Genomic DNA, 56,145 nt, shown 5'->3' on the forward strand with positions numbered 1-56,145 from the left:
GCGAACTGGAGTCAATACTGGGACTGAGTTTGGCTTGTTGTCGCCATTAGGGCGGATATATCAGGCCGACATCCTGGAATTTTGTTCCGCCGCGGTAATTTCGTAGTTAATCAAGCGGAAAGACAAATCTCTGCCATAGGCTTGGATATTTTCAGGACCTTCGAAGTCAAGTCGGATATTTTCATGCGGGGGCACCGACACTATGAAGCTAAGTGGTATGGCACGACTGCCGCACTCCCTCAACAGGATCTGGCGATGGGCGTTGGTGGATACAGAAAGATCGCCAACCCGATGATCGCCGGCAACTGTAACCATACAACGAAAGTTCAAGCGTAAGGTGCTATCAGTTTCATTGACGATATGTGCGCAAGATGGCGTGGACGCCCAGCGCCATTCACGTCTCTCATCATACTGAGGCGACATGAATCCATTGCCAAAAATTAGCGTCCCGTGGCGACGATCCGGAGGCCTGATGCTCTGCCATCCAAAGGGCTTAACATAGGACGTGGTTTTTCGCAGCGCACTGTCATGGCGAACGAAAACCGCGTCCAGTTGGCCAAGGGCATGATCTCCACTCCTGCGCATTAACGTGGGAAGGTCAAATAGAACGAAACCACAAGCGCTCATAAATTGATAAATATCGAGAAACAGGGGGGTCTGTTCTCCGAAAAATTTATATAGTGAGCATTCCAATAGCACAACCTCGCAATCATTCAAGGCTTCCTTGGCCCCCTCTAGGACAGGCAATTCATAACCTTGGACGTCAACTTTCAAGAAGTCGAGACAGCCTCCATAACTGCCTTGCGCAACCTGATCTACCGTCTGCACCTCCACTCGATCAGTTTTGGCTACGCCATGGGAGCTACGGAATTGTCCCTGCGGGATCAATGATTGCGTCGTAATGCTGTGCTGCTCAATTTCCACAAAGCCTGGCGAGGAACCGACTGCCACTTGCGACCAGTTTGCTTGACCAATTTCCTCGCAGGTTCGGTCCAGTTCTTCTTTCCACGCGCCGATTGGCTCGAACATATGAATTTTTGCATGAGGAAATGCTGCGCGCGCCATTCGCGCCCAGTGTCCCTTCGCTGCTCCGATATCAAAGATCAGTCTTGGTTCAAATCCCTTGGCCGCCAAGAACAGTAAAAATTGATCCATGAAGTCGTAGGAAAATGGATTTCCCTTTCTGAACCCTTGGTCGAATCTATTATTCACTCTGGACATGGCGGCTCTCGAAAAGGCGCGGAAGATCATTCCATAAGCATCGCCTAGATATAGAGATCACCTACATGGAAAAGTGAGAGTCAAATCACATTGTCAAAAAAGATGCTCGTGCTTGGAGTCGAATTTTGGGAGTTATTTCTCCTTCGTTCGGGAAGAGGTGTCACGAGTTGGCTGCGCGCCAGCACGCTAAAGTAGGGTGCGGATCTTGTCCGGCACTATATTTGGACCTGCTTCTAGCTGAGAAGCGAGAAAGGTCCTGCATGCTGTCGCGATTTGAACCTTACGGAATGATGCAAAGGGGCATCGCGCCCTTTTTCATTTTGCCTAAGAAAGCTCGTAGATTTTCCATGTATGCAAATCGTTTTGCCTACGGCTGCACTGCATTGCAGTTTCGCTCTTTGTTGTTGGCGCCAATGAAGATTTCAAGATTGACGATGCGAAAGTTTGGCGTCTGCAGACCAGACTCCTGGGATAAGCTGAGTGTGATCTTGTTGATGCCATTCGCCAACTCAGATGCATCAACCTTGAATAGCTTGTTGAATACCGGTGCTGTCCACCACATCGAACGATAATAGGCATTCGCTGTTGCGCCGTCGGCGGGATCGGCCGGGACTTCGGTGCCGACAGGAGCCGTGGCAAGGTCATGGCCATTCACCTTGATGCTCAGCGCCTTCGCAATGGCGGCATAGTCGGCGTCGTTGGCCGAGGTGTTGGGATATGCAAAGAACGTCAGGCGCAGGAGGCCCCCGGAGTTCCAGCCGCCCGCTGGTTCGGCCATTTCCATTTGCAGGGTTCGGCCGCTGCCGATGAGCGCAGTGCGCGGAATCGGTAGCAAGTCGCAGTTTGAGGTCTGGGGTGATGCAGCGTTGCAGCTTTGTTCCAGCCGGTAGTGCACGCTCGGAAGAAAATAATGTTGATCGTTATGAGCGGCATTGTCCGGTCTGGCAAGGCAGGAAATACCTGCGTTGGGCTGTGGCATGGACCGTGATTGATCCCCCATGACATAGCGTAGTGCGTAGTACTGGCTGTTGAAGATCGCCATGCCCTGCACGTGGTGACGGCTATAGGCCAGGTGCGTCGCAGTGGCCAGAGCGCGCGTATCGGAAGGATAGTCCTGTGCAGCGAGGGAGTAGCCAGCCTGTTTCAGGCGGGCCATGCCCTGATAGCTGGCCATCGACGGCGGCAGTCGTCGAAGGGTCTGGAACATTTCGGCGTAGAACTTCAGATGCGAGCGGCTGGGATCGAGCTGATATTGAATCTGCTGGTCAGCCTGCGCCGGCATCGCCAGGGTTACGTAATCCGCGGACTGGTTCCGATCAATGCTCTCGAGATCTATCCCGATATTTTCCCGGTGCTGACGCCGGGACGGTACGCGCAGGCCGATACGAAGCTCGGGCTCGATCTTGGTCAGGGTGCTGTGCACACCCTTCAGAAAGCCATTCATGATGCCGATCCGCTCGGCGTTCGAAATCTCAGGGCGGAAGTACTGCGGAAAGCGGTCGAAGTCGATTTCAAATATCGCTGGGTGATAGTTTTGTACCAGCTCCGCCATCTGCATCAGCTTGAACTTGCGAACCGCCGGTGACGAAAAGTCGAGCGTCAATATGTCGCATTGTCCATCGTCAGCCCCTGCGCGCAAGACGCAACTACGCTCGCTGCACTGCGCGGCGATTTCATCGGCGGAGAGGCACATTTCACCAATGCAGCGCTTGTCGAGCAGCTTGTCCAGCTTGCCGGTGTCGAAGGCTGTCAGCATGGCCGTAAAGGCACTTTGCGACCAGCGTTCATTGGCTTCGACATTGGCTGCGCCATTTTGCTCCAGCTTGGTACAAAACGGGTCTCGGCCCGTCAATGCCGCTGCGATCAAATCCTTCTTGGTCCTGCTGCGATAAAGATCGTAGTTCCAGTTGTAGTGATGGTCGTTGAGACGAAACGAGAGAATTTTTTGTTGCGCGACTGATTTTCCCGGGCGGCTGATGAAGTCGGCAACCGGGTCGCCGCCGGCTTCAAGGTAGCTGCGCATCGGGCCTGCGACCAGACCTGGGTATCCATCGGGAGCGGGCGATGGGTCACGGTAGTAGGCCAGAGAGCGCAGGAAGCGGTAGTGATCTTCCAGCGTGTAGAGACTGGATTTTGCCCAGAACTGAGAAGTCGAGATGTTGACAGCCATGCTCTGCGCATCGACCGCATTAACCTCGCCCAAAGTCTCGTACTGTGACGAGGCCTCACGGAGGGTGCGGATGCGGTTTGCGACGGGACCGTTCGGCGTGCGGCCTCTCAGATAAACGAAGTCCCAACCCGTATTGTCATTGTTGAGAATGACGCGCGGCAGCGCCACGGGTTGTGGTGCTGTGGTGTCGGCATCGGCGCTTGTCGGCGCAAATGTCAGAGATGCAAGCAAGGTGCAGCAGCAAGCTGCCGGCATAAGGCGAAGCCGGCGCTGCCAGGGGTGGTTCTTGTTGGCTCTTGTGCGGGAATTCGAGCCGGAGGAGAAGTCGTATGCGGCGCTCATGCTGTTGTTCTCCGAGCGCCGCTTGGCGCTCTAGTTCAGGCCAAACAACTTGCCCAGTCGTTTCCAGAAGCCGACGCGCTTGCGTGAGGTGGTATCGGACAGCAGCAGCGGAGCTTTGTAACTGGAACGCGGCGGGATCGCGATGGGAATCGGACCGCTTGGCGTCGGCGCCGGTTCGGTTTCCGGGGAGCCAAGCAGCTGTACTTGAAGCTTGAGAGACTCCAGCCGTTCCGCATAGGTCTTGGATTGGGGCAGGAGCTGGCTGGCGCTTTCTTGGGCCGCCAATGCTTCATGAATGCGGCCGCAGCGTTCCAGAGCCTCGCTGTAATGGGCGTGGAACCAGGCCACTTTGCCATCCAGCCGGATCGCAGCTTCAAACGCTGCCAGCGACTCTTCAGGGCGGTCGAGGCGTAGCAGCAGGCTGGCCAGTCTCGCCTGTGGTCCAGCCGACTGGGGATCCATCTCGGACGCGGGGCGCGCGATCTCGAGGGCTTCGGCGAGCTTGCCAAGCTTGTCGAGGGCCTGTGCGAGGCAGTGATGGAACCAGACGGTACTGGGATCATGAGCAATCGCTTGACGGAATGCGGCTTCCGCCTCTTCATAGTTTCCGGCGGCCAGAGCCAGCTTGCCCAGCCTACCCAGCGAAGCTTTCGAGGGGCTGAGTGCTACCGAGCTGCGGGAGGCGGCCAGTGCTTCATCCTGCAGGCCACTGTTTTCGAGTACTGCGCTCAGCACTTCGTGATACCAGGCGACAGATGCATCGAGGGTGATGGCGTGACGCAGCGAGGCGATGGCGAAAGGCAGGCTGCCCTTTTCCCGGTAGGCTTGCCCGAGTTGGGCGTGTACAGCGGCAGTATTCATGCCCAGCTCGACTGCCTTGCTGGAAGCGGCGATGCACTCATCAAATCGCTTTTGCTTGAGCAGCGTCTGGCCAAGAGAATAGTGAAACCAGGCCACCTGATCGGAGATGCCGATGGCGGTGCGCAGTTCCGACTCGGCTGCCCCCAGTTCGCCCTGACGGATGAGTAGGCTTCCCAAGCGGGCATGCGGCTCTGCTTTGTCAGGAGACGATTCGACCGCCTCGCGGGCTGCCTTGATCTGATCGTCCAAGCTCATGTCCATGTACCGCTCCTCAGGTGAAGGGCGCTGAAAGAGCGCGCCCGTACAGTTTCAAAAAACAGTTGACCGCGTTACGGCGCCCGCTTCGCTCAATTCCGCAAAACATCCGCAGGCTCGTGGCGGAGTCTGCAGCCAGCGCTTTGCCCGGCTCGCATATGTGAACCGCTCAGTCTGCACTCACTGCGGGTTTGCTGCATCGATGAAATCGAGCAGTTCCTGCGTTCGTGCTGCCATCAGCGCGGAGTCGCCGCGGCTTTCGACATTCAGACGCAGTACCGGTTCGGTATTCGAGCCACGCAGATTGAAGCGCCAGTCGCCGAAGTCTGCGCTGAGTCCATCGGTCCATTCGACCTGAGCGTTGCGCGCAAAGCGCTGATGCACCGCTTCGATCGTGGTCTTGACGTCCGCCACCTTGCGGTTGATCTCGCCGCTGGCGGGAAAAGCCTGCATGCGCGCGGACACCAGTGCCGACAAGGGCTGGCCGGCAACGCTGATCAGCTGTGCAACCAGCAGCCATGGGATGTTGCCATTGTCGCAGTAAGCGAAGTCGCGGAAGTAATGATGCGCGCTCATCTCTCCGCCATAGAGTGCATCTTCCAGGCGCATGCGCTCCTTGATGAAGGCGTGGCCGGTCTTGGATTGAATCGGCACGCCGCCTGCGGACTTCACGATGTCGATGGTGTTCCAGGTCAGGCGGGGGTCGTGGATGATTTTGCTGCCCGGCGCCTTCAGCAGTAGTGCCTGTGCCAGCAAGCCGACCACGTAATAGCCTTCGATGAACTGCCCCTGTTCGTCAAAGAAGAAGCAGCGGTCGAAATCACCGTCCCAGGCAACGCCGAAATCGGCCTTGTTGTTGCGGACCGCATCAATGGTGTCCTGACGCATCTCCGGCAGCAGCGGATTGGGGATCCCGTTCGGGAAATTGCCATCCGGCTGATGGTGTACGCGCAGGAATTCGAACGGCAGATGTGGGGCGAGGGCATCCACGATCTTGCCGGCCACACCATTGCCGGCGTTCACGACGATGCGCAGCGGCTTGAGTTTGGCGGGATCGATATAGCCCAGCAGGTGACGGACGTAGCTGTCCCGAAGGTCCAGGGCCTTCATCGCCGGCGGCGTTGTGGGGGCCTTGTCGGTCATGCCGTTGACGCGTTGCTCCAGCGCGCGCAGTCCGGAGTCTCCCGACACCGGCACGGCGCCGCCGCGCACCAGCTTCATGCCGTTGTAGTCCATGGGATTGTGGCTGGCGGTCACCTCGATGGCGCCGTCGATGCCGGGCTGCTGCGCCGCCCAGTACATCTCCTCGGTGCCACACAGGCCCAGATCCAGCACCTCCACGCCACGGCTGAGCAGGCCATGCGCCAGGGCATTGAGCAGCGGCTGCGAACTGTGTCGGATGTCGCGTCCAAGAGCGACCTTGGCCGGGGAAAATTCATCGGCGAACGCGCAGCCCAGGCGGAATGCGATATCGGGATTCAGTTCGTCGGGTACGCGCCCGCGAAGGTCGTATGCTTTGAAACAGGACATGGTATTACGGGCGGCGGACAATGAGCGGAGGGATGCAAGGCCGGAGCAGATGCCAGCATGAATTTTGCATTTTAACCCGTGACATCAGGATTTAAACCCTTAAAATCGCAAGTATCGCGCCACCAACACCCCCGGTGGCGCACTTCCGGGAGCTCGAGAATAGTATGACTTTGTTGCCTGTCATCATGGCGGGAGGTTCCGGCACGCGCCTGTGGCCTCTGTCCCGAGAACTTTATCCGAAGCAGTTTCTGGCGCTGACGGGCAGCAATAGCCTGCTGCAGAACACCCTGGAGCGGCTCAAAGGCCTGGCTACTGCCAAGCCACTGATCATCTGCAACGAGGCGCATCGCTTTCTGGTTGCCGAACAACTGCGGCAGAAGGCAGCACTGGACCGCAATATCCTGCTGGAGCCACGCGCCCGCAACACCGCGCCGGCTGTGGCCCTGGCCGCGCTGCAGGCCAGATTGGCGGGCGAGGACCCCTTGCTTCTGGTGCTGGCTGCGGATCATGTGGTGCTCGACGTGCAGGCCTTTCACACGGCGGTGGATAAGGCAATCCCTTACGCGCAAGCGGGAGATCTGGTCACCTTTGGCGTGGTGGCCCGCACGCCGGAAACCGGATACGGCTACATCCGGCGCGGTGCGGCGCTTGGCGAGGGCGCGTTCCGGGTCGACAAGTTCGTGGAAAAGCCGCAGCGCGCGCAGGCCGAGGAGTACATCAAATCCGGCGCCTTTGACTGGAACAGTGGCATGTTCCTGTTCAAGGCCAGCCGCTTCCTGGAAGAGCTTGCTGCGCACCGGCCGGACATTCTCACGGCCTGCGAGAAAGCATTTGCCGGTGTCAGCCACGATCTGGATTTCATCCGCATCGACGCCGAGGCTTTTGGCGCCTGCCCGGAGGATTCGATCGACTACGCGGTGATGGAAAAGACCCAGCGAGCCGTGGTGGTGCCCATGGACGTGGGCTGGAGTGACATTGGCGCGTTTGCCGCCGTCTGGGAAACGCTGCCCAAGGACGAGAACGGCAACGTGCTGCGCGGTGATGTGCTCTGCCATGACAGCCACAACAATCTGCTGTTCTCCGAAAACGCGATGGTGGCTGCGGTGGGTGTGGACGATCTGATCGTGATTCAGACCAAGGACGCGGTGCTGGTCAGCGCCCGCGAGCGTGCCCAGGAGGTCAAGCAGATCGTCAATCAGCTGAAGCAGGCGGGGCGTAGCGAGCATCAGCTGCATCGTGAAGTGCACCGGCCCTGGGGCAAGTACGATTCCGTGGACTCCGGGCACCGCTACCAGGTCAAGCGGATCACGGTGCTGCCGGGTGCCAAGCTGTCAGTGCAGATGCACCATCATCGTTCCGAGCACTGGATCGTGGTGTCTGGCACGGCCCGGGTCACCGTCGACGGCGTCGACAAGCTGCTCACCGAAAACGAGTCGGTCTATCTGCCAGTGGGGGCGGTTCACGCACTGGAAAATCCCGGCAAGCTGCCACTGGAGCTGATCGAGGTGCAGGTGGGCAGCTATCTGGGTGAAGACGACATCGTGCGCTTCCAGGATCGCTACGGCAGGGCCTGATCATGCGCCGAAGTCAGCGGGGCCGGCATGGCCCGCACCGTGCCGGTACGAGGACAAAGTGTCGATAGTCGATCTGTTGTGTGGGGAATTCGGTGCGCGCTGCCTGACGCAACCCGAGCAGCTGGCGCGATATGAAATTCCGGAGCGGGGGCCGCGCGGCACCGCGCTGGCCGCCTTGCTGCCAGCCGACGAGGCCGAGCTGCAGCGAGCCTTGGCGCTGGCGAATGCAGAGGGCTTTGCCTATGTGCTCAGTGCCGGGCGTACCGGCCTGGTGGAGGCGCAGCGCCCGCAGGGCGAAGTGGTGCTCAGCCTGGAGCGCTTCTCACGTCCGCTGGCCCTGGAGCTGGCTGATGGTTCCCGCTGCGAGCTGGCGAGCAGTCCATCCCTGGCTGCGGCCCGTCAGCATCTCTACGAATGGTGGCTGGTGCAGGGCAAGCCCGGCCTGGACCACGCGGTCCTCCACGCCGAGGCGGCACTGACCATCGACGCCGCCAATGAATTGCTTGAACCCCTGGGCTGGATGTTCCCCCTGGAGCTGGGCGCCAGCGCTGCCGCGACCGTCGGTGCCTGCGTGGCCAATGGCTCTGCCGGCGCCAACGCCGTCTGCTACGGCACGGCCGCGCACATGGCGCATGGCGCCGCAGGCTTCTGGGGGCGCGCAGAAGCCACGCCGGTTTTTTCCGGCGCTGCATGGGCCCAGCCCGCGTCCGACGTGCTGGCGATCGACTCCACGCGTCTGGACTTGCGTCAGGGTCTGATCGGCACCCAGGGCATTCTCGGGGTCATCACGCGCGTCGGTTTGCGGTTGCACGCCATCCCCGTTCAGCGGGAAGCAGCCTTGCTGCCGCTGGCGGATATGAACAGCGCCATGCAGCTGTTCAAGCTCGCACGGCAAACCTTCGGCCCGGATATCGAGGAATTCGAGTTTCTGTCGCGCTCGTCATTGGCACTGGTGAAGCAGCTGCATGGCGACGGCCTGCGGCTGCCCATCGCAGAAAACATCGATGCACCGTATTACGCGCTTCTGCAACTCAAGTCCGTGGTGCATGACGATGATCTGGCTGGCCGTCTTTACGCGTTCCTGAGCGGCCCTGCTGGCTTTGCTGATGAAGCCATCGGCTACGCACCGCTGAAGAATCTCAAGCGTATCCGTCATTCCGTGACGGAGGCCAGCAACGCCCGCATGCGCGCGCTGGGCGGCGGGCGGCTGAGCTTTGATACCGCCACGCCAGTGGCAAGTTTCGGGGCTTATCTGGATCGGCTGGCGCAGGAGCTGACTGCGCTGGCTCCAGATCTGGAGTTCATCGCCTTTGGCCATGCCGGCATCGGCGGCGCGCATCTTCACCTGCTCGGCACCGCGGCCAGGCCGGTGGCCGCCATGAGCGATGAGTTGGTGCGCACCGTGTTTGACGTTACGGCCGCCCATGGTGGCACCTTCAGTGCCGAGCACGGTGTGGGGCCAAAATGGGCAGAAGAGTTTCTTCGTCGTGTGCCTGAACAACGGCTTGCCGAGCTGGCAGAGGCCAAGCGGACTTACGATCCTGGTCTGGTGCTGCAGCCGCGTAGCTTCGGGATGGAGCGGCTGTTGAAGCAGTAGGAATTGCCATGCGCACGGCCACCTTCGCGTGCAAGTCCACCACATCGCCTGCTGCATTCGCGCTCACGGAATGTTCCGTCATCGGCGTTCCGGTCTCATGGCAAAGCAAGATATCCGTGTTGTCGCCAGATTTGCAGCGAAGCAAGCCTGTAAATCGTCTTGAAGAGTTCAGTCAGATGTGACGTAAATCCGCTGGGGTGGAGCTCGATGAAACGAGATGGCGCACAACTCGTCATTTGACGCGTGGCGGATATTGCACGGAGTCGCTTGTTGCGCGCAGGCCCGTGGAAATACAGGGCCATTACCGAGGGCACTGGGGCTGCTGACCATCGCCAACGGCTCGGATGCCTTCGCTGCCTTGCTGCAGGCATATGCTCTGAATCCGCGTAGCGAAGCCGCGCGAGCCGCCTTGAACGAAGCGTGTACGAAGAGCAAGCGAAAGATGAATCTGTATCCGGAGAATCAGCTCGAGTTTTTCCCTGCGGGCTGGGCGACAAGCAGGCTTTGAATGAGCTGGTGCTGTGCGACCAACAAGTCGACAAGGCGGGGTTCAGCTCAGACCCTGGCGAGACCTATACGGATGGCATATCCCGTCGGTCTGCCTGGCATCGGTAAGCGGTCCGAGACAGACATGGCGCCTGGTCGGGCCAGTGCGCTCCGATAGGGCCAGGATCACGCAGATTCGGCGCGCAAGTAGCGGTGCACTTTTTTCTTCAGCCTGTCGGGCGGGGTGATTGGCGCGCATGCCAAGATCTGCGCCAGATCTGGCTTGCGAATCCCGCTGAAGAGCTTTGTATGGAGTTGCTCTCCTTCCGGCAGGGTGCGAGCAAAATCAGCTTCTATGCCGATGGACGCCGCGAAGTCTCGCCATTTAAAGGGCACATCGATGAAGCCGCTGTCGAAGTAACTGTATGGGACTCGATAAGCACAGCATACGATCGCAGCGTGCAGGGCCCCACATAGGACGAAGCGGGCGCTCGTTATCTTGTCTATGAATTGATGGATGGCGTCGAGGCTTGCCTCTATGTTGGGGCGAACGACCGCCTGAGCCCCTGTGCTGGAAAGAAGCTGTTCATCGGTTTTCTTCTCCAGGAAATGGGGCACACACAAGCTGGCGCCAGAAAACTCGGTCGCTGGGCGTGGACTGTACAGAGCGGGAAGCAGCAAGGCCGGATCGCCCATTGGCGTGTCCGGAGGCAGACCCAGTGCGTCACGGGTCAATGGGCCACGAACGCCAAAAAACACGCAGTGCTCCAGCAACTCCGGATCAAGAGGCAGTGCGTCCTTCTTTCCGCAGCACCAAAATGCCACCTTGGCATTCGCGCCGCCTTGGGAATGCTCAAGCCCGGCCTTTACGTGATAGTCGGAAATAACACTTCCGATCAAATGCAGGACATCAAGTCGGGATCTAGGTCGGCCCCACTGCGGGTGCAGAAGACTCCGTCCCGAGAGTTCCCTTAGAAGCAGTTCTGAGAGCAAGTCACCAAAGTTCTGGTGCTTCAGTCCTTTGCGCCAATACGAAATGATTGGCGCATCAGCCATGCGACTGTCTCCGCCGGAGCGTGCAGTGCCTGCTGGCTCCGGTGCAGAGCGCAGTTGCTTTCAGCATCTTGGCCAGGCTTCGGGCTGAGTGTGATTGCACAATCCAGCACATCGGAATGACCTGGCTGGATCGAACTCAGTGGAGCGTGCTCCAGTCCTGACCGTTGGTGGACGTGTACAGCTGACCACCGGAATAGAAAAGATAATTGCCCGACCAGTAAGCCTGGCTGCTCTTGGCGCCCGCTTTCTGCGCGACGTTGATCAGAACGCGGCCGCATTCGGCAAGGCTGCCAACCGGTGTGACTTGCCACTTGTCGCCGACGTGAACCTGGCAGCCGCGGGGCGTGCCGGGGGCGGCCTGCGGGGTGGAGAAGCCGGTGCTCGGAGCTGCGGCCGGTGTCGGGGCCGCCGCCGCCGCCGCAGGCGCTGGGGCGGGCGGAGCCGGTCGATATGGTTTGGCGGCCGCCGGTGGCGCCATGGGCACGCTCTGGCTGCCGGCCGGGGCGGGCGCAGGCACGTCACCCAAAGGTACCGGGGCTTCCAGGTCAGGCATCACGGGGGCTGCAGCTGGTGCGGGCGGCGGAGTGGCGACCGGTGCGGGAGACGGCGTGGCAGCGACAGCAGCGGGGCGCGATGCATCTTCGCCGGGCTTGCGCTCGGCCGGTTCGGCAGCAGGCGCAGGGCCGGTGCGCAGGGTATTGAGGGCGCCGATCGAGCCGCCGCCATCGCTGCGGATCGGCTGCCAGGTCTTGCCGCCGTCCGTTGACTGGTAGGACTGCCCATCTTTGTAGGCCAGGTTCACGGCGCCGAATTGTGCGAACTGACGTTCGCCAGGGGTGGCGGCCGCTTCGGCATATTTCAGGCAGCTGCTGATCGACGTTGCGCCCATCACCACCCAATCCTCGCCAATCAGTACGCGGCAACCCTTGCCGGCGGCGTCCTGCGCGAAAGCTTGGACGCTCGTCAGTGCCAGGGCGAGAGCAAGGAATCTTTTCATCGTCTTCAAATCTCGGGCGAAGGTGTCGCTGTGCGAAAGGAGCGGCAAAAATCTTAAATGACTGCTGGGATTTATGGCGAGCGCTGACGGTTGTTTGCCATCAGCGGCGCGCGCCGCCTGACTCGCCACCGCCGAGCAGGGCATCCAGATCGTCGATATCCGCCGCGCTGAGCTGGCCTACGTCGCCTTTGAGCTGCAGCAGGTTGATGAGATAACTGTAACGGGCCTGCGCCAGGGCCTTCTGGGCGCCGACCAGGGCCTGACGGGTGTTCAGCGCATCGATGATGGTGCGTGCGCCGACCTTGAAGCCCACCTCCGTCGCCACCACGCTGGCCTGCTGTGAGTTCACGGCGTTGGCGGAAGCCTTGACGGCGGAGATGCCGCTGACCACGCCTTCGTAATGGTCGCGCACGCTCTGGTTGGTGATCTGCAGCTGCTGCTGATAGTCGGCCTGCGCTTTCTTCTCGCCGGCCTCGGCCTGGCGTACGCCGGAAGACACCTGGCCACCGCGGAACAGCGGCCATGTCAGGTTCACGCCGACGTAGGCGTTCTGCGAGTCGTAGCCGAATGTAGAGGTGGAGTATTCGCGATCCAGAACTCCCGAGGCCGCGATGGTGGGCAGGTGCGCACCAAAGGCGGCGGAGACTGACTGCCTGGCCGCTTCGGCGGCGTAGCGGGCGGCCATCAGGTCCAGGTTGGTGTCCTGGGCGGCGGCCACCCAGCTGTCCACCGAGGCGGGATTGGGCGGCGCCAGCGCGATTTCCTCGCGCAGGGGCGCGACGCGGTCCATGGGGCGGCCGATGATCACGGACAGCGCGCGCTTGGCCTTGTTGAGGGCCAGCGTGTCGGTGATCACGGTTGCGGTGCTGCTGTCGTAAGAGGCCTGCGCGTTGCGGGCGTCGGTGACCGCAGCCAGGCCGGACTTGTACTTGGCTTCCTGGGTTTCATACTGCTGCTTGAAGGCCGACTGGGCGTCGAGATCGGCGCGCAGGGCGTCCTGGGCGCTGAGCACATCCAGATAGGCGCCCACCAGGCGCAGCACCAGTTTCTGTTCGGCCGAGCGATAGGCCGCTTCGGCTTGCGCGACGGTGGCATCGGCAGCGGCCACCTTCTTGAAGGCGGTCCAGTCGAACAGCGTCTGGCTCAGCTGCAATACGTAGGATTCGGAGTTATAGGTTTCCTGCAGCTGCTGATACAGCACCGAGGCCTTGTCGCCGGTCTGCAATACCTTGAAGCGGTTTTGCTTGGCACCTGCCTGTGCGCTGACTTGTGGCAGCAGCGCGCCCCAGGCCTGCGGCTTGGCTTCCTTGGCAGCGTCGCGCTGATACCGGGCGGACAGCAGGGTCTGGTCATTGTCCTGCGCCAGCTGATAGAGGTCGCGCAATACGCCGGCCTGGCTCGCGACGGGGGCGAGCAGCAGTACGGAGGCAATGGCAGTAAGACGTAGATTCCGGATCCCTGTGTGCATGGTGTCTCGACCTGTGGCTAAAAAGGCGGCCGCTGGGCGGGCGCGCTGGGCGGGATAGTAGCCTACGGGAACCCCAGCCGTGGGCGGCATCGCGCAAGAGGGCGGGGGGTTTTGAGAGCTTCGGGTCCGTGCCGGCGGATGTGATGTCTTATCCTATCCGCCGATAGACCCGGATCGCGTCGCCCCACCAGGGGCCGTGGTGCGGCGTGGCGTTTTTTCTAGAGGATATCCGTGAAACGTAAGGGGATTGTTCTGGCGGGCGGCTCCGGTACGCGACTGCATCCGCTGACACACTCGGTCAGCAAGCAGCTGATGCCGGTCTATGACAAGCCGATGATCTATTACCCGCTCAGCACGCTGATGCTGGCCGGCATCCGCGACATCCTGATCATCACCACGCCCAGGGACACGCAGTCGTTCCAGCACTTGCTGGGCGATGGTTCGCAGTGGGGGCTGGACTTCAGCTACGTGGTGCAGCCCAGCCCCGATGGTCTGGCGCAGGCCTTTCTGCTGGGCGAAGGCTTCCTCGGCAATGATCCGGCCTGCCTGATTCTGGGCGACAACATCTATCACGGCCATGGCCTGGCCGAACTCATGCAGAGTGCGCACGGGCGCGAGCAGGGCGCCACGGTGTTCGGTTACTGGGTGCGTGATCCCGAGCGCTACGGCGTGGTGAGCTTCGACGAATCCGGCCGTGCCATCGATGTCGAGGAAAAGCCGGCGCAGCCCCGCTCCAATTACGCCGTCACCGGGCTTTATTTCTACGACAAGGACATCGTGCCGATCGCCAAGTCCATCAAGCCTTCGGCGCGCGGCGAGCTGGAAATCACCGACGTCAACAAGGTCTATCTGGAACGCGGCGATCTGCACGTGGAACTGATGGGCCGGGGCTACGCCTGGCTGGACACCGGCACGCACGATTCCCTGCTCGATGCGGCGAACTTCATTCAGGTGATGCAGGCGCGCCAGGGTCTGCAGATCGCCTGTCCCGAGGAAATCGCCTGGCGTCAGCGCTGGATCAGCGACGAGGATCTGGACCGGATGGCCCGATCCCTGGCCAAGAACGGCTATGGGCAGTATCTGCAGAACCTGCTCAGGACCGGGCGCGGCTAGCACACCGCCTCCGGCCTCTGTGCGCCTGGTTTTCGCTGCCTCGCCGGCCAAGCTTTTCCTTAGAGATTTTTCTCCAGACCGAATTCTTCGATGAACGTCATTGAAACCCGTCTCCCCGGCGTGCTGATCTTCGAGCCGAAGGTGTTTGGCGATGCGCGCGGTTTTTTCGTGGAGACTTTCCGCGAATCCGTGTGCCGTGAGCGCGGCATTCCGCCTTTCGTGCAGGACAACCAGTCGCGCTCGCGGCGCGGTGTGCTGCGCGGTCTGCACTATCAGCTGCTGCAGCCGCAGGGCAAGCTGGTGCGCGTGGCCAGCGGCCGCGTCTTCGATGTGGCGGTGGACGTGCGGCGTGGCTCGCCCACTTTCGGGCAATGGGCGGGCGTGATTCTGGATGATGTCTCGCACCGCCAGTTCTACGTGCCGCCGAACTTTGCGCACGGCTTCGTGGTGCTGTCGGATACCGCGGACTTCGTCTACAAGTGCACCGACTATTACCACCCGGCTTCCGAGGCCGGCATCGTCTGGAATGATCCGGACGTGGGCATCGAGTGGCCCGCCGAGGTGCTGGACGCGGTGCTGCTCTCCGACAAGGATCGTGCGGCGCCCCGGCTCAAGGACCAGCTTGCCGAGAAGCTGCCGGTGTACGCGCCATGAGCATTCTCGTCACCGGTGCCGGCGGCCAGGTGGGCCGTGAGCTCACTGCGCGAGCCGGCGGGCGCAAGCTCATCGGCCTGGATCGCGCCGCGCTGGACATCACCGATGAAGCGGCGATTCTCGGCGCCATCGAGGCCAACGCTGCGCGCGTGCTGATCAATGCCGCCGCCTACACCGCCGTGGACAAGGCCGAAAGCGATCAGGCCAGTGCCTTCGCCGTGAACCGCGATGGCAGCGCGGCCCTGGCGCGTGCCTGTGCGCAGGCCGGCATTCCCCTGCTGCATCTGTCCACGGATTATGTTTTCGACGGCAGCGCGCCGGCGCCTTACCCGGAATCGGCAGCTGCCGCACCCCTTGGTGTCTACGGCCTGAGCAAATGGGAAGGCGAGGTCGCCATCCGCAAGGCCCTGCCGCAGCATCTGATCATCCGTGTCGCCTGGGTGTTCGGCGAGTTTGGCGCCAACTTCGTGCGCACCATGCTGCGCGTGGGGCGTGAACGTCCGCAGCTGCGCGTGGTGGCCGATCAGCGTGGCGCCCCCACGCACGCCGGCGCCATCGCCGAAACGCTGCTGGGGCTGGCGGACCGCATCCTGGCGGGCGAGTCGCTGCACTGGGGCACGTATCACTACACCGGTGCGCCGGTGACCACCTGGCATGGCTTTGCCGAAGCGATCTTCGATGAGGCGCTGGCACTGGGCCTGATCGAGAAAAAGCCGCAGGTCACGGCCATCACCACCGCCGACTACCCCACGCCCGCCCGGCGCCCGGCCAATTCGGCGCTGGACATGACGCAGGCTGGGCTACAGTTGCAGCTGCGGGCTGCCTCATGGCGAGACGGCCTTCGCGAAACGCTACGCGCCTGGAAGTCGGCCTCATGAGTTATCAAGCCCAAAACATGCTCGTCACCGGCGGCGCCGGCTTCATCGGCTCCAACTTCGTGCGCTATCTGCTGGGCGCCGATGCGTCGGTGCGCATCGTCAACCTGGATCTGCTCACTTATGCCGGCAAGCTGGAGAACCTGGAAGACCTGCCCGGCGCGGATCGGCACCACTTCGTCAAGGGCGATATCTGCGATCGTGAGCTGATCGACAAGCTGCTGCGCGAGCACCGCATCGACACCGTGGTGCACTTCGCCGCGGAAAGCCATGTGGATCGCTCCATTCACGGTCCCGGCGAATTCGTGCGGACCAATGTCGTGGGCACCTTCACCCTGCTGGAATCCGCGCGCCAGTACTGGATGGCCGAGCAGAAGCTGGACAAGGCGGCGCTGGCCGCGCAGCGGCGCTTTCATCACATCTCCACGGATGAGGTGTATGGCTCGCTGGGTCCTCAGGACCCACCGTTTCGCGAGACCAATCCCTACGAGCCCAACTCGCCGTACTCCGCGAGCAAGGCCGGCAGCGATCATCTGGTGCGTGCCTACTTCCACACCTACGGCTTTCCGGTCACCACCACCAACTGCTCCAACAACTACGGGCCGTATCACTTCCCGGAAAAACTCATTCCGCTGATCATCCTCAACGCCCTGCAAGGCAAGCCGCTGCCGGTGTACGGCGATGGCCAGAACGTGCGCGACTGGTTGTTCGTCACCGATCACGCCAGTGCCATCGCCCGCGTGCTGCAGGCCGGCAAGACGGGCGAGACCTACAACGTCGGCGGCTGGAACGAGAAGAAGAATCTCGATGTGGTGGAACAGATCTGCGCCATCCTCGACGAGCTTTCGCCGCGCAAGGACGGCAAGCGCTACGGCGAGCAGATCAGGTTCGTGACCGATCGTCCCGGTCATGATCGCCGCTACGCCATCGACGCCGGCAAGCTGGAACGCGAGCTGGGCTGGAAGCCGGCCGAGACCTTCGAAACCGGCATCCGCAAGACCGTGCGCTGGTATCTGGACAATCTGATCTGGGCGGAAAAGGTGACCGGCAGCGCTTACGGCGACTGGATCGCCAAGCAGTACGGCGCTTGATCATGCGCGTGCTCGTCGTCGGTGGTGCCGGCTACATCGGCTCGCATATGTGCAAGCTGCTGGCCGGGCGCGGACACGAGGTGGTCGTGTTCGACAATCTGGTGACCGGCCATCGCGAGGCGCTGCGCTGGGGTCGTTTCGTCGAAGGCTCCCTGCACGACGCGGCGGCGCTGGACGCGCTGTTCACGCAGCATCGCTTCGATGCCGTGATCCAGTTCGCCGCCAGCATCGCGGTCGGCGAGTCGGTGCGCGAGCCGCTGGATTATTACCGCAACAATGTCGGCGGCACGCTGGAGCTGCTCACGACGATGAAGCGCCACGGCGTGCGGCGCTTGGTGTTTTCTTCCACGGCCGCGATTTTCGGCACGCCGCAGTACAGTCCCATCGACGAGAATCATCCGCACGCACCGCTCTCGCCGTACGGGCATTCCAAGCTGATGGCCGAGCAGGTGCTGCGCGATGCCGCCGCCGCCGGTCATCTGGATGCCGTGGCGCTGCGCTACTTCAACGCCGCCGGCGCCGATCCGGAGGGCGAGCTGGGCGAGGCCCATGATCCGGAGACGCATCTGATTCCGCTGCTGCTGAAGGCCGCGTTGGGGCAGGTTCCGCCGGTGACCGTGTTCGGCAGCGACTACGACACCGAAGACGGCACCTGCGTGCGTGACTACATCCACATCTGCGATCTGTGCGAGGCGCATCTGCTGGCACTGTCTTATCTGCAGGACAACCCCGGCTTCTCGGCCTTCAATCTCGGCAACGGCAAGGGTTATTCGGTGAAGCAGGTGCTGGCGGTGGTGGCGCAGACCATCGGCCGGGCGGTGCCCACGGTGATGGGCCCGCGTCGCGCCGGTGACCCCGCGCGCCTGATCGCATCGAGCGAACTGGCGCGCAGCAAGCTGGGCTGGCAGCCGAAAATGCCGGAGCTGGAAACCATCATCCGCACGGCCTGGCGCTGGCATCAGGCACCCGGCTTTTAGAAAGCTTTTACCGCGCATCGGGCGTTTTACTGACAACTTTCTGAGGCTGGCTGATCTGGCGCGGTGGCACTGTGCGGTGGCGCGCAGCGCCAGGCGCCTTTGTCGTTGACGGTTTTCCGACGCGTAATTATTCTGCCTTTGGGGAACTGCAGTATTTCAATGGGGAGCCGATCCGCATCGCGAGCATCGGCCAAAGATTTCCCGCTCACGATCAAGAATCATCAAGGTTGGGGAACATGCGCGTACTTCGCGGTCTGGCTGTGATCTCGGCGTTGCTCTTGTCCGGCGCGCCCGCGCTTTCTTCCGCCGCCACTTATGTGGTCAATGCCACGGACGACGGTTCGCTCAGCGGCCTGGGCGTGGCCTGCCCTTCGGGCGCGCTGACGCGTTGCACGCTGCGCGGCGCTATCGAGGCCGCGCAGGCCAATGGCGAGAGCGCCAACACCATCCAGCTGCAGGTGGAGGGTGTGGCGGTGCAGAGCGCGCTGCCCACCATCACCAAATCACTGAGCATCACCGGGAGCCTGGGGAGCGGCGCTCCGACGCATATCGCGCGACTGGCCTCCGTGGCACGCGGCAGCTCGGATCAGTATTGCTACGGCATCAGCAATGCCGGCACGGTGTATCCGCTGTTCAGTGTGGATGCCAGCGGCAGCAGTTCGATCAACGTCAGCTTCGAAAACATCCTGGCCTGTTTCGGCGATGCCCGAACCACCGCCCGTAACGGTGCGGGTGGCGCGATCCACTTCAGCGGCAGCAAGCCGTCGGTGCTGAATCTGGTCAACGTGCGCCTGATCAACAACCTCGCCGATGTCGGCGGCGCGCTGTCCGTGAGCGGCGCCGCGCACGAGGCCTACATCAGCGGCTCCTCGCTGAGCGGCAATGTCGCCACGGGTGGCGGCGGCGCTGCATTCTTTCAAAATGGCAAGGTGGAAATCCGCGCCTCCACCATCGGCCCTTACTTCGCCACGGGCACGGTCGCGGCCGACGCCGCTGCGCCCAAGCTGCCGTTCTCGGCGGATGGCAACAGCGCCGGCACGGGCGGTGGCGGCTTGTGGGTGGATACGGCCAGTCTGAGCCTGATCCGCAGCTTCGTGGTGGCCAATACCGCGCCCCAAGGCTCGGCGCTGGTGCTGAGTGCGTCCGGCGGCGGCACCACGCCGCCGGCGACCCTGATCGGGAACACCATCGCCCGCAACCAGATCAGCGGTTCCGGCAGCGGCTCGGCGATCTACGCCGCCAATGCCTCGGCCAGCCTGCCGGCCACGGCCACGGCGCCCTTCGTGGGCAATATCGTCGCCGACAACAGCGGTAGCGGCTGCGTCGCCATCATTGGCAATACGGTGGCCGACACCGGTGGCTACAACCTGTTCAGCGACGGCAGCTGCACGGCCGGTGGCGCCACGCCGGTGCTGCCCGAGAATCTCTACCGGCCCAGCGCCACGATCTTCTGGAACATCGCCGCCGGCCGTGTCACCAGCGGCGGCGTCGGTGGCTTCGCCTCGCGCGGTCTGGCGCCCAGCGTGCTGCCCATCGTGGCCGAATCCCCGGCCGTGGACTTCGTGAAGTCCAGCCATCAGCTCAAGGACGCCAACAAGGCCGACGCACGTGGCGCGGCCGTGGTCGACGGCAATGGCGACGGGCTGGCGGTGGCCGATATCGGCGCGTATGAATTCGGCGGCTACGGTCTGGTCGGTTTCGTGCCGCAGAGCAGCGCCGGTTACAGCATTGGCGAGCCGGCCAGCGGCAATGCCTCGCTGCCGCTGCCGATCAAGAACTTCGTCGGCACCGCCACCACCTCGGCGCTGCGCGTGAGCAGTATCGACGCCAGTCTGGCGGCGCTGCCGTCGAGCTTCAGCCCGGGCAGCGCCTCGCCCGATCTGGCCGGCAAACTGAATGACTACGCACCGCTGTCCAGCGTCATCGTCAGCCCTCTGGCGGTCGGTGCCAGCGACAACACCGCCAAGCTGCTGGTGCACGCCGATTCGCTCAGCGAGGCGGATGAAAGCGTGCGCCTGCTGCTCAGCGGCCTGGACAATGTCGATGCCGACGTGCAGCCCAGCGGCAGCAGCACGCCGTTCTGCCTGGATGGCAGTGCCGGTGGCTACTACCCCTGCGCCACGCAGACCGCCACCATTACCGGCGATCTGCCCAGCGGCTTCCAGTTCCAGAAGACGGGCGTCGCCGTGCCGGAAGCCGGCGGCACCTTCGGCCTGACCGTGGTGCGTACCGGCGACCTGAGCAGTGCCGCCACCGTCACCTGTTCGGCCAGCAGCGGCACCGCCGTCAAGAACCGCGATTTCGTGGTCAGCGATCAGGTGCTCAGCTTTGCGGCCAACGAATCCAGCAAGCTCTGCGTGGTGAGTGTGCTACAGGACGCCGTGGTCGAGTCCACGGAAACCTTCACCGTGAATCTGAGCGCGCCGAGCAAGGGCAGCATTCTCACGCCGGGCAGCGAAACCGTGGGCATCATTGACGACGACAGCGCCGACACCGTGCTCTCGCTGTCGCAGGCCAGCTACTCGGTCAATGAGGCCGCCGGCAGCCTGACGGTCACGGTGACCCGCAGCGGCGACAGCTCGGCGGCGGTGGAAGTCACCCTCGCCACGCAGGATGGCGCGGCGGTGGACAAGACCGACTACACCGCCACCAGTGCCACCCTGAAGTGGGATGCGGGCGCAAGCGGCAGCCAGACCGTGAACATTCCCATCCTGCAGAACAGCATCAAGGACGGTTCGCGCCAGTTCAGCGTGCTGCTGGGCGGGGTCAAGAACGACACCGAAGGCAGCAGCAAGAAGGTGGCGCTGGCCAGCCCGGACTCGGCGACGGTGACCATCGTCGATGACGATGCCAGCACCGCGGGCATCACCCTGTCCACCAGCAGCGTGGCCATCGTCGGCACCGGCAGCAGCGTGTACAGCATCACCCTGAGCCAGGTGCCGAGCGCCGATGTGCTGATCGCGCTGAGCAGCAGCGACAGCAGCGTCGTCGCCACCTCGGCCGACAACGGCACGGCAACGCTGAAGTTCCCGGCAGGCAGCACCACGCTGACCCGCTCGGTGAACGTGAAGTCCTCGGCCAATCCCGCCAGCGGCAGCACGCTCACGGCGCAGATCTCGCACAGCGTGACCTCCAGCGACCTGCGTTACGGCGCGGCGACGGTGGCCAAGGTCACGGTCACGGTCGGCAGCACCAATTCGGTGCCGCCCAGCAGCGGCAGCACGGGCGGTGGCGGCGGCGGTGCGCTGGGCTGGCCGAGTCTGCTGGTGCTGGCGGGCGGACTGCTGCTGCGCCGCAGGCGGCGCGGCTGAAGCAGGGCAGGCATTAAAAAAAACCCCGGTCCGGCCCGGGGTTTTTTTTCTTGCCCCTCCGCCGTCCAGCACGGACAATAGCGGTTCCCTCTTGCCGTCAAGGCCGATGACGATGCCAACCCGTTTTGCGCTTGCCAATGCCATCCGCGCGCTGTCCATGGACGCCGTGCAGAAGGCCAATTCCGGCCATCCCGGCATGCCCATGGGCATGGCCGACATCGCCGAAGTGCTGTGGAATGACTTTCTGGTCCACAACCCGGCCAATCCGCGTTGGGCCAACCGCGATCGCTTCGTGGTCTCCAACGGCCACGGCTCCATGCTGCTGTACTCGCTGCTGCATCTGACGGGTTATCCGCTGCCGATCAGCGAGCTGCAGAACTTCCGCCAGATGCATTCCAAGACCGCCGGCCATCCCGAGTACGGCATCACCCCGGGCGTGGAGACCACCACCGGCCCGCTGGGACAGGGCCTGGCCAATGCCGTGGGCATGGCGATCGCGGAAGCCGTGCTGGCCAGCCGCTTCAACCAGGGCGGCCACAAGATCGTCGATCACTACACCTACGCCTTCGTCGGCGACGGCTGCCTGATGGAAGGCATCTCGCACGAGGCCTGCTCGCTGGCCGGCACCCTGGGCCTGGGCAAGCTGGTGGTGCTCTACGACGACAACAACATCTCCATCGACGGCGAGGTCGGCAGCTGGTTCCGCGACGACACCCCGGCGCGCTTCGAGGCCTATGGCTGGCAGGTGGTGCGCAATGTCGACGGCCACAATCCCGCCGAGATCAAGCGCGCCCTGGAAACCGCGCGCGGCCAGAGCGAAAAGCCCACGCTGATCTGCTGCAAGACCGTGATCGGCTTCGGCTCGCCCAACAAGCAGGGCAAGGAAAGCTGCCACGGCGCGCCCCTGGGCGAGGCCGAGATCAAGCTGGCCCGCGAAAAGCTGGAATGGCCGCACGGTCCTTTCGAGATTCCCGCCGAGATCGCCAGCGCCTGGGATGCCCGCGCCAAGGGTGCCGAGCGCGAGGCTGCCTGGCAGACCGCGTTCAAGGCCTACGCCGCCGCCTACCCGCAGGACGCCGCCGAATTCGAACGCCGCATGAGCGGCCAGCTGCCGGCCGACTGGCAGCAGACCATCGAGACCGCGCTCGCCGAGGCGGCCAAGGCCACGGCGCCGGTCGCGTCGCGCAAGGCTTCCAAGCTGACCCTGGACGCCATCGCCGCCAAGCTGCCGGAACTGTTCGGCGGTTCGGCCGATCTTTCCGAATCCAACTGCACCGACTTCAAGGGGCATGTTTCGGTAAAGCCCGGCAAGCTGGCCGGCAACTACCTGAGCTACGGCGTGCGCGAGTTCGGCATGGCCGCCGCCCTGAACGGCATGGCCCTGCACGGCGGCCTGATTCCCTTCGGCGGCACCTTCCTGGTGTTCTCCGACTACGCGCGCAATGCCATCCGCATGGCGGCGCTGATGAAGCAGCGCAGCATCTTCGTGCTCACGCATGACTCCATCGGCCTGGGCGAGGACGGCCCCACCCATCAGCCGGTGGAGCATGTCGCGTCCTTGCGCCTGATTCCGAACGTGCAGATCTGGCGTCCGGCCGACCAGTTCGAAACCGCCGTGGCCTGGCGCAGCGCCATCGAGCGCAGCGACGGCCCGACGCTGCTGGCGCTGTCGCGCCAGAACCTCAACCCGCAGGCCCGCAGCCCGCAGCAGCAGGCCGACACCGCGCGCGGTGGCTACGTGCTGCTGGAGCCGCAGACCGCCGCCGAGGCGGTGATCATCGCCACCGGCTCGGAGGTGCAGCTGGTGATGGACGCCGCCAAGCAGCTGGCCGACAAGGGCCGCGCGGTGCGCGTGGTGTCCATGCCCTGCGCCGAACTGTTTGCCAAGCAGGACGCCGCGTATCGCGAATCGGTGCTGCCGGCGGCGCTGCGTCGCCGTCTGGCGGTGGAGGCGGGCGTGTCGGCCAGCTGGCGCGGCCTGGTGGGTTTCGAAGGCGATGTGCTGGGCGTGGACAGCTTCGGCGAATCGGCGCCGGCCAGCGCGGTGTTCAAGCACTTCGGCTTCACCGTGGATCAGGTGGTGGCCAGGGTCGAGGCGCTGCTGGCGCGGTAAAATTCCAGGTTTGAAGGGGTTGCGGGCAAGCCCGTGACGGGAAAGCGGATTGGCATCAGTGCGCAGTGGCGCACACAACATCAGAGGATCGTGAAATGGCAGTCAAGGTTGGCATCAATGGCTTCGGTCGCATCGGTCGCAATGTGTTGCGCGCCGCAGTGCAGAATTTCGGCAGCGACATCGAGATCGTGGGCATCAACGATCTGCTGGAGCCGGACTACCTGGCGTACATGCTGCGCTATGACTCCGTGCACGGCCGCTTCAAGGGTGAGGTCAGCGTCGAGGGCAACACCCTGGTGGTCAACGGCAAGAAGATCCGCCTGACCCAGGAGCGCGACCCGGCCAATCTGAAGTGGGCAGACGTGGGCGCCGAAGTGGTGATCGAGTCCACCGGCCTGTTCCTCGACAAGGTCACCGCCGAGAAGCATCTGGCTGCCGGCGCCAAGAAGGTGGTGCTGTCGGCGCCGTCCAAAGACGACACCCCGATGTTCGTCTACGGCGTGAACCACAAGACCTACGCCGGTCAGGCCATCATCTCCAACGCTTCCTGCACCACCAACTGCCTCGCGCCGCTGGCCAAGGTGCTGAACGACAAGTGGGGCATCAAGCGCGGCCTGATGACCACCGTGCACGCGGCCACCGCCACGCAGAAGACCGTGGACGGCCCGAGCAACAAGGACTGGCGCGGCGGCCGCGGCATCCTGGAAAACATCATCCCGTCCTCCACCGGCGCCGCCAAGGCCGTGGGCGTGGTGATTCCCGAGCTGAACAAGAAGCTCACCGGCATGAGCTTCCGCGTGCCGACCTCCGACGTCTCCGTGGTGGACCTCACCGCTGAACTCGAAAAGCCCGCCACCTACGCGGAAATCTGCGCGGAAATGAAGGCGCAGAGCGAAGGCGCGCTCAAGGGCATCCTCGGCTACACCGAAGACAAGGTCGTGGCCACCGACTTCCGTGGCGACGCCCGCACCTCGATCTTCGACGCCGAAGCCGGCATCCAGCTCGACAGCACCTTCGTCAAGCTGGTCAGCTGGTACGACAACGAGTGGGGCTACTCCAACAAGTGCCTGGAAATGGTGCGCGTGGTGGCCGGCAAGTAAGGCCGCCGTGTTTTGCGAAAAGCCCCGCTCGCACGGGGCTTTTCTTTGTCAGCAATCTGTTTGGGAAAGATGACCATGACCGTTCTTCGCATGTCCGACCTCGACCTCGCCGGCAAGCGCGTGCTGATCCGCCAGGATCTCAACGTGCCGATCGCCAAGGGTCGCATCACCTCCGATGCGCGCTTGCGCGCGTCCCTGCCCACGCTGAAGCTGGCGCTGGAGAAGGGCGCCAGCGTGCTGGTGGTCTCGCATCTGGGCCGGCCCAAGGCCGGCAAGCTCGACCCGGAAGCCTCGCTGACCCTGGTCGCCGCCTGGCTCTCGCAGGCGCTGGAGCGCACCGTGCCGCTGATCAGCAACTGGATCGACGGCGTGAACCTGGAGCCGGGCCAGATCGCGCTGGGCGAGAACACGCGCTTTCTCAAGGGCGAGAAGGACGATGACGAGGCGCTGTCGAAGAAGATGGCGGCGCTGTGCGATGTGTATGTGATGGATGCCTTTGGCACCGCGCATCGCGCCGAGGCCTCCACGCATGGCGTGGCGCGCTTTGCGCCCGCCGCCTGCGCCGGTCCGCTGCTCGCGGCCGAGCTGGACGCGCTGGGCAAGGCCATGGCCAAGCCGAAGCGTCCGCTGGCGGTGATCGTCGGCGGCAGCAAGGTCTCCACCAAGCTGGACCTGCTCAACAATCTCGCCGATGTCGCGGACCAGCTGATCATCGGCGGCGGCATCGCCAACACCTTCCTGGCTGCGGCCGGCTACAAGGTCGGCAAGTCGCTGTGCGAGATGGACATGCTCGACACCGCCAAGGCGATCCGCGCCAAGATCCAGGCGCGCGGCGGTGACATCCCGCTGCCGGAGGACGTGGTCTGCGCCACCGAATTCTCGGCCGAGGCGCATGCCGTGGTGCGCAAGGTCGATGAGGTGCAGGACGACGAGATGATTCTCGACATCGGCCCCAAGACCCGCGCCAAGCTCGCCGCGCAGCTGCGCAGCGCCGGCACCATCGTCTGGAACGGCCCGGTGGGCGTGTTCGAGTTCGAGTCCTTCGCCGGCGGCACGCAGGCCCTGGGCGAGGCGATTGCCGAGAGCAGCGGTTTTTCGCTGGCCGGTGGCGGCGACACGCTGGCCGCCATCGACAAGTTCGGTCTGGCCGAGAAGATCGGCTACATCTCCACCGGTGGCGGTGCGTTCCTGGAGTTCCTGGAAGGCAAGACGCTGCCGGCCGTGGCGGCGCTGGAAGCCCGCGCGAAGTAAGCCGCAGCACACACGCAGTGGGTAGGGCGGGTTAGGCGCGTGAGCGCCGTAACCCGCCGGGCTTTGCTGTTGTTGCTAGTTTTTTTGCTTGATCTATTGCCTTCTTCCGCCGCCCTCCGGCGGCGGAGTCACTTCTCTTTGCTCGTGCAAAGAGAAGTACCTCGGGCGCCGGAGGCGCACGAAACCAAGGCCAGATCGAGAGCCCAAACCAGAAGCAACTGCAAAGCCGGCGGGTTACGGCGCTTTCGCGCCTAACCCGCCCTACGGTTTTTGTGGTTCTTACCTGGCGAAGGCGCGCGACTTGCTCAGTGCGCGAACCAAAGGCGAATGCTGTCGATCAGGCGATGGAAGAAACCGCCCGCCGGCACATCCTGCAGCACCACCAGCGGAATCGTGGTGTAGGCCTTGCCGTCCAGCGTCACCGTGGCGCTGCCCACGCTCTGGCCCTTGCTCAGCGGGGCCACCAGCGGCGTCTTGATCTGCGTGCTCAGCTGCACTTTCGCGGAATTGCCGCGCGGCAGCGACAGCGATACCGGCTGCAGGGTGCCGACGCCGATCTCGTCCAGCTCGCCCTTGTACACGCGCAGGGTCTGCGCCGGCTTGTCGGCGCCCAGCAGCTGCACGTTCTCGAAGAAACGGAAGCCGTAGTTGAGCAGTTCCAGGCTGGCCTGCTCGCGGTATGCCCAGGTATCAGCGCCCATCACCGCGGCAATCAGGCGCCGGCCGTTGCGATTGGCCGAGGACAGCAGGCAGTAGCCCGCCGCATTGGTGTGGCCGGTCTTGATGCCGTCCACGCTCGGGTCCTTCACCAGCAGGCCGTTGCGGTTCTCCTGCGCGTGCTTGATCTTGTAGCTGAAGGAACGCTCGGAATAGATCTTGTAGTCCTGCGGAAAATCGCGGATCAGGGCGCGGCCCAGCAGCGCCAGATCGTGCGCGCTGGTGTAGTGCTCGGGGTCGGGCAGGCCGCTGGCGTCCACGAAGTGGGTGTTCTTCATGCCCAGCTTCTTGGCTTCGTGATTCATCATCTCGGCAAACGCCGACTCGCTGCCGGCGATGTGCTCGGCCAGCGCGATGCTGGCGTCATTGCCGGAGACCACGATGATGCCGCGTAAGAGATCGATGATCTTCACGCGGCTGCCCACGTCCAGGAACATGCGCGACTCGGAGGAATCGATGCCCTGACGCCAGGCCTTCTCGCTGACCAGCGCCTCGTCCTCGTAATGCAGGCGGCCGTGCTTGATCTCGTCGAAGGCCACGTAAGTGGTCATCACCTTGGTGATGCTGGCCGGTTCCACGCGGTCATCGCCGTTCCTGGCCGCCAGCACTTCGCCACTGGCGTAATCCATCAGCACGTAGGCCTTGGCCTGGATGTCCGGCGGCGCCGGAATCGGTTCGGCCTGCGCGGCGAGCGGCACGAGTGTCGACAGCAGCAGCAGGGCGAGGCGGCGGGGAAGCGGAGTGTTCATCATGCAGGACGTTGCTCGGGTCACGGTCAGGGGGAAGGTAAGAGAGCTTGCGTGGGCATCAATCGCGCAGATGGAAGGCCGCGTAGCCGGCGCTGTGCAGCAGGTCGATGCTGGCCTGGGCCTCGCCGTCGCTGGCAAACGGTCCGACCACCACGCGATGCAGACGGCCACCGAGCGCTTCGCGCACGCTGACCTGGCGCATGCCCTGACGCTGCAGCTGCTCGCGCAGGCTCAGCGCATTGCCGGCTTCACTGAAAGAGGCGACCTGCAGCCAGATCGGCTTGCCGGCGTTCTTCTTGCCGCCGGTCTTCGCGGGCGGCGAGGCCGACATCTGCGGCAGCGGCGCCGCCGGCGCGGCGGAAGCCAGCATCGGCGTCTGATCGTCCGGCATCAGGCCCAGGATTTCGACCTCGGCGGTGCCGTGGCCGATCAGGTCCAGCTTCAAGGCGGCGGTATAGGACAGATCGATGACGCGTTCGGAGTGGAAGGGGCCGCGATCATTGACACGCACCACCACGCTCTTGTTGTTGTCGAGATTGGTGACGCGCACATACGAGGGAATCGGCAGCGTCTTGTGCGCCGCGGTCATCGCGTACATGTCGTACAGCTCGCCGCTGGAGGTGGCGCGCCCCTGGAATTTCTTGCCATACCAGGAAGCGTGGCCGCGCTCGCGAAAGCCTTCGGCGCTGGGCAGGACGCGATAGACCTGACCAAAGGCTTCGTACTCCGGCGGATTGCCGGAAGCGCTCAGGGGTTCGCGACGCGGCACGGCGTCGGGGATGCTGGCCAGGTTGCCCGGAATCTCGTCGGCGCCGGGCGGGCCATCCGGCGTGCCGGGGGCATAGAGCTTCACCTGCGGACGCTGCGTGCCGGCCGCTGCATTGCCGCCTGTCGCCGGCGGCGTGCTGGTGCGCGGCACCGTGGCGCCGGCACCGACCGCCACGGGTTTGGGGCGGCCGGGCGCGCGGGCCGGCGGTGCGCTCACGCAGGCGCTGAGCAGCACGAGCAGGCCCGGCACGAAGACACGACGCCAGCGCATCATGGCGTGGCGGCGGCATAGGCCGCGCTGATTTTCTGCGCCAGCTGGGCGACCGCCATGGCGTAAAAGATTCTGGGGTTGTAGGTCATCACGACGTAGAAGTTGGGTAGCGCCAGGTAGTACTCGCGACCGTCGCCGTCCAGGGGAAGTTCAATCACGCCCACCGCCAGTTGCTGCGGCAGGGCGACCTCCGCCAGCAGGCCGGCGGCCTGCAGCTCGTCGACACGGTAAAAAGCCTCGCGGCTGTTGACGCGCAGCTGCGCCGGCAGCGTTGCGGCCTTCAGGCGGGCCGGCACGATCAGCGGCTCGCCGCGCCGCCAGCGCCAGTCCGGCGAGTAGTGGGTGAAATAGTTCGCCACCGAGCCGATGGCGTCCGGCAGCGACCACAGATCGCGATGGCCGTCGCCGTCGAAGTCCAGGGCCAGGCGCCGGTAGTTGCTGGGCATGAACTGCGCATCGCCCATCGCCCCGGCATAAGAGCCTTTCAGCTCGCAAGGGTCGAGCGCCCGCTCGCGGCACAGCGCGAAGAACTCGGCGAGCTCGCCGAAGAAAAACTTGCTGCGCGTGGGATGATCGAAGCCCTGCGTGGCCAGGGCGTCGAGCACGCGCACCTTGCCGGTGACGCGGCCATAGCGCGTCTCCACGCCGAGAATCGCCGCGATCACCGCTGCCGGCACCCCGTATTCGAATTCGGCGCGCGCCAGCGTGTCCTGCTGTTCGCGCAGCAGCGTCACGCCATCGCGCACCCGCGCCTCGTCGATGCGCCGTGAATACTGCGTCCAGGTTTCGGTTTTTTCCGGCGCCTTCTGTTCCTGCTCGATCAGCTGCGGCAGCTGCTGCGCGCTGCGCAGGGCATTGATCACCGGCGGCAGATCGGCCTGGCTGAAGCCGTAGTCGTCCTGCAGGCGCTGCAGCAGCTCGGCGGCGCGCGGATGCGTGCTGTAGTCGGCCACCGCCGCCAGCGGCAGCAACAGGAGCAGCAGGGGCAGTAGCGGCCGCATCAGTTGGCGATCAGCTTGCGGTGGGTGTGGATGGACATGAGGATGCCAAAGCCCGCCAGCAGCGACACCGCCGAGGTGCCGCCATAGCTCACCAGGGGCAGCGGCACGCCCACCACAGGCAAAAGCCCGATCACCATGCCCATGTTGATGAACACGTAGATGAAGAAGGTCATCGCCAGGCTGCCGGCCAGCAGGCGCTGAAAAGTGTCCTGCGCGCGCGCGGCGATCCACAGGCAGCGGCCGACGATGGCCAGATACAGAACCAGCAGCAGCATCACGCCGAGAAAGCCCAGCTCTTCGGAATACACCGCGAAGATGAAGTCGGTGTGTGCCTCGGGTAGGAAGTCGAGCTTGGCCTGTGTGCCCTTGAGCCAGCCCTTGCCGAAGGTGCCGCCGGAGCCGATGGCGATCATCGACTGCGTGATGTGATAGCCCGCGCCCAGGGGATCGCTTTCCGGATCCAGCAGGGTGAGGATGCGCTGGCGCTGGTATTCCTGCAGATGCGTCCACAGTACCGGCGCCGCCGCACCCAGGGCCGCGGCGGCGCCGAGCATCCAGCGCCATTGCAGGCCGGCGAGAAACAGCGCGAAGCCGCCGCCGGCGACGATCAGCAATGCCGTGCCCAGGTCCGGCTGCTTGGCGATCAGCGCCGACGGCAGCGCGACGATGAACAGGGTGATGCCGATGGTGAACAGGCTCGGCGGCAGGCGGCGCAGGTGCAGGAAGGCGGCGACCGTGGTCGGCATCGCCAGCTTCATGAATTCCGAAGGCTGGAAGCGCACCACGCCCAGATCCAGCCAGCGCTGCGCACCCTTGGCGTGATCGCCCAGCAGTTCCACCAGCACCAGCAACAGCAGCGTGCCCAGGTACAGCCAGGGCGCGACGGTGCGGAACAGGTCCGGCGGCGTCTGCGCAATCGCGGCCATCACCACCAGGCCCAGCAAGACGCGCTCGCTCTGGCTGATCACGCCTTCGATGGAGTGGCCGGAGGCCGAGTACTGCACGAACACGCCCAGCGTGGCCACCGCCAGCAGCAGTGCCAGCAGCCAGATGTCGATGTGCCAGGACTCCAGCCAGTCGGCCATGCCCGGTTCCGGCTTGTGGCTGGGCCGGCGGATCGCGGCCAGCGCTTCAGCGATCATCTTCGTCGTCCTCGGGGGGCAGGTTTTCGCCGATTCCGCCCGGCGGCTGTTGCTGCGCCGGCACCAGCGCCGGCGTCACGCTGCTGCTCGGCTGCTGTGCACTCTCGTTGCCGTAGAGCACATAGCCCAGCAGGTACTGATCCATGATCTGCCGCGCGATCGGACCGGCGGCGCTGGCGCCATGGCCGCCGTGCTCGGCCATCACCGCCACCGCGATCTTCGGATCCTCGGCGGGGGCGAAGGCGATGAACAGCGCGTGGTCGCGCAGATGCTCGGGCAGCGATTCCTGCGTGGGTGCCTTGATCTCGTCCTGACGCAGGCCCACCACCTGCGCGCTGCCGGTCTTGGCGGCGATGCGATACGGCGCGTTGTGGCCCACGGCGTAGGCGGTGCCGCCCTGCTGCTGGGCCACGGCCTCCATGGCGGAAATCACCGTGTCCCAGCTGCCGTTGTCCTTGAGGTCGATCTTGCTCAGCGCCTGCGGCAGCACCGGCTCGATCTTGCGGGTGATGGGGTCTTCGGTGGCGTGCACCACATGCGGCTTGAATCCGGCGCCGCGCATGGCGATGCGCGCCACCATCTGCGCCAGCTGCATGGGCGTGGACTGGATGTAGCCCTGGCCGATGCCGGTATTGAGCGTTTCGCCCGGATACCAGTTTTCCTTGCGCATGCGCAGCTTCCATTCGCGCGAGGGATACAGGCCGGCCTTTTCCAGCGGCAGATCGATCTCGGTGCGATGGCCCAGGCCGAAGGCGGTCATCGCCTCATGCATGCGGTCGATGCCCAGATTCATCGCCAGATTGTAGAAGTAGATGTCGCAGGAGCGCATCACCGCGTCGGCCATGTCCACCGGGCCGTGACCGCTGCGCTTCCAGCAGCGGTACTTGCGCGCCGAACCCGGCAGGCTCATCTCGCCGTGGCAGTATTCGGTGTGTTCGGGCGTGACCACGCCGTATTCCAGGCCCACCAGCGCCATGGTCGGTTTCACCGTCGAGCCCGGCGGATAGAGGCCCTGCAGCGCGCGGTTGAACAGCGGTCGCGCCGGATCGCCCATCAGCTGCTGATAGGTGGCGCTGTCGATGCCGCCCACGAACAGCTGCGGATCGAAACTGGGCTGGCTGACCAGGGCCAGCAGCTCGCCATTGCGCGGGTCCAGGGCCACCACCGCGCCCTTGAAGTTGCCCATGGCCTTTTCCGCCACCTGCTGCACCTGCGCGTCGATGGACAGATACAGATTGCGGCCCGGATAGCCGGGACGGTAATCGAGTTCGCGCAGCGGCCGGCCGTAGGCATTGGCCTCGATGATCTTGGCGCCGGGCTCGCCGCGCAGCAGGTCTTCCTGGCTCTTCTCGACGCCGTTCTTGCCGATCTGGGTCAGGCCCAGGTACTGGTTCTCCGGCGCGGCGCGCAGCTCGTCCTCGCTGATGCCGCCCACGTAGCCGATCAGATGCGCGGCCGAAGCGCCCAGCGGGTAATTGCGGGTGAGGCCGGCGTTGATGTCCACGCCGGGGAAGCGGTAGCGGTCGATCTCGTAGCGCGCCACTTCCTCCATGCTCAGGTTGGAGCGCAGGGTCACGCCGCGATAGCGCGGGCTCTTGCGGACATGATCCTTGAAGCGCGCGATGTCGGTTTCGGTGAGGCCCACCACCTCGGTGAGATGGCTGAGCAGCTCGTCCATGTTGCCGACCTGCTCGGGCGTCACCTCCAGCATGAAGGCCGGCTGGTTCTGCGCCAGCAGCACGCCCTTGCGGTCGTAGATCAGGCCGCGCACCGGCGCCACCGGCACCACGCGCATGCGGTTTTCGTCGGCGCGCGTGGAGTACTGCTGGGTGTCGATGATCTGCAGCTGCACCAGACGGCCCACCAGCAGCAGCGCCGCCAGCACGCAGAACGCCACCGCCAGACCGATGCGGCGCAGGAAGGAGTTGCGTTCCGCGGAAACATTGCGCAGCGAGATGCGCCGCCGGCGTCGGGCCACAGGCCTATTCCTCTTCGCCCGGCTGGCGGATCAGCTCCATCACGCTCCACAGCAGCGGCCAGGACAGGGAAGTGGACAGCGCCGGCAGCCAGCGCAGCCAGCGGTCGGCGGTGTGGTGGGTTGCGCCGTCGATCCAGTACATCAGGAAGCAGTAGATCACCCAGGCCGGAATCAGGGCCAGCGTCGCCTGCCAGAGCGGAAAGACGATGAAGAAGCTGCGCAGGCTCACCACCAGATAGATCAGCACCAGCAGGCCGATGGCGTGCTGGCCCATGGGCGTGCCGAGCAGCACATCCATCAGCAGGCCGATCAGGAAGGCGGGCAGCAGCATGGGCAGCTGCGGCTCACGCAGCGCCCAGTAGGCCAGCAGCATGGCCGGCAGCAGCGGGCGCGCCGCCGCCAGGCTCTCCGGCAGCTGCACGATCTGCAGCACCAGGCCGAGCAGCAGGCTCAGCAGATAGGCGGTCCAGGTGGCGCGGGTGCTGGGGCGGCTCACGGGCGGCCTGCGGGTTTGGCGGCCGGGGCGGCGGCGGGCAGGGGCTTGGTGGCAGGCGCGGGCGCCGGCTTGGCGGGGACGCTGGCAGCGGGCTCGGCGGCGGGTTCCTCGCTGGCGGGCGCGCCGTTGCGGTTCCAGACCAGCAAGGCCTGACGGCCCTGGTTGAGCTTGGCCGCCGGGTAGGCGTAGGCCTCCATGAAGTGTTCACCGGCCACCGGCTTGACCTCGTAGACCGTGCCCACCGGATAACCCGCCGGGAAGCGCCCGCCCAGGGATGAGGACACCAGCAGATCGCCGGCCTTGATGTCGGCATTGCTGGGCAGAAAGGGCAGGCGCAGGCCGCGTTCGTCGCCCAGGCCCAGGGCGATGGTCTGCAGGCCGGTGCGGTTGATCTCGATGGGCACGCCGTGGTCGGGATCGGTGACCAGCAGGGCCTTGGCGCTGTGTGCGGCCACTTCCACGATCTGGCCCATCACGCCGTAGGCATCCACCACCGCCTGGCCGCGATACACGCCGTCGCTGCTGCCGCGGTTGAGCATGATCTGATGGCGGTAAGGGTCCTGGCTGACGTTGACGATCTCCGCCACCAGCACCGCCTCGGGCAGCTGCGCCGTGGAGGCCAGCAGCTCACGCAGACGGCGGTTCTCGGCCTCCAGGCCCTGCAGGCGTTGCAGCTGTGCCTGCAGCACGAACTGCTGCTGCCTGAGGTTCTGGTTGTCGCGCTCCAGGCTGCTCTTGCTGTCGATGCCGCCCAGGCTGTGCCAGAGCCGTGGCGGCAGTTCCGCCGCCCAGACCACCGGTGTGAGTGCGGCGGCGCCCCAGTGACGCAGGCCCTGCAGACGCTGGCCGCGCACGTCGTAGAACAACAGGCTCAGGGCGAGCGCCAGCATCAGCAGTGTCTTCAGACCGAAGCCCGGCCCGCGTGGGAACAGCGGACGGTGGTAAGAGTCGTGCAGCGAGGTCAATTGCGCGCCGTCGGCCAGTGTGCGGAAGAATCAGGCTGGCAGCGGAGGCAAAGCCCCGCTGCGAATCGCCTTTGTAATGATGCGCGCAAGCATAGAAGGCAGGCGCGCTTGCGGCAATGTTGCCAACGACAAAAGCCCGCTGGCAGCGGGCTCTTGCACAAACCCATGTGAATCAGTCCAGGCTGTAGAAATCCGACTGCCGGTCCAGCATGTCCAGCACCATGCCGCCGCCGCGCGCCACGCAGGTCAGCGGGTCGTCGGCGATGATCACCGGCAGGCCGGTCTCCTCGGAGATCAGCTTGTCCAGGTCGCGCAGCAGTGCGCCGCCGCCGGTCAGCACGATGCCACGCTCGGCGACGTCCGAACCCAGTTCCGGCGGGGTGCGTTCCAGGGCCTGCTTCACGGCCTTGACGATGCCGCTCAAAGGCTCCTGCAGGGCGTCGAGGATCTCGTTGGAGTTCATGGTGAAGTTGCGCGGCACGCCGGCGGCCAGATGGCGGCCCACCACGTCGATCTCCTGCACCTCGTGGCCCGGGAAGGCGGTGCCGATCTGGATCTTGATGCGCTCGGCGGTGGCCTCGCCGATCAGCATGTTGTACTGGCGGCGTACGTAGGAGACGATGGACTCGTCGAACTTGTCGCCACCGATGCGCACGCTCTCGGCGTAGACGATGCCGTTGAGCGAGATCACCGCCACTTCGGAGGTGCCGCCGCCGATGTCGACCACCATCGAGCCGCGCGCCTCGCCGATGGGAATGCCGGCGCCCAGGGCGGCGGCGATGGGTTCTTCAATCACCCAGACCTTGCGCGCGCCGGCGTTTTCCACGGATTCGCGGATCGCGCGGCGCTCCACCTGCGTGGAGCCGTAGGGTACGCAGACCACCACGCGGGTCATGGGCCGGCTCATGCGGCCCTTCTGCACCTTGCGGATGAAGTGCTGCAGCATCTTCTCCGTGACGGTGTAGTCGGCGATCACGCCGTCGCGCAACGGGCGCACGGTGGTGATGTTGGTGGGAGTGCGGCCCAGCATCTGCTTGGCCTCGATGCCCACGGCCTCGACCTTCTTGGCGCCGCGCGCATCCATGCGGATGGCGACCACCGAGGGCTCGTTGAGCACGATGCCTTCGTCGCGCACATAGACCAGGGTGTTGGCCGTGCCCAGGTCGATGGAAAGATCGTTGACAAAAAGACGGCGAACGGCGTCGAACATCGCTTTTTTGGCCTGTGCTGGGATTTGAGGTCTTGAGGGCTGGAAAAGCCGCGGGTGGCGGCCCAGTGCGTGGCCATCTTCCAGTAGAATGCGGCTTCACGCGCTTAAACGAGCGCGCATCATAAACTATTTTCCGCGCCGTACAGGGTCCAGCCGGAACCCGCCGGAGCCTGACGCCAAGCCCTTTTCATCACGCTGCAAGCCCCCATGAGCCTGACTCCCGATACCATCCGCCAGGTAGCGCATCTTGCCCGCCTCGAACTCAAGCCCGAGCAGGTGGCGCACTACTCGCAGCAGCTTTCCGACATCATGACGCTGGTCGATCAGCTGTCCAGCGTCGACACCGCCGGTGTGGAGCCCATGGCCCACCCCCTGGACATGCACCAGCGCCTGCGCAGCGACGTGGTCAGCGAACCCGATCAGCGCGAGCAGTTCCAGGCCATTGCCCCGGAAGTGGACAACGGTCTGTATCTGGTGCCCAAGGTCATTGAGTAACACCGTGACGGGTGATCCGTGATTCGTGCGGGGTAAAGCTCGCACGGATCACCGGGTCGCCGGTCGCCCATCACGATTTCAGACAAATGCATACGCAATCCATTGCTGAACTTTCCGCCGGGCTCAAGGCGAAGAAATTCTCTTCGCGCGAGCTGACCGCGCACTACCTGAAGCGCATTGAAAGCTTCGACAAGCAGCTCAACAGCTACATCACCGTCACCGCCGAGCAGGCGCTGGCGCAGGCCGACGCCGCCGATGCGCGTCTGGCGCAGGGGCAGGGCGGGGCGCTGACCGGCATCCCGCTGGCGCAGAAGGACATCTTCTGCACCACCGGCGTGCGCACCTCCTGCGCTTCGAAGATGCTGGACAGTTTCATTGCGCCCTACGACGCCACCATCGTCAGCAAGCTGCACGACGAGGCCGGCATGGTGATGCTGGGCAAGTGCAACATGGACGAGTTCGCCATGGGCTCGTCCACGGAAACCAGCTGGTACGGTCCCACCGCCAATCCCTGGGACGTCACGCGCGTGCCCGGCGGCTCCTCGGGCGGTTCGGTGGCGGCGGTGGCGGCGGGCCTGGCCCCGGCGGCCACGGCCAGCGACACCGGCGGCTCGATCCGCCAGCCCGCGGCCCTGACCAATCTCACCGGCATCAAGCCCACCTACGGCCGCGTCTCGCGCTACGGCATGATCGCCTTTGCCTCCAGCCTGGATCAGGCCGGCGTGGTGGCACGCTCGGCCGAGGATGCGGCCTACGTGCTGCAGGCCATGAGCGGCTTCGATCCGCGCGATTCCACCAGCATCGAACGTCCGGTGGATGATCTGCTCGCGGGCCTGAACGGCTCGATCAAGGGGCTGAAGATCGGTCTGCCCACGGAATACTTCGCCAAGGGCATGTCGGCCGGCGTGCAGCAGCGCGTGGCCGAGGCCATCGAGGTGTTCAAGAAGCTCGGCGCCGAGGTCAAGGAAATCTCCCTGCCCAATTCGCCGCTGTCCGTGCCCACCTACTACGTGGTGGCGCCGGCCGAGGCCAGCTCCAATCTCGCGCGCTTCGACGGCGTGCGCTACGGCCATCGCGCGCAGGACGTGAAGAACCTGGAAGAGCTGTACAAGCGCTCGCGCGGCGAGGGTTTTGGTGCGGAAGTGCAGCGCCGCATCATGATCGGCACCTATGTGCTGAGCCACGGCTACTACGATGCCTATTACCTGCAGGCGCAGAAGCTGCGCAAGCTGATCTACGAAGACTTCAAGCGCGCCTTCGCCGAGGTCGATCTGGTGCTGGGCCCCACCGCCACCGACGTGGCATTCAAGCTCGGCGAGAAGTCCGACGATCCGGTGGCCATGTACTTGAATGACATCTACACCATCGCCGCCAACCTTGCCGGCATTCCGGCGATGTCCCTGAGCTGCGGTTTCGTGGACGGTCTGCCGGTGGGTCTGCAGCTGATGGGCAATTACTTCTCCGAAGCGCGCCTGCTCAATGCCGCACACCAGTACCAGCAGGTCACGGATTTTCACAAGCAGATGCCCAAGGCGTTTGTGTAATTTTTCGGGCACGACGATATGAGCTACGACAGCAAGACCTGGGAAGTGGTGATCGGCCTGGAAGTGCATTGCCAGCTGCTGACCCAGACCAAGATTTTCTCCGGCGCCGCCACCGCCTACGGTGCTGCGCCCAACACGCAGGCCGACGCGGTGACCCTGGGCCTGCCCGGCGTGCTGCCGGTGCTGAACAAGACCGCGCTGGAATACGCGGTGAAGTTCGGTCTGGCGGTGGACGCGCAGATCGCGCAGCGCTGTGTGTTCGCGCGCAAGCATTACTTCTACCCGGATCTGCCCAAGGGCTACCAGATTTCGCAGTACGAACTGCCCATCGTGCATCACGGCCATCTCGACATCGAGATCGATGGCGGCGTGAAGCGCATCGGCATCACCCGCGCGCATCTGGAAGAGGACGCCGGCAAGTCCCTGCACGAGGGTTACAGCAAGCAGACCGGCATCGATCTGAACCGTGCCGGCACGCCGCTGATCGAGATCGTCTCCGAGCCGGACATCCGCTCGGCGGCCGAGGCCGTGGCGTATCTGAAGAAGCTGCATCAGCTGGTGGTGTACCTGGGCGTCTGCGACGGCAACATGCAGGAAGGCTCCTTCCGCTGCGATGCCAACGTCTCCGTGCGCCGTCGCGGTGAAACCAAGTTCGGCACCCGCACCGAAACCAAGAACGTCAACAGCTTCCGCTACGTGGAAAAGGCCATCGAGTTCGAGATCGAGCGCCAGATCGACGTGATCGAATCCGGCGGCAAGGTGGTGCAGGAGACGCGCCTGTTCAACCCGGATTCCGGCGAGACGCGCTCCATGCGCTCCAAGGAAGACGCCAACGACTACCGCTACTTCCCCGATCCGGACCTGCTGCCGGTGGTGGTGACGACTGCGGACATCGAGCGCATCCGCGCCACCATGCCCGAGCTGCCGCAGGCCAAGAAGGAGCGCTTCATCGCGCAGTACGGCCTGCCGGCCTACGATGCCGGCGTGCTGACCGGCGAGCAGGCCCTGGCCGAGTACTACGAGGCGGTGGTGGCGACGTCCAACGGCGATGCCAAGACCTGCGCCAACTGGGTGATCACCGATCTGCTCGGTGCGCTCAACAAGCTGGGCAAGGACATCAGCGCCTCGCCGATCAGCGCCGCCAGGCTTGCCGGACTGATCGCGCGCATCGCCGACAAGACCATCTCCGGCAAGATCGCCAAGGAAGTGTTCGAGGCCATGCTCGCCGGCGAAGGCGATGCCGACACCATCATCAAGGCCAAGGGCCTGGTGCAGATCACCGACGAGTCGGCCATCGTCAAGGCCATCGAGGACGTGATGGCGAAGAACCCGCAGCAGGTCGCCGACTATCGCGGCGGCAAGGACAAGCTGTTCGGCTTCTTCGTCGGTCAGGCGATGAAGGCCACGCAGGGCAAGGCCAATCCGGACGCGCTCAACCGTCTGCTCAAAGAGAAGCTTGCGGGGTGAGCCGGGCTTTCGAGCGGCGTCAGCCGCGAGCCGGCGAACGCCCGTCGGCCTGCAGGCCGACGGGCCGGGGCCAGCCAGCGCTGGCCGGCCTGGTCTTGACCGAGGACTGTGGGGCCCATAAATGCAAGTCATGAGCAACCGACTCACCGAGTTCCTGTTTCCGGAACTGGGCGCGCGTGGCGCGCTGATCGAGTTCGATCAGGGCATCGAGCACATGCTCGGCTCGCGGCCGTATCCGGCCGATGTGCAGCGGGTGCTGGCGCAGGCGCTGGCCGCCATGCCGCTGCTGGCCGCGCACACCAAGCTGGAAGGCCGCATCAGCCTGCAGTTCCAGCATGCGCAGGGCGCGTTGCAGATGCTGGTGACGCAGATCGAAGGCGGCCTGCACGGCCAGAGCCTGCGCGTGCGCGGCATGGCCAAGTGCCGCGAGAACGCCGCCGGTGATTTCCAGAGCCTGCTGCAGGGCGGACAGCTGGGACTGCTGCTGGAGCCGGAAGGCAGCGGCCAGAACTATCAGGCGCTGGTGGCCATCGAAGGCGCGAGCCTGGCCGCGGCCCTGGAGCATTACTTCAATCAGTCCGAGCAGCTGCCCACGCTGCTGCGTCTGGCCTATGACGGCACGCAGATCCGTGGCCTGATGCTGCAGCGTCTGCCGCTGGGCGAGAAGAACAGCAGCGAGCAGAACTGGGAACATCTGCAGGCCCTGTTCAACACCCTGGCCGAGCCCGAGCTGGCGGCGACGCCGGGGCTGACCATCCTGCATCGCCTGTTCCATGCGGAAGCCCTGCGCGTGTTCGACGCCGTGCCGGTGCAGCTGGCCTGCCGCTGCTCGCGCGAGGGCATCGCCACCATGCTGCTGTCCCTGGGCGAGGCCGAGCTGCAGGATCACCTGCAGGAACATGGGCAGTTCGATGTCACCTGCGAGTTCTGCGGGCGGCAGTATCTGTTCACCGGCGAGGACGTGAATGCTCTGCTGCTCTCGGCGCAGATGCAGCCGTCGAACCAGACGCGGCATTAGGTTCATCCTGAACAGGACCGCGCCATTTCGGGTCCGGACGATACAAGCACGCCCATGATTCTGCCGCGCTACCGCATCGATACCTCCAGCATTCCCGGCGCTGGCAAGGGCCTGTTTCTCGAAGAAGCGGTAACGCGCGGCGCGGTGCTGATCGCGCCCGACGCCGTGCACACCGTCTGGCACGAGGATCGGCTGCGCCAGTTGCCGCCGGACAGCATCGAGGTGGAATCCAGCGTGCGCTGGTTCGAGCGCTGGTTCTCGCTCACGCCGGAGTGGAGTGACGAGTGTTATGTGAATCACTCCTACAGCCCCAATGCGCTCTGGCATCTGGGTTTCATCTTTGCGCTCTCCGAGTTGCCGGCCGGCAGCGAAGTGACGATGGACTACCGCTACGTGATTGGCGACGGTGAATGTCTGCCGTTCTGCGACGCGCTCACCGGCCGCGAGATCGTGGGCCTGCCCTGGCCACAGGTGATGTCGGAGAGTGCGCAGCAGCTGGCCAGCCTTTTTCGCGGATGAGCGCGAGCGCCCACTGAATCCATCGTAGGGCGGGTTAGGCGCGATAGCGCCGTAACCCGCCAAGCTTTGCTGTTGTTGCTAGTTTTTTGCTTGATCTATTGCCTTATTCCACCGCCCTTCGGCGGTGGAGTCACTTCTCTTTGCTTGTGCAAAGAGAAGTAACCAAGAGAAAGCACACCCCGGCTCCGGCGCCCGCTGCGCGGGTCCCTGAGCTGTGCAACGTGCTCGGGGCCGTTGCAGACACGCCATCCATGGCGTGGCTGCAACTGAGCTGCCCTTCCTGGGCAGCTCTCCCCTGCGCTCGCCGCACAGCTCAGCGCCAGAGACGGGGACCCCAAAGTCAAAAGCCACAGCAGCTTCGCGCGCGAAGCTCTGCTTTGCTGTTGCCGTGGCTTGTGACCTACCCCCCTTTGCCTCGCACCGAGCAGCGCAGCGAGCGCAGTGGGAGAGCCGAACAGGAAGTTCGGCTCAGTTGCAGCCGCGCCAGGGATGGCGCGTCTGCAACGGCCCCGAGCACGCGAGCAGCGCAGGCTTCCGCCGCCGCGACAGCGGCGGCGGATGCGAGGCGTAGGGCGTGTTTTCTCTTGGGTACTTCTCTTTGCACGAGCAAAGAGAAGTACCTCGGGCGCCGAAGGGCGCACGAAACCAAGGCCAGATCAGGAAACCAAACCCAGCAAAAAACAACAAAGCCCAGGCTAGCGGGCCATGCCACTCACGCGCCTGAAGCACCCCTGGACGATGGACCTGGCGCGGCCCCTGCAAACTTCCGGGACGCTTGCATCCAGTCCCCAAGCCGCGCCGTATTGGCAGTATGCACGTCTCACCCCTCACTGCTTTTGCCCTGAGCGCCGCGCTCGCCGTCGCCGCCAAGACCGGTGCGTGGCTGCTGCAGAAGCGCACGCGTAACGCTGGCACCGTGGATGCGATCTGGGCCTGGACCCTGGGCGGTCTGGCAGCGCTGTATGCACTCTGCGGCGATGCGCCCGATGCCTTGCGCTGGACGCTGGCGCTGATGGGCGGGCTCTGGGGCCTGCGCCTGGGCACGCATCTGTGGCGGCGCAATCATGGCAGGCCCGAGGACTGGCGCTATGCGCAGTTTCGCGCGCAGTGGGGCGCAGCCGCCGACTTCAAGATGTTCTGGTTCTTCCAGTTCCAGAACCTGTTCACCCTGATGCTGGCGGCCTCGGCCTATCTGCCCCTGGCTTATCGCGACACGCTGCCCGCACCCTGGCAGTTCGCGCTGGCCTTGAGCCTCTGGCTGATCGCCGTGCTCGGCGAGCGGCTCGCCGATCGGCAGATGGAAGCCTTTCGCGCCAACCCCGCCAACAAGAACCGGGTCTGCGCGCAAGGCCTGTGGCGCTGCTCGCGGCATCCTAATTATTTCTTTGAATGCCTGCACTGGTGCGCGTATCTGCCGCTGGCGCTGGGCGCGCCCTATGGCTGGGCGGGTCTGGCGGCGCCACTGATCATGGCCTGGCTGCTGCTGAAACTCTCCGGCGTGCCCTTGCTGGAAGCCGAGATGCTGCGCCGCAAGCCCGACTATGCCGAGTACCTGCGCCGAACCCCGGCGCTGATTCCCTGGTTTCCGAAGTCCTGAGGACGTGATGGATCTGATCGAGCTTTGCGAGCGTGGCCTGATTCCCGATGCGCTTACCCGTCTGGGCATGCGCAAGCTCATTGGCCAGCGTCTGGTGGACGAGGCCGCGCAGCAGGGCGAGCGCCGTGCGCAGCGTTTCGCGCAGTTTCTCGACGAGCTGCGCGCCAGCCCCATCGCCATCGAAACGCAGGCGGCCAATGCGCAGCATTACGAGGTGCCGGCCGAGTTCTTCCACCGCCATCTCGGACCGCACCTGAAGTATTCCTGCTGTCTGTATCCGCAAGGCGATGAAAGCCTGGCGCAGGCCGAGGCGGCCATGCTGCAGCTCTACACCGAGCGCGCCGGGCTGGCCGATGGTCAGAGCATCCTGGACCTGGGCTGCGGCTGGGGCTCGCTGTCCCTGTATCTGGCGCAGCGCTATCCGCGTGCGCGCGTGGTGGGCCTGTCCAACTCGCATGGCCAGCGTGAATTCATCGAGGCGCAGGCGCGCCAGCGGGGCCTGTCCAATCTCACCATCCTCACCGGCAACATCGTGCAGTTCCAGATGCCGGAGACGCAGCTGGCGGGCGGCTTTGATCGCGTGCTGTCGATCGAGATGTTCGAGCACATGAAGAATTACGGCCAGCTGTTCGCCAAGGTGGCGGGCTGGCTCAAGCCCGATGCGCGCGTGTTCGTGCACGTGTTTGCGCATAAGCTGCTGGCCTATCACTTCGAGGTGCAGGGGCGCAGCGACTGGATGAGCCAGTATTTCTTCACCGGCGGCACCATGCCCAGCGAGCATCTGTTCGCGCACTTCCAGGATGATCTGAAGCTGGAGCGGCAGTGGTGGGTCAACGGCCGGCACTACGAAAAGACCGCCAATCACTGGCTGGAGAATCTGGACGCCGCGCGCGCGCAGATCCTGCCGCTGTTCGAACAGGCCTACGGCGGCGCGGCGCCGGCGCGCCTCTGGCTGCAGCGCTGGCGCATGTTCTACCTGGCGGTGGCCGAGCTGTTCGGCTATGCGCAAGGCGAGGAGTGGGGCGTGGCGCACTACCTGTTTTCACCGCGGGCGCGTGCCTGATGCGCGGCGTACTGGCCTTGTGGCTGGTCCTGCTCGCAACCGGCGCCGGCGCGGCGCCGCAGATCGAACGCTTCTACGGTTACGCCTACGAGCTGAAAAGCGGGCGTTATCTCTATACCGAAGCGCATGAGCAGCGCGTCGATGGCGAGCAATGGCTGGGCGGCAGCATCCGTTACTACACGCCCGATGCGCAGCTGATCGGCGTCAAGACCCTGGATTTCAGCCGCGATCCCTACGTGCCGCTATACCGCTTCCGCGTCGAGCGCGACGGTTACGAGGAAGCCATCACGGCGGTGAGCCCGCAGCTCATCATGCAGAAGCGCGAACGCAGCGGCGCCAGGCTGCAGGAAAAGAGTCTGGCCTATGCACCGGGACTCTGCGGTGACTCGGGTTTTCACAGCTGCCTGCGCGATCATTTCCCGGCGCTGATGAGCGGCCAGGTGTACAGCTTCATGCTGGCGGTGGCCGGCAATCTGGACAGCTACCATTTCCGCGCGCAACGCATTGCCGATACCCAGTTCGAGGGCAGGCCGGCCGTGCGCTTTCGCGTCGAGCCGGATTCCATGCTGCGCTTCTTCGTCGATCCGCTGGAAGTCACCTACGATCCGCAGCAGCGCCGCCTGCTGGAGTACCGAGGCCTGGGCAATGTGCCGAGTCCGGAAACCGGCAAGCCCTTCGTGGCGCGCATCGCCTACTACAGCAAGCCGCCGCCCGAGGTGCTGCGCCTGCCGCCGCTGGGGCCGTAGAGGCGCAAGGCCTGGGGTACCGCGCGGGGACCGGTTGGACACCCTCTGATTTTCCTTTCGCGTCCTTGCGTCCTTCCTGCCAGGGCGTGATTCTTTTGCGGTCCCGTGGCGGATCGGTGCCGGGGGCTCTATCGCCAAGCCCGGCTGCTTCCGGTATAAACGCGCACCCCCACGCTTCGAGCGCTGCGCCATGAGTACCGAACCGGACACCACCGCCCGTCTGCTGATCACCTGTCCCGATCAGCCTGGCATCGTCGCGGCCGTGACCACCTTCCTGTACCACCACGGCGTCAACATCACCGAGCTGGATCAGCACTCCACCGATCCGGAAGGCGGGCGCTTCTTCCTGCGTCTGGAATTCCAGACCCCGCATCTGGACGTGCCGCGCGCCGCCCTGGAGCGCGCCTTCCGCGAGGCGGTGGCCAGCCACTTCGAGATGAACTGGCGCATCAGCTACGCCGCCGACAAGCCGCGCATGGCGCTGCTGGTCTCCAGGCACGATCACGCGCTGATGGAGCTGCTGTGGCGCTGGCAGCGCGGCGAGCTGCGCGTGGACATTCCCGTGGTGATTTCCAACCATCCGGATCTGCGCGAGGCCGTGGAACGCTTCGGCGTGCGTTACGAGCATGTCGCCATCGACGCCGCCACGCATGCCGAATCCGAGGCGCGCATGCTGGCGCTGCTCGACGGGCAGTGCGACTTCATCGTGCTGGCGCGCTACATGCGGATTCTCTCGGCGGAATTCGTGGCGCGTTACCCGCAGCGCATCATCAACATCCATCACAGCTTCCTGCCGGCCTTCGTCGGCGCCGATCCTTATCAGCAGGCCTATGACCGCGGCGTGAAGCTGATCGGCGCCACCGCGCACTACGTGACCCGCGATCTGGACCAGGGGCCGATCATCGATCAGGACACCGCGCGGGTTTCACACCGCCACGAAGTGCCCGACCTGCGCCGCCTGGGCCGCGACCTGGAACGCCAGGTGCTGGCGCGCGCGGTGCGCTGGCATGTCGAGGACCGCGTGATCGTCAACGGCAACAAGACGATTGTGTTTGCTTAAGCTGGAGCGGGGCCCCAGCCCCGCCCGTTTGTGCGGCAGGACTGCCACTGGCAGTCCTCGAAAGCTCATGCCTTGAGCAGCGTGTGAGTGTTATACGGGTTTTCGATCCTGTATCTGGAGCGGGGCCCCAGCCCCGCTCGTTCGTGCGGCAGGACTTGCCACTGGCAAGTCCTGAAATCCCGCACTCACTCCCAAACCAGCTTTTCTTTGATGTTGGGCGCGTGCTGTTCCAGCAAGGCCAGATAGCGCTTCTCCACTTCGTTGCGCTTGACCTTCATGGTCGGCGTCATCATGTTGTTGTCGATGGTCCAGGGGTCCTTCACGACCACGATCTTGGCAATCTCTTCGTGGGCTTCGAGATTGGCGTTGACGGCGTCCATTTCGGCAATCAGGCCCTTGCCCACTTCTTCGCGCGGCTTCTTGTAGGCGTCGGCCGTGAGCGTGACCACCATGATCGGCTGCTTGAGGCCGGTGCCGACGAAGCAGAGCTGATCGATGTCGGTGTTGCGTGACAGTGCGCCTTCGATCGGCGCCGGCGCCACGTACTTGCCCTTTAGGGTCTTGAAGATGTCCTTCACGCGGCCGGTGATGTAGAGATAACCATCCTCATCGACACGGCCCTTGTCGCCGGTGCGCAGCCAGCCGTCGGCGGTGAACAGCTCGGCGGTCTTCTCCGGGTCCTTGTAGTAACCCGGCGTCACCGCCGGATGGCGGAACTGGATTTCGCCGTCGGCGGCGATGCGCATGTCGGCGCCGGGCTGGGCGCGGCCCACCGAGCCCCAGCGGTTGGCGCTGGGCAGATTGGCGGTGGCGTAGATGTTGTTCTCGGTCATGCCGTAGCCCTGCAGCACGGTGATGCCGAGCTTGTCGAACCACTGCATGAGCGGAATCGGCATGGGCGCGGCGCCCACGAACAGGTAGCGCGCGTTCTGCAGGCCCACGGCCTTCTTGAGCTTGTTCTTGATCAGGCCGGAGATCACGGGGATCTTGATCAGGCGGTCGAGCTTCTTCTGCGGCAGCTTGCGCAGGATGCCGGCCTGGAAGCGGCCGTAGACCAGGGGCACGCCGAAGAAGCGCGTCGGCGCCACCTGCACCAGCTGCTCGGCGAGCTTGTCGAGGTTCTCCAGGAAGTAGACCTCGGCGCCGTAGTAAATGGAGCCCAGCTCCACCGCGCCGCGCTCGAAGGCGTGCGCCAGCGGCAGGTAGGAGAAGAAGCGCTCCTGGCCCTTGGCCGGCATCGACTTGAGCATGCCCTCGGCGGCGAACAGCATGTTGGCGATGGTGATGATCACGCCCTTGGGATTGCCGGTGGTGCCGGAGGTGTAGATCAGGGTGTAGATCGAGGACGGGTCGGGCGCCTGATAGCCGGCGAAGGGTTCACAGGAGCGCACCAGATCGTCCCACTGCTGGTCGCAGCGCGGCACTTCCGGGTAGGGCATGGCGATGGTGGCCACGCCCGGCGGGATCGCCGCCATGAATTCCTCGGCATCCGGCATCGGGCCGACGAAGATCGCCTGGGTCTCGCTGTGTCCGAGGATGTATTTCACCGCGTCGATGGACTGCTTGGGATACAGGCCCACGCTGATGTAGCCGGCCATGGCGATGGCCAGGTCGGCCAGAAACCAGTGCGCGGTGTTGCGCCCGGAGATCGCCACGCGCGCGCCGGCGGGCAGGCCCAGCTTGCGCAGGGCGGTGGCCATGCTGCGCACCTGCAGCTCGCACTGCGCGTAGCTGAGCGAACGCCAGCCGCCGTTCTCGGAATAGAACAGCCAGGGCTTGCCGGGCTTTTCCTTTGCCCATTGCACCAGCATTTCCACCGGATTTTTCAATGCCATTGCCACTCCCCGTTCATGATGTTCGTGGCGCCGCAGTCCCTGGCGGCGCGGCCTTCGGCCGTAAGCTGCGGATTGTAGGGGCGCCTCGCCAGCGTGGACAGTGGCCGCATCGCTTCGCACAATGGTCAGATAAGCAGGGGAAGGGAATGTACAAGCTCATCGGAACGGTGCTGCTGCTGATCGTCGTGGCGGCCACCTATCTCGTGGTCTGGCCGGTGCCCATCGAGCCGCGCGTCTGGCAGGCGCAGCCGCCGCAGACTCTGCGGGCCACGGGCAGCCTGGCCGGCATCCGCCGCCTGGCGGAGCAGATCGGCGTGGGGCCGGAGGGAATCGCGGTCGATGCGCAGGGACGGCTCTACGCCGGCTTCGAGGATGGCCGCGTGCTGCGCTTCGACGCCGACGGCGGCAATACCGAACAGCTCGCCGACACCGGTGGTCGGCCGCTGGGGCTGTCGGTGGGCAGCAAGGATCTGCTGGTGGCCGATGCCATCCGCGGCCTGCTGCAGGTGCATGCCGATGGCCGCGTGGTGGTGCTCAGCCGCGAGGCGGAAGGGCAGGCTTTCGGTTTTGTCGATGATGTCGATCAATCCGACGCCGATCCGGGCATCTACTTCAGCGATGCCTCCACGCGTTACGGCATTCACGATTACATGATCGATCTGCTCGAACACGGCGACACCGGCCGGCTGCTGCGCTACAACCCCGGCACCGGCCGCACCGAGGTGCTGATGCGCGGTCTGCACTTCGCCAACGGTGTGGCGCTGGGACCGAACGCCGATTACGTGCTGGTGGCGGAAACCGCCGAGTACCGCATCTGGCGCTACTGGCTCAAGGGTGAGCGTGCCGGCACGCGCGAGATCTTCGCCGACAGGCTGCCGGGCTTTCCGGACAATCTGAGTTTCAACGGCCGTGATCGTTTCTGGGTGGCCCTGGTCGTGCCGCGCGATCCGCGCCTGGACGAGATGGCGGGGCGCCCGCTGCTGCGCAAGATGGTCTACCGCGTACCGGAATTCCTGCGCCCGGGACCGCGCCTGAAGAGCTGGGTGCTGGGCCTGGATCTGGACGGCAAGGTGGTGGCGAGCCTGGAGCACGAAGGACCCTCGCCCAAGCCTTATGGCCCCATCACCAGCGTCGAGCAGCGCGGTGACACGCTCTACTTCGGCAGTCTCACCGACAGTGCGCTGGGGCGCATCAGCCTGCCGGGCCTGGGCGCCGCGCCCTGAGGCTTCGCGCGCATGCGCCGCTACGACGCCATCATCGTCGGTGCCGGCCATAACGGCCTGGTCTGCGCCGCATATCTGGCGCGCGCCGGCCGGAAGGTGCTGCTGCTGGAACGGCGCGGCATCGTCGGCGGCGCCGCGGTCAGCGAGGAGATCGCGCCGGGCTATCGCGCCTCCACCGCCTCGTATCTGGTCTCGCTGCTGCTGCCGGCCGTGGCGTGCGAGCTGCGGCTCAAGGACTTCGGCTATCGCGTGCTGACGCGCAACCCGTCCTCGTTCACCCCGCTGCCCGATGGCCGCAGCCTGCTGATGGGGCCGGATGAAGCGCTCAACCAGCGCGAGATCGCGAAGTTCTCCGCACGCGACGCCCAGGCCTATCCGCGCTACGAAGCCTGGCTCACGCGCATCGCCGAGGCCCTGGAGCCGGCGCTGGAAGACATTCCGCCGGAGCTGCTGCCCCTGCCGGCGGATTACCGTCATCGCGGCCTGCTCGACAGGCTGCGCAATCTGGCGCGCGCCCTGCGTTTCCATCGCGCCATGCGCAAGCTCGGCGCGGAGCTGCCCAGCGCGCTGGAGCTGATCGTCGGTCCGGCGCGGCCGATTCTGGACCGCTGGTTTGAATCAGAAGCCTTGAAGGTGACGCTGGCCACCGATGCCATCATCGGCGCCATGGCACCGCCCTCGGCGCCCGGCACCGGCTATGTGCTGCTGCATCATGTGATGGGCACCGCCGGCGGCGCGCGCGGCGTCTGGGGCTATGTCGAAGGCGGCATGGGCGCGCTGACGCAGGCGCTGTGGCGCTCGGCGCAGAGTCTGGGCGCGCAGCTCAAGCTCGATGCGCCGGTGGCGCGCGTGCTGGTGCAGGGCGAAAGAGCGGTTGGCGTGCAGCTGGAGAGCGGCGAGCGCATCGAAGCCGGCTGCGTGATCTCCAATGCCACACCGGCCATCACCTTTCTCAAGCTGCTGGAGGCGGGCGTGCTGCCGGAGGCGTTTCGCAGCGCCGTGCAGCGCATCGACTATTCCAGCGCGGTGATGAAGATCAACCTGGCCTTGTCCGAGCTGCCGGATTTCACCTGCCTGCCGGGCCGCGCGCTGGGGCCGCAGCATCGCGGCACCATCCACATCAGCCCCACGCTGGAGTATCTGGAACGCGCTTACGAGGATGCGCGACGCGGCGCGCCTTCACGCGAGCCGGTGATCGAGATGACGCTGCCGACCTCGGTGGATCAGACCCTGGCGCCGGCGGGACATCACATCGCGCAGCTGTTCGTGCAGTACGCACCGTATGCGCTGGCGCAGGGCGGCTGGGATGAACTGGCCGGGCCTTTCGCGCAGCGCTGCATCGAGGCAGTGAACGCCTACGCGCCCAATTTCGCAGCCAGCGTGCTGCATCGTCAGCTGCTGTCGCCGCTGGAACTGGAGCGCCGCTTCGCACTCACCGGCGGCAATATCTTTCACGGCGCCATGTCCCTGCATCAGCTGTTCGGCTTTCGCCCGGTGCCGGGCTGGGGCGATTACCGCACGCCGCTCAAGGGTCTGTATCTGTGCGGCGCCGGCGCGCATCCCGGCGGCGGTGTCAGCGGCGCGCCGGGCCGCAATGCGGCGCAGGTGGTGCTGCAGGACTGAGGCGGCGCCGGCCGTGCGCCTGCGTGCTAAGCGTGCTGTCGCACCGACAGCTCGGCGGCTTGCTGCCACCATGACCTCGTGTCCCAGCTTGCCGCCCTCAGCGGCAATGGACCCTCCGAGGTGTCACCATGACCACATTCAAAGAATCAAGCGCTGCTGTCGACGAGCGCATTGCACAAATCCAGCAGTCGGAACGCAGCGGCAAGGAACAGGCACTGATCACCTTCGATTTCATGCACGATCCGCAGCGGCGCCTGCATCCCGGCGTCTATCGCGAGACGGCCCAGCTCGCGCCGGACGCGACGCTGATCAGCTTGCGGCGCAAGGGCCAGGTCACGCCGTCCCAATCCCAGTCGCAGGATGCACGAACGATGGGGAGGACACTCTCATGATCACGATGCTGCTGGCGATCACTGCGGTGACGGCCATCGCCGCGCTGCCGGTGCTGACGGTACTGAGGCAGTACCGCTCAGCGCCGCCGCTTACGCTGGCCACACCCGCCTATCGGGGGCGCGACCTGGACGGTTTCGTGAAAGCCCGGAAGCGCTACCAGTGGCGGCCGCAGCGCGAGCCGCATTGGCAGAACCGGGTGGCCTGAGTTGCGCCCGCCGGTCCGGCCGTGGTGAACCGCGCGATGCGGATGCGGCCCGGATCCGGCCTTGTGCCACAGCGCAGGCCCGGCGCGGATGGAGAAGCGCGATGAACTTCAGTCAGCTCGAAAAGACGTTTGAATCCACGCTCATCAGCGGCCCGCCGCGCCGCGCCGGTGCGCGTCTGTTCCAGGCCCGGCCGCATCATCTCTGGTGCCCGCGCTGCTGCCGGGTGTTTCCGAACGGTGTGTACCGCCTGGTGGCGGAACGACACTGCTGTCCCTACCGCGGCTGCGATGCCGAGGAGCACGAGGCGCGTGCCTGGAGCGAGGTGCGGCGCGACCATCCGTATTACGCCGAATACCCGCAGCTGTGGGTGCGCTTCCCCGCGAGCCTTGCGCAGAGCGCCGCCTGAGTCGCAACGCTCTGGTCTTCGAGCCTCTCCGGCTTAAGGCAGCTGTGCCAGATGCGCGTCCGGACTCAGGCATTCGCCGTGATGCGCGCCGGTGAGGGTGCTGATCGCGCCGGGCGTGCTGCGGCAGGCGATGAAGTTCACCGGATAATCGGCGCTGATCGGCAGCCCGGCGCCAATCATCAGACTGGCATTGGGCGCGAGCAGATGGCTGTCCGCGCTCGGACCGGTGATCGCATCGCAGCGATGCCGCAGGGCTGCGGGCGTATCGACGCAGTACGACACCATCACCGGGTAATCGCAGCGATTGACGAGTGCCGCATCGGTTTCGCGCGTGAGCCCGCGTCGCATGCCGAGCTGCAGGCACTGCCGCGTCATCAGCTGTTTCTGACGTACATAGCGCTGGCCGCTGTTGCTGGCGATGAAGGAGCCGTCCGCAAGCTGCGCCAGGGTTTGTGGCGCGCCGGCCTGGGCGCTGACGCAAACCAGGGTGCCGAGCAGGGCGCCCAGCAGTTGCGCACGGGGAAGAAAGCGACGAGGTTTGAAGTCTTGCATGTCCGGCTCCCGGTTCAGAGCAGTGAAGAGGTGCGTATCGCACCTTGCCCCGCTTGGATGGCGCGGGCCGGGAGCCGGTTTAAACGCGGTTTCGTATCCGCCGCCTCACCACCGCAGGAAAGGCAGCGGCCGCAGTGGATGACGCAGCAGCCAGGGGCCGGCGAGCTGCAGCAGGCGCTTGTGAAAACCGGCATTGGGAAACTGTGCGCGCACCTGCGCGACATAGTCGCGCGGCAAACCGAAGCGCAGCGCGCCGAACGACAGATCCACCAGATCGGCCTTGCGGAAGGCTTCCACCAGTTCCTGATGCGGACCCTCATACGCACGCAGCTTGTGGTGCAGCTCGATCATCAGCCGCACCGCCTCGCGGCTCCCGCCATCGGCAGTCGCCAGATGTTCGAGCGCGCGCGCCGAGGAGGGCGGCAGGTAATCCAGCGTCAGCTGCGGCCAGATGCCGATGTCGTGATAGCAGCCGGCAACCAGCACCTGCTCGCGCTGCGCTTCGCTGCAGGGATGCAGCGCGAGGCAGAAATGCACCATGCGGTAGACATGATTGCGATAGGGCGTGTAATCGGCTCCCAGCGCTTCACGCCAGGGTGAGAACAGCGCTTCCAGCTGCGGCAGGGTGGTCTGGATGTTCATGATGGCCGGTGTTCTAGCACACCTTGGCGGCGCGCAGGGCCTGCAGCTGCGCCTCGTCGAGCTTGAGCTGGCTCAGCACGGCCTGCGTATGCTCGCCCAGCCTGGGCGCGGGGCTGAGCGTCGCCGTCTGCGCGCCGCTGAATTTCAGCGGCGCCGCAACAGCCGGCTTGCCGCGCAGATCTTCCACCAGGCCGCGGGCCTGCACCTGCTCGTTGTTCAGTGCTTCCTGCAGCGTGTAGATGCCGTTGCCGCAGCAGTCGGCCTGCGCGCAAAGCTGTTCCCACTCGGCGCGGCTGCGGGTCTTGAACAGTTCCACCAGTTCGGCGTGCAGGGCCTTGGCGGCGGGGCCGGGGGCCAGCGACTTCTTTGCCAGATCGGGCCGTCCGGCGGCCTGACAGAAGCTCTGGAAGAATTTGGCCTCCAGCGAGCCCAGCGCGAACCAAAGGCCGTCGGCGCACTGATAGCGCTGGTAGTTGGCCAGGCCGCCGGTGAGCATGTCGCCGCCGCGCGGCAGGGTCTGGCCCAGCGTGCGCAGCGTGCTCAGCGCCACCACCTGCAGGGCGAGGGTGCCGTCGAGCATCGCGCTGTCCACGAAGCAGCCCTGCCCCGAGGCGCGCGCGCCGATCACGCCGGCGAGGATGCCCACGGCGCAGGTCAGCGCACCGCCCGCCAGATCGGCGATCTGCGTGTTGGACAGCGTGGGGCCGCTGTCGGCGCTGCCGATCTGGTCCAGCACGCCGGCGTAACCGCAGTAGTTCATGTCATGGCCGGCGCGCTCGCGATACGGACCGCTCTGGCCGTAGCCGGTGAGCGAGGCATAGACCAGGCGCGGATTGATGGCCTTGAGCGATTCATAGTCGCAGCCCAGGCGCTGCATCACGCCGGGCCGGAAGGATTCCAGCAGCACATCGGCCTGCGCCACCAGCTGCTTGAGAATCGCCACGCCCTCGCTCTTGCGCAGGTCCAGGGTCAGCGACTGCTTGCCGCGGTTGACCAGCTCGAACATCTCCGCCGACAGGCTGCGCGTGTAGTCGCCGCCGGCGGGTTCCTCGATCTTGATGATCTCGGCGCCGAGCTGGGCGAGCAGCACCGTGCAGTGCGGGCCGGGCAGGAGGCGGGAGAGGTCCAGAACGCGAATGCCGCGCAGCAGAGGGTTGTTCATGAAAGACTCGTTGGGCTGGAGGAGGTCTGGGGGCGGCCGGGTCGAGGCTGCGCTTGAGCCCTTGAGGTAACTGCACTTACCATCAAGCCGATGCACCCGCTGGCGTGCGACTGTAGCGGTGACGACGCTTCAGGGTCAACGCTGATCAGCGCAAGAGTAAGCTGCATTACTGCAGCGTTTCAGGCGAGGAGGATCTACACAACATGGGCCGCAGCCAAGCCGTGGTGGTCAGCCGTGAACAGCTGGACAGCGCCACCCGTCAGCGCATCGAGCAGGCCGTGCTCGATATCTTCGCCGAGCGCGAATTTCATCGCGTGGGTCTGATCGAGGTGGCGCGCGGCGCCAATGTCTCGCTGCAGACGCTCTACAAGTATTACGGCAGCAAGGAGGCCTTGCTGTTCTCGGCGCTGGAAGCCTGGCTGGGCAAGCTCGCTGCACGCATGATCGATCATCTGCAGGGCATCGAGGACTACAAGGAACGCCTGCGCAAGGTGTTCTGGGTGGTGCTGGATTTCTTCGAGAAGAACCCCAAGGTCGCGCAGATCCAGATGAGCTCGGTGTACGTGAACACCTGGCGCAAGCAGGAGCAGTTCGACAATCCGGCGCTGTTCGGGCCGTTCATGAAGGTGCTGGCCGAGGGCCGCGCGCGCGGTGTGCTGAACAACGCCGTGGATGAGAAATATCTGCTCGATTTCATCATGGGGGTGCTGCAGCGCGTGGTGTTCATGTACGTGCATCGCGGCATGAAGGACTCGATGACGGCGCAGGCGCCGGCGCTGTTCGAGATGCTCTGGCGCGCCATCGCCGCACCGGGCAGGGCCTGAGCGATGCAGGTGCGCATCGACGCGATCTACACCGGCCTGGCGCAGGCCATGCCCGATGACGGCCGGCCCACCGCGATCTTCAAGACGCCGCGTCGCGACGTGCTGAGCATCGGCCGCGAAGGCATTGCCGGCGATGTGCAGGCCGACCGCCGCGTGCACGGCGGTCCGGACAAGGCCGTGCACCAGTTTCCCGCCGAGCATTACGCGCGCTTCGCCGCAGCCTTCACGCCCGTGCGCGGCGCTTTTGCGCCCGGCAACATCGGCGAGAACTTCAGCAGCAGCGGCTTGCGCGAGGAAGACGTCTGCATCGGCGATGTCTTCGCCCTGGGCAGTGCGCGGCTGCAGCTGTGTCAGCCGCGCACGCCGTGCTGGAAGATCGACGCGCGCTTCGGCGTAGACGGGCTGGCGCAGCTGATCGAGCGCGAGGGCATCGCCGGCTGGTATTACCGCGTGCTGCAGACGGGCACGGCGCAGGCCGGCGATACCCTGCAGCTGCTGGCGCGCGAGCCGCAGGCGGTGAGTCTGCGTGAATACTGGCAGCTCAAGCAGGCCACGCGACCGCCGGCTGCGGACCTGCTGCGGCTGCTCGCTTCGCCGGGCCTGGCGGAAAACCAGCGCCAGCGCTGGCAGCAGCGCTTCGACTGGTTGCGCGCCAACGCCGGTTACTGAGCGCGGTCCTCGCGATCCCAGCCGGGCCAGGGGCCGTCGGCTTGCTCGGGCCGCAGCTGCTCATGCACCGCTTCGTGATAGCGCTGCATGCCGCGCGCCTCGTAGTTGGCCAGCGCCGCCGGCCCGTCCAGCGAGCAGGTATGCACCCACACGCGCCGCGTGCCCGGCATCGCCCAGGCGCGCTGCAGGCCGCGCGTGAGCAGATGACCGCCCAGACCCTGGCCGCTGAACTCGCGCATCAGGCCGAAATAGGCGATCTCCACATCCCCTTCGCACTGCGCTTCCAGCTCGATATAGCCGGCCGGCGTGCCCCGCACGTAGAGCACCCAGGTTTCCAGCTCGGGGCGGTCCAGCCAGGCCTGCCAGCGCGCATACGACCAGTTCAGGCGGTCGCGCCAGAACCAGTGTCCGCCCACCGCCGTGTAGAGAAAGCGGTTGAGCATGGGCAGCGGCTGCTCGGCGCGCATCAGCAGCGGTTCGGGCTGCAGCGGGCGCGCCGGGCGCAGGGCCTGCGGCGAGTGCATCTGCAGATACCAGGTGGTGACGCGCTCGTGCAGCATGCGGAGGAATCGACGGGGCGGATTTAAACGCGGCAGGCTTTTGCGGCATCTTAACCGCGATGAGCGCAGCATTGATCAGTGAGGGGACAAGTCTGGGCGCCTGGCCGCGCCGGGCTGGCGACGAGCAGAAAGGAGCGCGGGTGGAGGCGGCTGCCGGGCAGGTGATGGACGCGGACCAGGCTTTGGCGGTGGCTGCCGCCGCCGGGGACGCGCGCGCCTTCGAACAGCTCTACCGTCGCCATGTCGGGCGCGTGCACGGTCTGTGCGTGCGGCTCTGCGAGGGCGACCGCGCCAAGGCCGAGCAATACACGCAGGATGTGTTCGTGCGCGCCTGGGAGAAGCTGGCCAGCTTTCGCGGCGAGGCGCAGTTCTCCACCTGGCTGCATCGTCTGGCGGTGAATCTGGTGCTCGGCGAATATCGGCTGCTGAAGCGCTGGATCAGTTTCGAGGACGTGCCGGACGAACAGCTGCCGCAGCAGGACGCGCCGGCTGCCGCCGGCGAACACGCCGATCTGGAGCGCGCCCTGGCGCGTCTGCCCAAGGGTGCACGCACGGTGCTGCTGCTGTTTGATGTGGAAGGATATGGACACGAGGAAATCGCCGCGCTGACCGGCATCGCGGTGGGCACCTCCAAGGCGCAGCTGCATCGTGCGCGTCGCTTGATGAAGGAATGGCTGTCATGAACGAGGATCGCGACGAGGACCGTCTGCCGGCACTGCGCGGCCTGCGCCTGGACGCCGAGCCGCAGTGTGATCTGTGGCCGGAGATCGCCATGCGCCTGCCGTCGCGCCGGCGCCAGGGCCTGCGTGCGGGCCTGGGGCTGGCGATGGCGGCCGGTCTGACGCTGGCCCTGGGGCTGGGCTTCCTGCCGGTGGCGCAGCGGCAGCCCGAGGGTTCCTTGCCGGCGCAGACGCTCATCGTCTCGCCCGGGACAACGGCCCCGCTTGCCGGTGCGCCGGTGCTGGGCCAGAGCCGTGCGCTGATCAAGGCCAATCTGCAGATCGCGCGCAGCTCGCGCCAGCAGCTGCGCCAGGCCCTGCAACAGGATCCGGATGCGGAGTTCCTGCAGCGTCTGCTGCAGCGGACCGAAGAACATGATGCGCAGCTGCATGAGTTGCTGCGCGAGGCGAGCTGAAGGCGCTACGCCAGGAGATGCCCCGATGAAGATGCGCTTGATGATGATGGTCCTGCTGCTGCCGCTG

The 56,145-nt window shown here is 65.0% G+C and carries 50 protein-coding genes (1 of these 50 only partly in view); 30 read left to right on the forward strand and 20 right to left on the reverse strand.

What is annotated here, in order from left to right:
- Window positions 1-60: 60 nt before the first annotated feature.
- The 4 genes from BMY12_RS03880 to BMY12_RS03900 all read right to left on the reverse strand — a co-directional run bounded on the left by BMY12_RS03880 (window position 61) and on the right by BMY12_RS03900 (window position 6,379).
- Complete coding sequence (locus BMY12_RS03880; RefSeq protein ID WP_177188825.1) at window positions 61-1,221, reverse strand: FkbM family methyltransferase; 1,161 nt, start codon at window positions 1,219-1,221, stop codon at window positions 61-63.
- A gap of 367 nt (window positions 1,222-1,588) precedes the next feature.
- On the reverse strand, window positions 1,589-3,733 hold the full coding sequence (locus BMY12_RS03885; protein ID WP_143068831.1) for a hypothetical protein: 2,145 nt from the start codon (window positions 3,731-3,733) through the stop codon (window positions 1,589-1,591).
- Between the two features lie 30 nt (window positions 3,734-3,763).
- A complete protein-coding gene (locus tag BMY12_RS03895; protein ID WP_093282300.1) occupies window positions 3,764-4,855 on the reverse strand; it encodes a tetratricopeptide repeat protein in 1,092 nt (363 codons plus the stop codon).
- Between the two features lie 174 nt (window positions 4,856-5,029).
- Complete coding sequence (locus BMY12_RS03900; RefSeq protein WP_093282302.1) at window positions 5,030-6,379, reverse strand: phosphohexomutase domain-containing protein; 1,350 nt, start codon at window positions 6,377-6,379, stop codon at window positions 5,030-5,032.
- 164 nt (window positions 6,380-6,543) lie between these two features.
- On the opposite strand from BMY12_RS03900, the gene BMY12_RS03905 reads away from it, so the two are divergent.
- The gene (locus BMY12_RS03905; RefSeq protein WP_093282305.1) at window positions 6,544-7,953 is read left to right on the forward strand and encodes a mannose-1-phosphate guanylyltransferase/mannose-6-phosphate isomerase; all 1,410 of its coding nucleotides are present in this window, start codon (window positions 6,544-6,546) and stop codon (window positions 7,951-7,953) included.
- A complete protein-coding gene (locus tag BMY12_RS03910; RefSeq protein WP_093282308.1) occupies window positions 7,907-9,550 on the forward strand; it encodes an FAD-binding oxidoreductase in 1,644 nt (547 codons plus the stop codon). Before BMY12_RS03905 ends, BMY12_RS03910 begins: the two co-directional genes overlap by 47 nt.
- 672 nt (window positions 9,551-10,222) lie before the next feature.
- On the opposite strand, the gene BMY12_RS19895 is transcribed toward BMY12_RS03910, so the two are convergent.
- From BMY12_RS19895 to BMY12_RS03925, 3 genes are all read right to left on the reverse strand, one after another.
- A complete protein-coding gene (locus BMY12_RS19895; RefSeq protein ID WP_143068832.1) occupies window positions 10,223-11,092 on the reverse strand; it encodes a polysaccharide pyruvyl transferase family protein in 870 nt (289 codons plus the stop codon).
- Window positions 11,093-11,228: 136 nt separating this feature from the next.
- A complete protein-coding gene (locus tag BMY12_RS03920) occupies window positions 11,229-12,233 on the reverse strand; it encodes a hypothetical protein (RefSeq protein WP_143068833.1) in 1,005 nt (334 codons plus the stop codon).
- Window positions 12,190-13,557 (reverse strand): TolC family outer membrane protein, encoded by a 1,368-nt coding sequence (locus BMY12_RS03925; protein WP_177188826.1) that lies wholly within the window; start codon window positions 13,555-13,557, stop codon window positions 12,190-12,192. Before BMY12_RS03925 ends, BMY12_RS03920 begins: the two co-directional genes overlap by 44 nt.
- 231 nt (window positions 13,558-13,788) lie before the next feature.
- On the opposite strand from BMY12_RS03925, the gene rfbA reads away from it, so the two are divergent.
- The 9 genes from rfbA to BMY12_RS03970 all read left to right on the forward strand — a co-directional run bounded on the left by rfbA (window position 13,789) and on the right by BMY12_RS03970 (window position 26,042).
- Window positions 13,789-14,670 carry a glucose-1-phosphate thymidylyltransferase RfbA gene (gene rfbA, locus BMY12_RS03930; protein ID WP_093282320.1) on the forward strand — a complete coding sequence of 294 codons (882 nt, stop codon included), beginning with the start codon at window positions 13,789-13,791 and terminating at the stop codon, window positions 14,668-14,670.
- Between the two features lie 90 nt (window positions 14,671-14,760).
- Window positions 14,761-15,324: a dTDP-4-dehydrorhamnose 3,5-epimerase gene (gene rfbC / locus BMY12_RS03935; protein ID WP_093282322.1), complete on the forward strand. Its 564-nt coding sequence runs from the start codon at window positions 14,761-14,763 to the stop codon at window positions 15,322-15,324.
- The gene (gene rfbD, locus BMY12_RS03940) at window positions 15,321-16,202 is read left to right on the forward strand and encodes a dTDP-4-dehydrorhamnose reductase (RefSeq protein ID WP_093282325.1); all 882 of its coding nucleotides are present in this window, start codon (window positions 15,321-15,323) and stop codon (window positions 16,200-16,202) included. The genes rfbC and rfbD overlap by 4 nt, the downstream gene beginning before the upstream one ends.
- Window positions 16,199-17,290 carry a dTDP-glucose 4,6-dehydratase gene (gene rfbB, locus BMY12_RS03945; protein ID WP_218140074.1) on the forward strand — a complete coding sequence of 364 codons (1,092 nt, stop codon included), beginning with the start codon at window positions 16,199-16,201 and terminating at the stop codon, window positions 17,288-17,290. The genes rfbD and rfbB overlap by 4 nt, the downstream gene beginning before the upstream one ends.
- Before the next feature lie 2 nt (window positions 17,291-17,292).
- Window positions 17,293-18,267, forward strand: a complete 975-nt coding sequence (gene galE / locus BMY12_RS03950) for a UDP-glucose 4-epimerase GalE (RefSeq protein WP_093282327.1) — start codon at window positions 17,293-17,295, stop codon at window positions 18,265-18,267.
- A 236-nt stretch (window positions 18,268-18,503) separates the two neighbouring features.
- On the forward strand, window positions 18,504-21,578 hold the full coding sequence (locus BMY12_RS03955) for a Calx-beta domain-containing protein (RefSeq protein ID WP_093282330.1): 3,075 nt from the start codon (window positions 18,504-18,506) through the stop codon (window positions 21,576-21,578).
- Between the two features lie 112 nt (window positions 21,579-21,690).
- Entirely contained in the window at window positions 21,691-23,691 is a 2,001-nt protein-coding gene (tkt, locus tag BMY12_RS03960; RefSeq protein WP_093282463.1) for a transketolase, read from the forward strand.
- 95 nt (window positions 23,692-23,786) lie between these two features.
- The gene (gene gap / locus BMY12_RS03965) at window positions 23,787-24,791 is read left to right on the forward strand and encodes a type I glyceraldehyde-3-phosphate dehydrogenase (RefSeq protein WP_093282332.1); all 1,005 of its coding nucleotides are present in this window, start codon (window positions 23,787-23,789) and stop codon (window positions 24,789-24,791) included.
- A gap of 75 nt (window positions 24,792-24,866) precedes the next feature.
- On the forward strand, window positions 24,867-26,042 hold the full coding sequence (locus tag BMY12_RS03970) for a phosphoglycerate kinase (protein ID WP_093282465.1): 1,176 nt from the start codon (window positions 24,867-24,869) through the stop codon (window positions 26,040-26,042).
- A 305-nt stretch (window positions 26,043-26,347) separates the two neighbouring features.
- Here the strand turns inward: BMY12_RS03970 and BMY12_RS03975 are convergent, their stop codons facing one another.
- From BMY12_RS03975 to BMY12_RS04010, 8 genes are all read right to left on the reverse strand, one after another.
- On the reverse strand, window positions 26,348-27,508 hold the full coding sequence (locus BMY12_RS03975; protein ID WP_093282468.1) for a D-alanyl-D-alanine carboxypeptidase family protein: 1,161 nt from the start codon (window positions 27,506-27,508) through the stop codon (window positions 26,348-26,350).
- 58 nt (window positions 27,509-27,566) lie between these two features.
- A complete protein-coding gene (locus BMY12_RS20775) occupies window positions 27,567-28,550 on the reverse strand; it encodes a septal ring lytic transglycosylase RlpA family protein (protein WP_093282335.1) in 984 nt (327 codons plus the stop codon).
- Window positions 28,547-29,548 (reverse strand): lytic murein transglycosylase B, encoded by a 1,002-nt coding sequence (gene mltB / locus BMY12_RS03985; protein WP_093282337.1) that lies wholly within the window; start codon window positions 29,546-29,548, stop codon window positions 28,547-28,549. The genes BMY12_RS20775 and mltB overlap by 4 nt, the downstream gene beginning before the upstream one ends.
- Complete coding sequence (gene rodA / locus BMY12_RS03990; protein WP_436278855.1) at window positions 29,548-30,633, reverse strand: rod shape-determining protein RodA; 1,086 nt, start codon at window positions 30,631-30,633, stop codon at window positions 29,548-29,550. The genes mltB and rodA overlap by 1 nt, the downstream gene beginning before the upstream one ends.
- Window positions 30,634-30,679: 46 nt before the next feature.
- The gene (gene mrdA / locus BMY12_RS03995) at window positions 30,680-32,668 is read right to left on the reverse strand and encodes a penicillin-binding protein 2 (RefSeq protein WP_093282340.1); all 1,989 of its coding nucleotides are present in this window, start codon (window positions 32,666-32,668) and stop codon (window positions 30,680-30,682) included.
- 4 nt (window positions 32,669-32,672) lie between these two features.
- Window positions 32,673-33,164 (reverse strand): rod shape-determining protein MreD, encoded by a 492-nt coding sequence (gene mreD, locus BMY12_RS04000; RefSeq protein ID WP_093282343.1) that lies wholly within the window; start codon window positions 33,162-33,164, stop codon window positions 32,673-32,675.
- Window positions 33,161-34,129, reverse strand: coding sequence for a rod shape-determining protein MreC (gene mreC, locus BMY12_RS04005; protein WP_093282346.1), 969 nt, complete (start codon window positions 34,127-34,129; stop codon window positions 33,161-33,163). Before mreC ends, mreD begins: the two co-directional genes overlap by 4 nt.
- 172 nt (window positions 34,130-34,301) lie before the next feature.
- Window positions 34,302-35,339 (reverse strand): rod shape-determining protein, encoded by a 1,038-nt coding sequence (locus BMY12_RS04010; protein WP_093282348.1) that lies wholly within the window; start codon window positions 35,337-35,339, stop codon window positions 34,302-34,304.
- A gap of 207 nt (window positions 35,340-35,546) precedes the next feature.
- On the opposite strand from BMY12_RS04010, the gene gatC reads away from it, so the two are divergent.
- The 9 genes from gatC (at window position 35,547) to purU (ending at window position 44,848) form a co-directional block, all read left to right on the forward strand.
- A complete protein-coding gene (gatC, locus tag BMY12_RS04015; protein ID WP_093282351.1) occupies window positions 35,547-35,834 on the forward strand; it encodes an Asp-tRNA(Asn)/Glu-tRNA(Gln) amidotransferase subunit GatC in 288 nt (95 codons plus the stop codon).
- Between the two features lie 86 nt (window positions 35,835-35,920).
- Window positions 35,921-37,378 carry an Asp-tRNA(Asn)/Glu-tRNA(Gln) amidotransferase subunit GatA gene (gene gatA, locus BMY12_RS04020; RefSeq protein WP_093282354.1) on the forward strand — a complete coding sequence of 486 codons (1,458 nt, stop codon included), beginning with the start codon at window positions 35,921-35,923 and terminating at the stop codon, window positions 37,376-37,378.
- An 18-nt stretch (window positions 37,379-37,396) separates the two neighbouring features.
- Window positions 37,397-38,845 carry an Asp-tRNA(Asn)/Glu-tRNA(Gln) amidotransferase subunit GatB gene (gene gatB, locus BMY12_RS04025; protein ID WP_093282356.1) on the forward strand — a complete coding sequence of 483 codons (1,449 nt, stop codon included), beginning with the start codon at window positions 37,397-37,399 and terminating at the stop codon, window positions 38,843-38,845.
- Between the two features lie 130 nt (window positions 38,846-38,975).
- On the forward strand, window positions 38,976-39,863 hold the full coding sequence (gene hslO, locus BMY12_RS04030; protein WP_177188828.1) for an Hsp33 family molecular chaperone HslO: 888 nt from the start codon (window positions 38,976-38,978) through the stop codon (window positions 39,861-39,863).
- Window positions 39,864-39,917: 54 nt separating this feature from the next.
- Window positions 39,918-40,382 carry an SET domain-containing protein-lysine N-methyltransferase gene (locus BMY12_RS04035; protein ID WP_093282362.1) on the forward strand — a complete coding sequence of 155 codons (465 nt, stop codon included), beginning with the start codon at window positions 39,918-39,920 and terminating at the stop codon, window positions 40,380-40,382.
- An 811-nt stretch (window positions 40,383-41,193) separates the two neighbouring features.
- On the forward strand, window positions 41,194-41,979 hold the full coding sequence (locus tag BMY12_RS04040) for a DUF1295 domain-containing protein (RefSeq protein WP_093282364.1): 786 nt from the start codon (window positions 41,194-41,196) through the stop codon (window positions 41,977-41,979).
- 7 nt (window positions 41,980-41,986) lie between these two features.
- Window positions 41,987-43,042: an SAM-dependent methyltransferase gene (locus BMY12_RS04045; protein ID WP_093282367.1), complete on the forward strand. Its 1,056-nt coding sequence runs from the start codon at window positions 41,987-41,989 to the stop codon at window positions 43,040-43,042.
- A complete protein-coding gene (locus BMY12_RS04050) occupies window positions 43,042-43,788 on the forward strand; it encodes a hypothetical protein (protein ID WP_093282369.1) in 747 nt (248 codons plus the stop codon). Before BMY12_RS04045 ends, BMY12_RS04050 begins: the two co-directional genes overlap by 1 nt.
- Before the next feature lie 190 nt (window positions 43,789-43,978).
- Window positions 43,979-44,848 (forward strand): formyltetrahydrofolate deformylase, encoded by an 870-nt coding sequence (gene purU, locus BMY12_RS04055; RefSeq protein WP_093282372.1) that lies wholly within the window; start codon window positions 43,979-43,981, stop codon window positions 44,846-44,848.
- A 185-nt stretch (window positions 44,849-45,033) separates the two neighbouring features.
- Here the strand turns inward: purU and BMY12_RS04060 are convergent, their stop codons facing one another.
- The gene (locus BMY12_RS04060) at window positions 45,034-46,683 is read right to left on the reverse strand and encodes an AMP-binding protein (protein ID WP_093282374.1); all 1,650 of its coding nucleotides are present in this window, start codon (window positions 46,681-46,683) and stop codon (window positions 45,034-45,036) included.
- 146 nt (window positions 46,684-46,829) lie between these two features.
- Between BMY12_RS04060 and BMY12_RS04065 the strand changes: the two genes are divergently transcribed.
- The 5 genes from BMY12_RS04065 to BMY12_RS04085 all read left to right on the forward strand — a co-directional run bounded on the left by BMY12_RS04065 (window position 46,830) and on the right by BMY12_RS04085 (window position 50,534).
- Window positions 46,830-47,906, forward strand: a complete 1,077-nt coding sequence (locus BMY12_RS04065; RefSeq protein ID WP_093282377.1) for an SMP-30/gluconolactonase/LRE family protein — start codon at window positions 46,830-46,832, stop codon at window positions 47,904-47,906.
- A 12-nt stretch (window positions 47,907-47,918) separates the two neighbouring features.
- Window positions 47,919-49,529, forward strand: a complete 1,611-nt coding sequence (locus BMY12_RS04070; protein WP_093282379.1) for a phytoene desaturase family protein — start codon at window positions 47,919-47,921, stop codon at window positions 49,527-49,529.
- Window positions 49,530-49,657: 128 nt separating this feature from the next.
- Window positions 49,658-49,921 carry a hypothetical protein gene (locus tag BMY12_RS04075; protein WP_093282382.1) on the forward strand — a complete coding sequence of 88 codons (264 nt, stop codon included), beginning with the start codon at window positions 49,658-49,660 and terminating at the stop codon, window positions 49,919-49,921.
- The gene (locus tag BMY12_RS04080) at window positions 49,918-50,127 is read left to right on the forward strand and encodes a hypothetical protein (RefSeq protein ID WP_093282385.1); all 210 of its coding nucleotides are present in this window, start codon (window positions 49,918-49,920) and stop codon (window positions 50,125-50,127) included. Before BMY12_RS04075 ends, BMY12_RS04080 begins: the two co-directional genes overlap by 4 nt.
- 101 nt (window positions 50,128-50,228) lie before the next feature.
- Entirely contained in the window at window positions 50,229-50,534 is a 306-nt protein-coding gene (locus BMY12_RS04085; protein WP_093282387.1) for a hypothetical protein, read from the forward strand.
- 33 nt (window positions 50,535-50,567) lie between these two features.
- Here the strand turns inward: BMY12_RS04085 and BMY12_RS04090 are convergent, their stop codons facing one another.
- The 3 genes from BMY12_RS04090 to BMY12_RS04100 form a co-directional block, all read right to left on the reverse strand.
- A complete protein-coding gene (locus tag BMY12_RS04090) occupies window positions 50,568-51,086 on the reverse strand; it encodes a hypothetical protein (protein ID WP_093282390.1) in 519 nt (172 codons plus the stop codon).
- Window positions 51,087-51,191: 105 nt separating this feature from the next.
- Window positions 51,192-51,728 carry a hypothetical protein gene (locus BMY12_RS04095; RefSeq protein WP_093282392.1) on the reverse strand — a complete coding sequence of 179 codons (537 nt, stop codon included), beginning with the start codon at window positions 51,726-51,728 and terminating at the stop codon, window positions 51,192-51,194.
- A gap of 13 nt (window positions 51,729-51,741) precedes the next feature.
- Entirely contained in the window at window positions 51,742-52,890 is a 1,149-nt protein-coding gene (locus BMY12_RS04100; protein WP_093282395.1) for a CaiB/BaiF CoA transferase family protein, read from the reverse strand.
- Between the two features lie 203 nt (window positions 52,891-53,093).
- On the opposite strand from BMY12_RS04100, the gene BMY12_RS04105 reads away from it, so the two are divergent.
- Window positions 53,094-53,714 (forward strand): TetR/AcrR family transcriptional regulator, encoded by a 621-nt coding sequence (locus BMY12_RS04105; RefSeq protein WP_177188829.1) that lies wholly within the window; start codon window positions 53,094-53,096, stop codon window positions 53,712-53,714.
- 3 nt (window positions 53,715-53,717) lie between these two features.
- Window positions 53,718-54,383 (forward strand): MOSC domain-containing protein, encoded by a 666-nt coding sequence (locus BMY12_RS04110; protein ID WP_093282399.1) that lies wholly within the window; start codon window positions 53,718-53,720, stop codon window positions 54,381-54,383.
- Here BMY12_RS04110 and BMY12_RS04115 read toward each other — a convergent pair.
- Complete coding sequence (locus BMY12_RS04115) at window positions 54,377-54,943, reverse strand: GNAT family N-acetyltransferase (protein WP_093282402.1); 567 nt, start codon at window positions 54,941-54,943, stop codon at window positions 54,377-54,379. The genes BMY12_RS04110 and BMY12_RS04115 overlap by 7 nt on opposite strands.
- 140 nt (window positions 54,944-55,083) lie before the next feature.
- On the opposite strand from BMY12_RS04115, the gene BMY12_RS04120 reads away from it, so the two are divergent.
- The 3 genes in view from BMY12_RS04120 to BMY12_RS04125 are tightly spaced (at most 25 nt apart) and all read left to right on the forward strand, a layout consistent with a single transcriptional unit that may run on beyond the window.
- Window positions 55,084-55,626 (forward strand): RNA polymerase sigma factor, encoded by a 543-nt coding sequence (locus BMY12_RS04120; RefSeq protein WP_245732342.1) that lies wholly within the window; start codon window positions 55,084-55,086, stop codon window positions 55,624-55,626.
- Entirely contained in the window at window positions 55,623-56,078 is a 456-nt protein-coding gene (locus tag BMY12_RS19900; RefSeq protein ID WP_143068835.1) for a hypothetical protein, read from the forward strand. Before BMY12_RS04120 ends, BMY12_RS19900 begins: the two co-directional genes overlap by 4 nt.
- 25 nt (window positions 56,079-56,103) lie before the next feature.
- Window positions 56,104-56,145: the start of a DUF4097 family beta strand repeat-containing protein gene (locus BMY12_RS04125; protein ID WP_177188830.1), read on the forward strand. It continues 828 nt past the right edge of the window; only the first 42 of its 870 coding nucleotides appear in the window; it begins with the start codon at window positions 56,104-56,106; the stop codon falls past the right edge of the window.

Source organism: Solimonas aquatica (assembly GCF_900111015.1).
Classification (GTDB): Bacteria; Pseudomonadota; Gammaproteobacteria; order Nevskiales; family Nevskiaceae; genus Solimonas; species Solimonas aquatica.

What these genes read in the sequence shown, in the direction of transcription:
- BMY12_RS04090 (WP_093282390.1), bottom strand. Translation starts at nt 51,086, where the DNA reads ATGCAAGACTTCAAACCTCGTCGCTTTCTTCCCCGTGCGCAACTGCTG.
- BMY12_RS04080 (WP_093282385.1), top strand. Translation starts at nt 49,918, where the DNA reads ATGATCACGATGCTGCTGGCGATCACTGCGGTGACGGCCATCGCCGCG.
- BMY12_RS03925 (WP_177188826.1), bottom strand. Translation starts at nt 13,557, where the DNA reads ATGCACACAGGGATCCGGAATCTACGTCTTACTGCCATTGCCTCCGTA.
- rfbD (WP_093282325.1), top strand. Translation starts at nt 15,321, where the DNA reads ATGAGCATTCTCGTCACCGGTGCCGGCGGCCAGGTGGGCCGTGAGCTC.
- purU (WP_093282372.1), top strand. Translation starts at nt 43,979, where the DNA reads ATGAGTACCGAACCGGACACCACCGCCCGTCTGCTGATCACCTGTCCC.
- BMY12_RS04035 (WP_093282362.1), top strand. Translation starts at nt 39,918, where the DNA reads ATGATTCTGCCGCGCTACCGCATCGATACCTCCAGCATTCCCGGCGCT.
- gatC (WP_093282351.1), top strand. Translation starts at nt 35,547, where the DNA reads ATGAGCCTGACTCCCGATACCATCCGCCAGGTAGCGCATCTTGCCCGC.
- BMY12_RS04095 (WP_093282392.1), bottom strand. Translation starts at nt 51,728, where the DNA reads ATGAACATCCAGACCACCCTGCCGCAGCTGGAAGCGCTGTTCTCACCC.
- BMY12_RS03885 (WP_143068831.1), bottom strand. Translation starts at nt 3,733, where the DNA reads ATGAGCGCCGCATACGACTTCTCCTCCGGCTCGAATTCCCGCACAAGA.
- hslO (WP_177188828.1), top strand. Translation starts at nt 38,976, where the DNA reads ATGAGCAACCGACTCACCGAGTTCCTGTTTCCGGAACTGGGCGCGCGT.
- BMY12_RS04105 (WP_177188829.1), top strand. Translation starts at nt 53,094, where the DNA reads ATGGGCCGCAGCCAAGCCGTGGTGGTCAGCCGTGAACAGCTGGACAGC.
- BMY12_RS04010 (WP_093282348.1), bottom strand. Translation starts at nt 35,339, where the DNA reads ATGTTCGACGCCGTTCGCCGTCTTTTTGTCAACGATCTTTCCATCGAC.
- BMY12_RS20775 (WP_093282335.1), bottom strand. Translation starts at nt 28,550, where the DNA reads ATGATGCGCTGGCGTCGTGTCTTCGTGCCGGGCCTGCTCGTGCTGCTC.
- BMY12_RS03880 (WP_177188825.1), bottom strand. Translation starts at nt 1,221, where the DNA reads ATGTCCAGAGTGAATAATAGATTCGACCAAGGGTTCAGAAAGGGAAAT.
- BMY12_RS04115 (WP_093282402.1), bottom strand. Translation starts at nt 54,943, where the DNA reads ATGCTGCACGAGCGCGTCACCACCTGGTATCTGCAGATGCACTCGCCG.
- BMY12_RS19895 (WP_143068832.1), bottom strand. Translation starts at nt 11,092, where the DNA reads ATGGCTGATGCGCCAATCATTTCGTATTGGCGCAAAGGACTGAAGCAC.
- BMY12_RS04045 (WP_093282367.1), top strand. Translation starts at nt 41,987, where the DNA reads ATGGATCTGATCGAGCTTTGCGAGCGTGGCCTGATTCCCGATGCGCTT.
- BMY12_RS03955 (WP_093282330.1), top strand. Translation starts at nt 18,504, where the DNA reads ATGCGCGTACTTCGCGGTCTGGCTGTGATCTCGGCGTTGCTCTTGTCC.
- BMY12_RS04100 (WP_093282395.1), bottom strand. Translation starts at nt 52,890, where the DNA reads ATGAACAACCCTCTGCTGCGCGGCATTCGCGTTCTGGACCTCTCCCGC.
- BMY12_RS04060 (WP_093282374.1), bottom strand. Translation starts at nt 46,683, where the DNA reads ATGGCATTGAAAAATCCGGTGGAAATGCTGGTGCAATGGGCAAAGGAA.
- BMY12_RS04110 (WP_093282399.1), top strand. Translation starts at nt 53,718, where the DNA reads ATGCAGGTGCGCATCGACGCGATCTACACCGGCCTGGCGCAGGCCATG.
- BMY12_RS19900 (WP_143068835.1), top strand. Translation starts at nt 55,623, where the DNA reads ATGAACGAGGATCGCGACGAGGACCGTCTGCCGGCACTGCGCGGCCTG.
- BMY12_RS03970 (WP_093282465.1), top strand. Translation starts at nt 24,867, where the DNA reads ATGACCGTTCTTCGCATGTCCGACCTCGACCTCGCCGGCAAGCGCGTG.
- tkt (WP_093282463.1), top strand. Translation starts at nt 21,691, where the DNA reads ATGCCAACCCGTTTTGCGCTTGCCAATGCCATCCGCGCGCTGTCCATG.
- gap (WP_093282332.1), top strand. Translation starts at nt 23,787, where the DNA reads ATGGCAGTCAAGGTTGGCATCAATGGCTTCGGTCGCATCGGTCGCAAT.
- BMY12_RS04085 (WP_093282387.1), top strand. Translation starts at nt 50,229, where the DNA reads ATGAACTTCAGTCAGCTCGAAAAGACGTTTGAATCCACGCTCATCAGC.
- BMY12_RS04040 (WP_093282364.1), top strand. Translation starts at nt 41,194, where the DNA reads ATGCACGTCTCACCCCTCACTGCTTTTGCCCTGAGCGCCGCGCTCGCC.
- BMY12_RS03920 (WP_143068833.1), bottom strand. Translation starts at nt 12,233, where the DNA reads ATGCCCTGCTCGGCGGTGGCGAGTCAGGCGGCGCGCGCCGCTGATGGC.
- BMY12_RS03900 (WP_093282302.1), bottom strand. Translation starts at nt 6,379, where the DNA reads ATGTCCTGTTTCAAAGCATACGACCTTCGCGGGCGCGTACCCGACGAA.
- BMY12_RS04050 (WP_093282369.1), top strand. Translation starts at nt 43,042, where the DNA reads ATGCGCGGCGTACTGGCCTTGTGGCTGGTCCTGCTCGCAACCGGCGCC.
- BMY12_RS03895 (WP_093282300.1), bottom strand. Translation starts at nt 4,855, where the DNA reads ATGGACATGAGCTTGGACGATCAGATCAAGGCAGCCCGCGAGGCGGTC.
- BMY12_RS03905 (WP_093282305.1), top strand. Translation starts at nt 6,544, where the DNA reads ATGACTTTGTTGCCTGTCATCATGGCGGGAGGTTCCGGCACGCGCCTG.
- gatA (WP_093282354.1), top strand. Translation starts at nt 35,921, where the DNA reads ATGCATACGCAATCCATTGCTGAACTTTCCGCCGGGCTCAAGGCGAAG.
- gatB (WP_093282356.1), top strand. Translation starts at nt 37,397, where the DNA reads ATGAGCTACGACAGCAAGACCTGGGAAGTGGTGATCGGCCTGGAAGTG.
- BMY12_RS04070 (WP_093282379.1), top strand. Translation starts at nt 47,919, where the DNA reads ATGCGCCGCTACGACGCCATCATCGTCGGTGCCGGCCATAACGGCCTG.
- rfbC (WP_093282322.1), top strand. Translation starts at nt 14,761, where the DNA reads ATGAACGTCATTGAAACCCGTCTCCCCGGCGTGCTGATCTTCGAGCCG.
- mltB (WP_093282337.1), bottom strand. Translation starts at nt 29,548, where the DNA reads ATGCGGCCGCTACTGCCCCTGCTGCTCCTGTTGCTGCCGCTGGCGGCG.
- rodA (WP_436278855.1), bottom strand. Translation starts at nt 30,633, where the DNA reads ATGGCCGACTGGCTGGAGTCCTGGCACATCGACATCTGGCTGCTGGCA.
- BMY12_RS04075 (WP_093282382.1), top strand. Translation starts at nt 49,658, where the DNA reads ATGACCACATTCAAAGAATCAAGCGCTGCTGTCGACGAGCGCATTGCA.
- BMY12_RS03975 (WP_093282468.1), bottom strand. Translation starts at nt 27,508, where the DNA reads ATGAACACTCCGCTTCCCCGCCGCCTCGCCCTGCTGCTGCTGTCGACA.
- rfbB (WP_218140074.1), top strand. Translation starts at nt 16,199, where the DNA reads ATGAGTTATCAAGCCCAAAACATGCTCGTCACCGGCGGCGCCGGCTTC.
- galE (WP_093282327.1), top strand. Translation starts at nt 17,293, where the DNA reads ATGCGCGTGCTCGTCGTCGGTGGTGCCGGCTACATCGGCTCGCATATG.
- BMY12_RS04065 (WP_093282377.1), top strand. Translation starts at nt 46,830, where the DNA reads ATGTACAAGCTCATCGGAACGGTGCTGCTGCTGATCGTCGTGGCGGCC.